Source organism: Pseudolysinimonas sp. (assembly GCF_049651805.1).
In the GTDB taxonomy this organism is placed as follows: Bacteria; Actinomycetota; Actinomycetes; order Actinomycetales; family Microbacteriaceae; genus Pseudolysinimonas_A.
Window position 1 is genome coordinate 1 of sequence record NZ_JBASCU010000021.1, and the last position, 55,484, is coordinate 55,484.

Below are 55,484 nucleotides of genomic sequence, written 5' to 3' on the forward strand. Positions count from 1 at the left end.
CATCGCCCAGCCACACCGGCGGGGCATCCAGCAGCCGCCCGACGGTGACCAGATCCCGGGAATCGCGCGCGGACTTGCCGGTCAGGGTCGAGACGAGCCCTTCCGGGCCGCGCGCCCCGGTGCTGGCCGCGAGCCCGTCATAGCCGGCATCCCGGGAGGAGCGCCGGTCGATCTCCCCGGCGAACGCGGCGACCACCGACTCTGCGTGACGGGCGTGCGCGGCCCAGTGCCGCATCCCCTCCATCCATTCCTGATGGGAGGCACGGGCCAGCCCGGAGAGGTCGCAGACCTCGATCACAGGCACGGCAGGCAGGCTCACGCCGATCTCCCAGGTTCGTAGTTCGTCATTCAGAACGAGATGCTCGGCACGAGCAAGACCATACTATCGAACGTATGTACTACCCGCAACTACTTGTGCACAGGGTCTCGACACGCCGCCTCCGGCGGCTACTCGACCACCGAGAGCCACGCCGCCTCCGGCGGCTACTCGACCACCGAAGAGCCACGCCGCACCACCGAAGAGCCACGCCGCACCACCGAAGAGCCACGCCGCACCACCGAAGAGCCACGCCACCTCCGGCGGCTACTCGACCACCGACGCGGGACTACCTGGTCGTCAGATCCTCGTACTCGGGGTGCTCCGCAATGAACCGCCGCACGAACGGGCAGGTCGCCCCGATCCGCACCGACGTCGAGTCGCGCAACTGGTCGAGCGCGCCCCGCACGAGCGTCGACCCGAGGCCGCGTTCCTGCAGCTCCTGATCCAGCTCGGTATGCGTGAAGACAATGCCGCCGTCCTCGCGGGTCACGTACTCGGTGAATCCGATCTCGTCGGCGCCGCGCGTCAGGACGAATCGCGAGCCTGGTGCGTCGTGAACAACCGTGTCAGTCATGCTTCGACGCTACCCAGACACCCTGGCCACGTGCCGGGTGATGGGTGTCAGACGGCGGGGAGAATCTCGGCGAGCAGCGCTTCGACGCGGCCGCGGATGTCGTCGCGCACGCGCCGCACGGTTTCGAGGTCTTTGCCCGCCGGGTCTTCGAGTTCCCAGTCCTCGTAGCGCTTGCCGGGAAAGATCGGGCACACGTCGCCGCACCCCATCGTGATGACGACATCCGATTCGCGCACCTGCTCGGTCGTCATGAGCGTCGGAACCGCCTGCGAGATGTCGATGCCCTCCTCGGCCATCGCCTCGACCGCCACGGGGTTGATCTGGTCGCCGGGTTCCGAGCCGCCCGACAGTACCTCGACGGCTCCGCCCGACAGCGCGCGGGTGTAGCCGGCGGCCATCTGGGAGCGACCGGCGTTGTGCACGCAGACGAACAGCACGGTGGGGGTTTCGGATGCCATTGCTCAATTCTGTACGCATCCGGCGGCCCGTCGCTGACCGGCTCGGAGATGAACGGCGATGGAAACACTCCCGACAGGTCGTGTTCACCCCCGGTTCACTTTCGCCGCCTTGCATCGATCGCGTGGCATTTAGCCACCTCCTACAGCGGCGGGGCACCCCCGCCCCACGAAAGGATCACCCAGAGTGAACAGCACTGCACGCAAGATCACGGGCCTCTCCGCGTCCGTTGTGGCTGCGGCCCTTCTTCTCACCGGCTGCGGCGGACAGGCAGCCGGCGGCGAGGGCGATGGCCTGAGCGGTCCCGTGACCGCCGACGGTTCGTCGACCGTCGCCCCCCTGGCCGAGGCGGCTGCCGACCTGTACCGCGACGTCGAAGCCGGCGTCAACGTGACCGTCGCGACCTCCGGCACCGGTGGTGGCTTCAAGGCGTTCTGCGCCGGCGAGACTGACATCTCCGACGCGTCGCGTCCGATCAAGGACGAAGAGGCGGCCGAGTGCGCGGCGAACGGCATCGAGTTCACCGAGATCGTTATCGCCAACGACGGCCTCGCGGTCGTCGTCAACCCCGAGAACGACTGGGCCGAAGACCTCACGGTCGAGCAGCTCAACAAGATCTGGGCCCCCGAGTCCGAAGGCGTCGTCATGAGCTGGGCCGACGTCGACCCGTCGTTCCCCGATGTTCCGCTCGCGCTCTTCGGCGCCGGCACCGACTCGGGCACGTTCGACTACTTCACCGACGAGATCAACGGCGAAGAGGGTGCGATCCGTGCCGACTACAGCCCGAGCGAGGATGACAACATCACCGTGCAGGGCGTCGCCGGCGCCGAGGGTGGCATCGGCTTCTTCGGCCTGAGCTACGTCGAAGAGAACGCCGACGCGATCAAGGCCGTCACGGTCGAGGGTGTCTACCCGACGGTCGAGACGGTGCAGGACGGCACGTACACGCCGCTCGGCCGCCCGCTGTTCATCTACGTGGCCAACGCGTCGTACACCGACAAGCCGCAGGTCAAGGCGTTCGTCGACTACTTCGTCGAGAACGCGGTCTCCATCGCCGAGGCGGCACTCTTCGTGCCGCTGACCGAGGAGCAGATCGCCACGGCCGCCGACGAGCTCGCCTCGATCGGCTGAACACCCTCGCTGACGGAAGAACATCGCGGAGCGATTCGCCAGATAACGAAGAGACCATGACCACGACCGTCAGCACCTTGGGCGGCCCGGCACCGCCGGGCCGCCCAAGCCCCCGTCCCGCGTCGGCCTTCGAGGGCCGTCCCCGCTACGGCGAGTTCGCCATTCGGCTGTTCTTGCGCATCGCCGCCGTTTTCACGATCGTCACCACGATCGGCATCCTCATCGCCCTCGCGATCCCGTCGATCGGGTTCTTCGCCGAGGTGCCCGTCTGGGAGTTCCTGTTCGGCGATCGCTGGGCTCCCCGATTCGCAGACGCCTCCTTCGGCGTCCTTCCGCTCGTCACGGCAACCGCCTGGACGACGATCATCGCCCTGCTCGTCGCCGTGCCGTTCGGGCTCGGCGCCGCGATCCTTCTCGCCGAGTACGCGCATCCGAACCTGCGCCGCGTACTCAAGCCCATCCTCGAGGTGCTCGCCGGAGTACCCACCGTCGTCTACGGCTTCTTTGCGCTGCAGTTCGTGCAGAGCACCGTGCTGCGCGAATGGCTGCAGCTCGAGACCGGCGCGTTCAGCGTGCTCGCCGCCGGACTCGTCATGGGCGTCATGATCATCCCGACGGTCGCCTCGATCTCCGAGGACTCGATGTCGGCCGTGCCGAACGCGCTGCGCCAGGGTTCAGCCGCGCTCGGCGCGAACCGGATGCAGACCACGCTGCGCGTGGTCTTCCCGGCGGCGCTCTCGGGCATCGTCGCCGCCATCGTGCTCGGCATCTCGCGGGCGGTCGGCGAGACGATGATCGTCGCCATCGCCGCCGGCAACCAGGCCCGCATCGTGACGGGCCCACTTGAGCAGGGGCAGACGATGACCGGCTTCATTGCGAACGCCGCACTCGGCGACTCGCGGGTCGGGTCGCTCGAATACGACACGCTCTTCGCGGTCGGCCTGCTGCTGTTCGCGATCACCCTGCTGATCAACTTCCTCAGCATCCGCTTCGTTCGCCGCTTCCGGGAGGTCTACTGATGAACACCGTCGGAGGGGCTATCTCGGGAGCGATCCGGGGTGTGCGCCCGATCGCGTCCGGTCGGAACGGCGAGTACCGCCCGACCGCCCTCATCTTCCTCACCTTGCTGTGGCTCGCCCTGGCGATCGCCTTCGGCGTGCTCGTGACGCTGATCGTGACGATCATCATCGAGGGCCAGGGTCAGTTCACGATGCGGCTCTTCACCGAGTTCCCGGCATCCTCGCCCGACCGTGCGGGTGCCCGACCCGCCATTCTCGGCTCAGTGTGGGTCATCGGGGTGACCGCGGTCATGACGATCCCGCTGGGGGTCGCTGCCGCCATCCACCTCGAGGAGTTCGCCGACAAGAAGCACTGGTTCAACAAGCTCGTCGAACTCAACGTGCAGAACCTCGCCGCGGTGCCGTCGATCGTCTACGGCCTGCTGGCGCTCGCGTTCCTCACGATGATGGGGGTGCGCGACAAGAACATCGTCATCGCGGGCGCCCTCGCCCTGTCGCTGTTGATCCTGCCGGTCATCATCATCGCGACCCGCGAGGCGCTGCGCTCGGTGCCGCAGGAGATCCGCCAAGGCTCGCTCGCGCTCGGTGCCACGCCCTGGCAGACGGTATGGCGCCAGACCCTGCCGTCGTCGGTGCCGGGCATCTCGACGGGCGCGATCCTCGCCCTGTCCCGCGCGTTCGGCGAGGCGGCTCCGTTGCTCGTGCTGGGTGCGCTGGTGTTCGTCAGTTTCGACCCGAACGGGTTGCTGAGCGGCTACACGACCTTGCCGATCCAGATCTTCAACTGGACGGGCCGCCCGCAGGAGGGCTTCCATCAGCTCGCCGCTGCGACGAGCGTTCTGCTGCTCGTCGTGCTGATCGCCATGAACGGCGTGGCGATTCTCATCCGCAACAAGTTCCAGAAACGGTGGTAAACCCTTTTGACCGACACGATTCCCGGCACGGCCGGAGACGACCGCCGCACGCCGACGATGCACCTGGCCGCCCGCGCGAGCAGCAGCTACCTGCCCGACGAGCCGCGCGGCATCCTGCAGTGCGAGAACGTGGATGTCTACTACGGCGCGTTCCGCGCGGTCACCGGCGTCGACCTCAAGTTCGGGCTGCACGAGATCACCGCGCTCATCGGCCCGTCGGGCTGCGGCAAGTCAACGCTGTTGCGCTCGCTCAATCGCATGAACGACCTCGTCGACGGCGCCCGCGTCGAGGGTCTGGTGACCTTCGAGGGCGAGGACATCTACGGCAAGCGCGTCGACCCGATCGAGGTGCGTCGCCGCATCGGGATGGTGTTCCAGAAGCCGAACCCGTTCCCGAAGTCGATCTACGACAACATCGCCTACGGCCCGCGGGTCACCGGCATGCGCGTGTCGTCGATGGACGACCTCGTCGAGGAGGCGCTCACCAAGGCCGCCCTCTGGAACGAGGTCAAGGACAAGCTCAAGCAGTCGGCTTTCGGTCTCTCCGGCGGCCAGCAGCAGCGGCTCTGCATCGCCCGCACGATCGCGACCAAGCCCGACATCATCCTGATGGACGAGCCGTGCTCGGCGCTCGACCCGATCGCGACGACCAAGATCGAAGACCTCATGCACCAGTTGCGCGAGGAGTACACGATCGTCATCGTCACCCACAACATGCAGCAGGCGGCGCGGGTCGCCGACCGCACCGCGTTCTTCACGGCGCTCGCCGACGAGACGACCGGAGATCGCACGGGCGTGCTCGTGGAATACGGCAAGACGCTGCAGATCTTCGAGAACCCCGCCGACAAGCGGACGGAGGACTACATCAGCGGTCGATTCGGATGACGACCCCGGATGTCGCCCCGCCGGCCTGGCCCGCCCGGGTCATCGCGGTGGCGACACCCCTCGCGGGCGTGACCCGTGGGCGCACCGCCGAGTTCCGTCAGCGCGGGCTGCTCATCGAGAGCACCCCGAGTGCGGCCGCAGCGCTCATCTCGATGGGCCAGAACCCGCACGCGGTGGCGCTCGTGCCGACCGACCTGCGCGACATGCCGCTGCTGGACTTCCTCGACGTGTTGCGCGCGTTCAGCGCTGCCCCCGTCATCGTCGGGCTCGCGCCCGAGTACGACAACGAGACGGTGGTCGCGGCGCTCGACCGTGGCGTGGCCCGTGCGGTGAAGCTGCCGGTGACGGCGGATGCCCTCGCCCATGCGATCGAGGAGTCCCGCGTGCACTCCGCCCCTCCGGTCGAACCCGAGCGGTACCGCATCGGCGAACTCGAGCTCGACCCGGCGTCGTACCGGGTGCACTGGCACGGCGAGGAGGTGCACCTCGCCCCGCGGCTCTTCGAGATGTTGCGCTACTTCGCCGCCGCGCACCCGCGAGTCGTCTCGCTCGAAGAGCTGGTGAGCGAGTTCGGCGCAACCAGCAACCCGCGCGACCGCGGCGAACGGGTGCGGGTGATGATCGGGCGCATCCGGGCTCAGTTGTCCCACGCGCGACCCGACCTTCCGGCTCCGCTCGAGACGGTGCACCGGGTCGGCTACCGCCTCACGGGGTAGCCGCGGTCAGCCCCGGTGGCGGAAGCGTCGCCCGGTGATCTGCCGGGGCTGGATGCGCACGTAGGTGAGCTTGTCGCCCGGGTGGGCGGTGTCGGTGGCCTGGATGCCGGAGGCGATGATCTCGGCGTCGTCGTCGAGGCGCTGCGCATCGCCCTTCACGACGACGCTCCACGTCCAGTCGTCGTCGTGCCCATCGGCCTCGAACGCGACGTCGGGCGCCTGGGTGAGACGGATCAGCTTCACTCCCGGCCCGCTGCGGAAATACACCCGGCTGTCGTGCACCACGTAGTTCACCGGGAAGATGTCGACTCCACCGGCCTCCTGGATGCCCAGTCGCCCCATCCCACCGGCGCCGAGCAGCTCGAAGCAGGCGGCTGGATCGAGCTCCTCGACATCCGCTCCCGCCGGGTCGAGGTCGAGCCGGTTGTCGACGAAATGCACCCCCGGCACCTGCTCGATCGCCTGGCGAACAGCGTCACGCTCACGCTCGGAGCCCAAGCGTCCGTGCAGGGTGACGACGCGCTGCCGCACCTCCACCCGAAGGTCGCTCACGCGGACCGTCGAGTCGGCGATCGCGCCGGCGACGGCGGGCGAGAGCTCGTCGTCGGTCGCGTGGGCGGCATCCAGATCGAGGTCGCCGACCGCCACCTGATTGTCGACGTCGCCCACCCCCGAGATGGCGCTCGCGATCGTTGCGGCGGCGAGGCGCTGGGAGTGGGTCGAGACGCGCCCCGTGAGCTGCACCCGGCCGGAGTGGGCCGACACCCGCACCCCCGACGTGTCGAGATCCGGCGATTCGACGAGGGCGCGCGTGACCGCGTGCACGAGGTCGAGGTCGGCCCGGGAGGCCTCGGGGGAATCTGTCGTCATACCGTCCAGTATTACCGGCAGCAGCTCGCGGCGGTGGTGTCGGTCGAGGCGGTGCCGGTTGAGCAGACGCCCGTCTCGGGCAGCACGAGCGCCACCTCGCTCGCGGCTTTCAGGTCGCCCGCCAGCCACGCGGTGATCGACCGCACCTGCTCATATCCGGTGGCGAGCAGGAAGGTCGGCGCGCGACCGTAGCTCTTCATGCCGACGAGATAGAACCCGTCTTCGGGATGCTTCAGCTCGGCGAACCCGTGCGGCTCGACGGTTCCGCAGGAGTGCACGTTGGGGTCGATGAGCGGGGCGAGGCGCTTCGGGGCTTCGACGATCTCGTCGAGGTCGAGCCGGATCTCACGCAACATCGCGAGGTCGGGGCGGAACCCGGTCGCGTTGACGATGACGTCGGTGTCGTGGGTGAGAAGGTCCCCGCGCCGGGTTCCGGTGACGGTGACGCCGTCGCCGGTGGGCGCGAGCCGCAGGATCTCGAAGCCGTCGAGCATCCTGATGGTGCCATCGGCGACGAGGCGATCCACCCGGCTGCCGAGTGCCGCGCGACCGGCGAGTTCGTCATCGGCCGAGGCTGACACCCGCACGGCGCTGGTGTTGCGGATGAGCCAGGTGACGCGCGTGCCGGGTTCCTGCCGGGCGAGTTCGGCGAGACCGAGCAGCGTGTTGGCGGCGGAGTGGCCGGCGCCGACGACGGTGGTGTGCCGGCCGGCGAAGCGCTGCCGGTCGCGTCCGAGTACGTCGGGCAGCGCATCCGTGACCCGGTCGGCGACCGCCTCGAGTCCGAGCGGGTCGAGGCCGTTCGACCCGAGGCTGTTCGGCGAACGGTAGGTGCCCGACGCGTCGATCACGGCGCGGGCGGCGACATCTTCAACTCCTGAAGCGGTCCGGATGCGCAGCGCGAACGGCGTCGCGGCACGCCCGGCGGTGCGGGTGCGGTCCATTCCCTCGCGGGTGACGGCGACGACGGTCGCACCGATGACGATGCGACTCGCGATGGCGTCGAGCTGCGAGAGCGGAATGAGATACCGCTCGACCAACTCGGTGCCGCTGGGCGCGCGGTCGGGGTCGGGATGCGTCCAGCCCGCCGCTTCGAGCAGCCGGCGCGATGCGGGGTCGACGAGGTGCCGCCAGGGCGAGAACAGCCTGGTGTGCCCCCACCGACGGATGCTGTCGGCCACCGAGTCACCGGCCTCGTTGATGCGGAAGTCGATTCCGCGCTCGACGAGGTTCGCGGCGGCGGCGAGCCCGATGGGCCCGGCGCCGATGATGGCGACGGGGAGGCCGGCGAGCCGGTCGGTGCGGGTGGCGGGCGGGGCGAGGTCGATGAGCGTCACGGGGTTCCTTCGAATATCGATGGATGTCGATGAAGAGTGTGCGCGGTATATCGATGCTTGTCAATATCGACTAGCATCGATGTCGTGAAGCTGCTCGCCACGATCCCCGCCACGGATGCCGCCGTGTGCTGCGCCCCCTTGGTGCGCGAGCCCCTCGACGCCGCGCGGGCCGACGACCTCGCCCGCACCCTGAAGGCCCTCGCCGACCCCGCGCGACTGCGCCTGCTCTCGATCGTCGCCGCATCCGCCGACCAGGAGGCCTGCGTGTGCGACCTCACCGAGCCGATCGGCCTCGCCCAGCCCACGGTGTCGCATCACCTGCGCGTGCTCACCGAAGCGGGCTTCCTCACCCGCTCGAAGCGCGGCACCTGGGCCTACTTCAAGCTCGTGCCGGGATCCCTCGACCGCATCTCGCAGCTGCTCGTCGCCCCGTGAGCGCGGTCGCTCTGCGGCGGGTCGCCGCCGAGTTCGTCGGCAGCGCCGGGCTCAGCGTCGTGGTCATCGGATCCGGTATCGCCGCTGCGCAACTCTCCACCGACACCGGTCTGCAACTCCTCGAGAACGCCCTCGTCACGGCCCTGGGGCTGGCCGTGCTCATCCTGGTGTTCCAGCCGGTGTCGGGGGCGCACTTCAATCCCGTCGTCTCGGTGGTCGATGCCGTGTTCTGCGGCCGAGGCTGGGCGGATGCCGCGCGCTACGTGCCGGCGCAGATCGCGGGATGCATCGTCGGGGCCGTGCTTGCCAACCTCATGTTCGGTCTCACCGCCGTCTCGTGGAGCACCACGGAGCGGGCGACCTGGCCGCACCTCCTCGCCGAGGTCGTCGCGACCGCGGGGCTCGTCGTGGTGATCTTCGCCCTCGTGCGTACTGAGCGAGCGGCACTGGTCGGCCCTGCGGTCGGTGCCTACATCGGCGCGGCGTACTTCTTCACCTCGTCGACGAGTTTCGCGAACCCGGCGATCACCGTCGGGCGCATGTTCAGCGACACCTTCGCCGGCATCGCGCCGCCATCCGTTCCCGCCTTCCTCGGCGCGCAACTCCTCGGCGGGCTCGCCGGCTGGCTGGCGGTGCGGCTGCTCTTCCCCCCGAGGCGCGTGACCGCGTAACCGACCGCCCGGCGGCCGACGACCACCTCGTCGACTAGCGCCTATTGCGAGCGGCGGTTGATGAGGCGCGTCGGCATCATCGTGACGCGCGGCACGTCTTCGCCTTCGATCAAGCGGATGAGCAGTTCCGCCATGGTGCGACCCACGCCGCCCTCGTCCTGGTCGACCGTCGTGAGCGACGGAGTCGCGCGCGCCGCGAAGTAGTCGTTGTCGAAGGTCACGACCCCGAGGTCACGCGGCACGACGAGCCCGCGACGGCGCAGAACCGACATCGCTCCGTCGGCCATCTGAGCGGATGCCGCGAAGAGTCCGTCGATCGGCACGCCACGGTCCAACAGGCGCTCCATCGCAGCAGTTCCGGATTCCGGCGTGAAGTCGCCGTACTCGACGAGGTCGTCGGGCAGCCCGGCGTCGGAGAGCGCGGCGCGCCAGCCCTCGAGTCGGTCGACCCCGGCGGTCATGTCGGTCGGGCCGGCGATCGTCGCGATGTGGCGACGCCCGGAGGCGACCAGCAGCGACACGACATCGCGCGCCGCAGTGGTGTTGTCGACGTCCACGTAAACCGGCTCGGGACCGTCGTCGTGTCGCTCCGGACGGCCACCGAAGACGACGGGGAGGGTGCGCGACAGAGCGACGTAGGAGCGGTCGTCGGAGTGGTGGGAGAGGATGAGCGCACCGTCGACGTTGCCCGACTGCAGGTAGCGGCGGCTCTTCTCGGGGTCGGTCTCCGACGCGATGAGCAACGTGAGCGTGTAGTCGGTCTCGGCGAGCCGTAGCGCCGCGCCCTGGATCACTGTGGCGAAGTAGGGGTCGGCGAAGAAGCGGGCGGTGTTCTCGGGGATGACCAGGGCGATCGCCTGCGTGCGCCGACTCGCGAGGGAGCGCGCCGCCCGGTTGGGCACGTAGCCGAGTTCTTCGATCGCCTTGTTCACGGCGGCGAGTGCCTCGGCGGTCACCTTCGGCGAGTCGTTGATGACGCGGGACACCGTCGACCGCGACACCCCCGCGAGGGCGGCGACCGTCTCCAGCGTCGGGGTCCCGGCGGGAGTAGACCGCGACTCAGGTGCTTCGGTGGTCACGGAGTGATCCTAGGCCCGTGTCCGTCGGCGAAGGCAACGCCCGGCTCTCGATGATCGACCGGTACGCGATGGCGCTGTCCTTGAGCGTGCGGGCTTGCGTGGCGTAGTCGACGCGCACGATGCCGAACCGCTTGTCGTAACCCCACGCCCACTCGAAGTTGTCCATGAGCGACCAATAGAAGTATCCGCGCACGGGCACCCCGCGGTCGATCGCATCGAGGGTCGCCCCCAGGTGTGCCACGAGGAAGGCCACGCGCTCGGCGTCGTGCACGCGACCGTCGTCGGTGACGACATCGTCATAGGCGGCGCCGTTCTCGGTGACCGCGAGGTCGACCCCGGCCGGTCCGGCGTACTCATCGTGGATCCGCTGCAGCAATCGCGTGAGGCCTTCGGGCTGCACCTCCCACTGCATCGCCGTGAGCGGTAGGTCGCGTACGTGCCAGTGCACGCCGCCGGCCGCGGGGAACGGCGAGCGCTTGGGACGCTCGGAGGGCGCGGCGGTCGGCATCGTCTGTCCTGCGGCCGGGGTCGCCCCGACGAGTTCGCCGTGGTAGTAGTTCACACCCAGCAGGTCGATCGGCGCCGAGATGGTCGCCAGATCGCCGGGCAGAACCACTGAATCGAAACCGAACTCCGCGACATCCGCGAGAACATCAGCCGGGTAGGCGCCGCGGAAGATCGGGTCGAGGAAGAACCGGTTGAACTGCCCGTCAATGCGCCGGGCGGCATCGAGGTCGCCCGAATCGGTCGGGTCGACCGGGTCGGCGACGGTGAGGTTCAGGGTGATCCCCAGAGTCAGCTCGGGATCGCGGCGACGCAGCTCCTGCACGACGAGGCCGTGGCCGAGCAGGAGGTGGTGGCCCGCGGCGAGACCGGCGGCGGGTTCCTGGCGGCCCGGAGCGTGCTCACCCCCGATGTAGCTGAGGAACGACGCACACCACGGCTCGTTGAGTGTCGTCCACGAGCGCACGCGGTCGCCGAGGGCGTCATGCACCGCCATCGCGTAGTCGAGGAAGCGGTAGGCGGTGTCGCGGGCGGGCCAGCCGCCCTTCTCCTCGAGGGCTTGGGGCAGATCCCAGTGGTAGAGCGTGAGCCAGGGGTGGATGCCCGCGCCGAGGAGCTCGTCGACCAGGCGCGAGTAGAAGTCCAGCCCGGCGGCGTTCGCGGGCCCGCCGTCGGGGCAGACGCGCGCCCATGAGGTGGAGAAGCGGTAGGTCTGCAGACCGAGGTCGGCCATCAGCGCGACGTCGTCTCGGTATCGGTGGTAGTGGTCGCACGCGACATCCCCGTTGTCCATGCCGACGACCGCACCGGGGATGCGGCTGAAGGCATCCCAGATCGAGTCGCGTCGGCCGTCTTCGTGGGCGGCTCCCTCGATCTGGTAGGCGGCCGTGGCCGCGCCGAAGAGGAAGTCCGCCGGGAAGGCCCGGGCTGCGGGCGCGGAAACGGAGTCAGTCTTCACCTGTGACACGGTGCTCATGCCCCTAGCCCTTGACCGCGCCGGCCATGATGCCGCTCACCAGCTGCCTGCCCGCGAAGATGAAGAGCAGGAGCAGCGGGATGGTGGCGAGCACGACTCCGGCGAGCACGATCGAGTAGTCGACGAAGTAGTTGGACTGCAACAGCGAGAGTGCGACCGGAAGCGTCGGGTTCTGGCGGTCGAGAACGATGAACGGCCAGAAGAAGTTGTTCCAGGCACCCACGAAGGTGAACAGGAAGAGCATTGCCGCCGCGGGTCGCGCCGCGGGCACGCCCACCGTCCAGAAGGTGCGGATCATGGTCGCGCCGTCGATGCGGGCCGCCTCGATCAGCTCGTCGGGCACCGCCTGACGCAGGTACTGCGTCATCCAGAACACCCCGAAGGCGCTCGTCAGCGCCGGCACGATGATGGCGCCGATCTGGCCCGTCCACCCGAGGTCGGAGAACAGGATGTACAGCGGGACGACGCCGAGCTGCTGGGGGACCGCCATCGTGGCGACGACGAAGGCGAGCAGTCCCACACTGCCGCGGAACCGCAGCTTGGAGAAGGCCCAACCGGCGAGGGTCGAGGTGATCACGACGGCGGCCGCGATCAGGAACGACGAGTAGATCGAGTTCCACAGCGCGGGCCAGAAGTTGACCGCGGGGTTGCTGACGACGGCGAGGGCGTTGTCGATGAAGTTGCCGCCCGGCCACCACGGCCGCTCGCGCAGTGACGACGCGTCGCCCGAGCCGATGATGAACGACCACCAGAGCGGGAACGCCGCGCTGACGAAGACGACGGTCAGGCCGACATAGGTCCAGACGCCGGGTCGGTAACCGCGGATCTTGGTGGTGCGCTGGCGACGACGCGTCGACACGCGGGTCTTCTCGACGACAGGGGTACTCATCGGACGACCTTCTTTCGGTTGCGACGACTCGGCTCGAGGCCTCGGACGCCTTCGCCACGCACGAGCGTGCGGGTGATGAGCAGATTGACGAGGCCGATCAACAGGATGATGACGAACAGGATCCAGGCCATCGCGGCGGCGCGGCCGAAGTTCCATTGGCCCCAGCCGATGTCATAGAGGTACAGGGTGATCGTGAGCCATTGCTGGCCCGCGCCCCCTCGACCGAACTGGTCGAAGACGCGAGGCTCGTCGAAGATCTGCAGACCACCGATCGTCGCGGTGATGATCACGAAGATGAGCGTGGGCCGCAGCGACGGCAGTGTGATGCTGATGAACTGGCGGAACAGACCGGCGCCGTCGACGGTGGCGGCCTCGTAGTAGTCGCGGTTCACCGCCTGCATCGCGGCGAGCAGGATGAGGGTGTTGTAGCCGGTCCACCGGTAGTTGACCATGGTCGCGATCGCGACGTGGCTCCAGAACGGTTCCTTGTGCCATTGGATGGCCGGCAACCCGAGATCGGTGAGGAAGCCGTTGACGAGCCCGAAGTTGTCGGCGAAGACGACATTGAAGATGAGCCCGACCGCCACGGGAGCGACGACGAAGGGGATCAGCACGCTCATGCGCCAGAAGGTCTTGGCGCGGATGTTGCGGTCGAGCATCGACGCGATGAACAGGGCCAGGAGCAGCTGCGGCACCGTCGAGATCAGGAAGATGCTGAAGGTGTTGCGCAGGGCGGTCCAGAAGTGCGGCTGCTGCAGGATCCAGATGTACTGATCGAAGCCGACGAACTGCCCGCTGCCGCGCACGAGATCCCAGTCCTGGGTGGAGATCACCGCGGTGAAGATGATGGGGAAGAGGCCGACGACCAGGAACATCAGGAAGAACGGCGAGATGTAGAGATAGGGGGAGAGCTTGAGGTCCCACCGGCTCAACCGGTGCGAGAACGAGAGGACCCGAACCGGCGGGCGGCTCTTCGTCGTGACGGTGCTCATGGCGTGGCTTTCAGGTGCGTCGGACCGGGTGGAGGTGAACGGGAGAGGGGTGCGGACCGAGCCAGCGGCCCGCACCCCTCTGGTCTTGAACGAGACCGTGGTGAGTTAGAAGGCCGAAACCTCGGTCACCCAGGTGTTCCAGCTGGTGTCGGCGTCTTCGAGACCGTCGAACACGCGGGTCACGGCGTTCTGCAGAGCGTCGTGGTACTGGAAGTACTTCGGTCCCTTGAACGTCGCGACCGTGATGGCCTCGGCGCGGGAGGTGAGGATCTCACCGGTGGGGGCGTTGTTGAAGTACTCGTTCGTCGCCGCAGCGAGTTCGTCGCTGGCAAGCGCGTCGACCTGGCTCGGGAAGGTGCCCGCGTTGGCGAACGCCTTCATCTGGGTCTCGGGCGAGGTCAGCCAGGCAGCGAGCTTGCTCGCGGCCTCAACGTTGGCGCCGTTGGCCGGAACGGTCAGGTACGAACCGCCCCAGTTTCCGCCGCCGCCGGGGAAGGCGTCAGCGATGTCCCAGCCCGTGGTCTCGGGCGCGTTGCCCGAGATGACACCGAGCATCCAGCCCGGGCAGAGCATCGTGGCGAACTCGCCACCGGCGAGGGAGGCGAACCAGTCCTCGCTCCACTGACCGGAGTACGCCGCGATCGGAACCGCCTTCGAGGTCACGGCCTCGTAGGCCGCCTGGATGTCAGCGTTGTCGGTCGCGACGATCGAGCCGTCGGGCTCCTCGTACGCGGTTTCGAGCTGGTTCACCATGCCCTGGAGCACGGAGTTGGCCGAGTCGATGAACGGCTTGCCCGTGGCGGCCGTGTAGTCGGCACCGATCTGGAAGAAGTTGTCCCAGTCGCCATCGAACAGCGCGGCGACCTCGTCGCGGTCGGTCGGCAGACCGGCCGCGCCGAACAGGTCGGAGCGGTAGCAGATGCCCTGCGGGCCGATGTCGGTGCCGTACGCGATGAGGTTGCCCTCGGAGTCGGTCGCGGAGGCTTCTTTCCAGTCGAGCCAGCGGCCCTGAAGGTCGGCCGGAACCGGCGCGAGGAGGTCGGCATACTGCATGGCCTCCGTGAACCAGTCGATTTCGACGGCCTCGACGTCGGCGAGGCCCGAGTTGCCGAGCTTCTGGAAGTAGTTGGCCCGGGCGTCGTTCGACGTCGCGGCCTTGTTGTGCACGACCTCGATGCCGGTCTCGGCGGTGAACTCGGCGAGCAGCTCGTCGGTGTAGCCGAAGTCGTTGAACGTCGCGAGGGTGAGGCTCTCCGGATCTTCGGAGCCGGCTCCACCTCCTCCCGCGCATCCGGTCGCCACGAGGGCGAGGGTGGCGGCACCGGCGATTGCCGCGGCCATTGTGCGTCGTGAAGTTCTCACGGTCACTCCTTTGTGTGTGTGCAGATGGATTGGTGGATCCAACCCCGTCAGTGGAGGGGAGCGCTCTCACCCAACGTCGTGGGAGCCCTCTCACGGGATTCGTGCACAGACTAGGGACGTCGCTCGACGACTGTCAAGCACGAGATGGGAGCGCTCCACCGCTAGTAAACGCTTGCGCGGCCGCAGATCCCCGGAAACAGGCGGGTGCGACGGTCTGGCGGCCTCAAGAAACTTCTGGCGGGAGTCCGTGGCACGAGCGCCCGTGGCCCCTGATCAGCGCGCCGGGATGGGTTTGGTCGTCGCCCCCGAATTGGGGGCAGGCGGGGAGGCGTCGGCGGCGAGCTGCGCCGCGATCGCCGCGTCGGCATCCGCGACCTCTTCGATCGCCGACTTGGTGCGCAGCGGCGGCGCCTTCAGGAAGAAGCTCAGAACGAAGGCGACGAGCACCACCACGAGGCAGACGACGTAGACGGTGACCGCCGCAGTCGCGAAGCCTTCGAGGAACGGCGCACTCAGCCGCGGATCGGCGCCCGTGAGGAACGAGGTGTCGCCGTCGAGGCTCGCGCCGACCGGGCTGTTGCCGGCTCCGCCGAGGGCGTCCTGAACCTGCGGAACGAGGGTGTCGAGCACTCCTGAACGCACCTGCTCGTCGGCGAGGTCGGCGCCCGCGGGCAGCTGTTGCACAACGGGGTCGAGGATTCCGTCATAGACCTGATCCATGATCCGGGCGTTCTGGGGCGCGTTCGCGACGGCGGGGTCGAGCGCGGCGTCGAGGGCGGCCCGAAGAAGGTCGGTGCGTCCGAACGCCGCCAGGATCGTGTCGGGCAGGCGCGAGAAGAGTGCCGAGAAGAGGATGGCGACCCCGAGGGTTCCGCCGATCTGCCGGAAGAATGTCGCAGAGCTCGTGGCGACGCCGATCTCGCGGGGACCCACCGAGTTCTGGCTCGCGATGGTGAGAGTCTGCATCGACTGACCGAGCCCGAGGCCGATCAGCAGCATCCCGATCATCATGAACCACACCGGCCGGTCGGCATGCGCGAAGGTGAACCACAGGAACCCCGCCGCCATCAGCCCCGCCCCGATCGTGGGGAAGATCCGGTAGCGACCCGTGCGCGAGATGATCTGCCCGCTGACGACCGACGAGATCATCAGCCCGAGGATCATCGGCAACAGCAGGAAGCCGCTCTCGGTGGGAGTCGCGCCGTTGACCAGCTGGAGGTAGAGGGGCAGTGTCATCATCGCGCCGAACATGCCGAAGCCCACCAGCACACCGAGCACCGTGACCATCGAGAACGTGGGATGCCGGAAGAGTTTCAGCGGAATGAGCGCCGCATCGCCCATCAGTTTTTCGACGACGACGAAGGCGACGAGTCCCAGCCCGCCGAGCGCGTAGCAGCCGATGGAGAGCGCGGAACCCCACCCCCAATCACGACCGTTCTCGGCGACGAGGAGCAGGGGCACGAGCGCGACCACGATGGCCGTCGCGCCCCACCAGTCGATCTTCACCAGGTGCCGGGTGTGCGGAACGTGCAGGAAGCGCAAGACGAGCACCAGCGCGAGCGCGCCCACGGGGATGTTGACCAGGAACACCCAGCGCCAGCCGGCGACGAACAAGATCTCGGGGGTGCCGGCGAACAACCCGCCGATCAGCGGCCCGAGCACGCTCGACGTCGCGAAGACGGCGAGGAAGTAGCCCTGGTACTTGGCGCGCTCGCGAGGCGCGAGGATGTCGCCGAGGATCGCGAACGGCAGCGCCATGAGGCCGCCCGCGCCGATGCCCTGAAGGGCACGGAAGGCCGCGAGCTCGTACATCGACTGCGCGGTGCCCGCGAGCAGCGAGCCCAGCAGGAAGACGGCGATCGCGACGAGGAAGAGCGGGCGGCGCCCGAAGATGTCGCTGAGTTTGCCGTAGATCGGCGTCATCACGGTCGAGGTGATGAGGTAGGCGGTCGTGACGGAGGCCTGCAGGGAGAGCCCGTCGAGGTCGTCGGCGATCGTGCGGATCGACGTGCCGACGATGGTCTGGTCGAGCGACGAGAGGAACATGCCGGCCATCAGCCCGAAGATGATGAACAGGATCTGCCGGTGGGTGAGCAGCGGTGCGGAGGGCGCGGCGGTCTGAGCGGACATCGGTCCTTCGAGCAGTCGAGAGAAAATTGCGGCGACTGCAAAGTTACACATTCGGCAGACATCCGGCAAACCCGTGGGTCGAGTAGCCGTCGCAGGCGGCGTATCGAGCCCGCGAGGACCGTAAACTGTCGCGGTGACCGACCAGCCGCTGCTCCGGGTGCGGCATCGCGGTCCCACTCCGCAGCAGATCCGCATTCGCCGGATCGTGACGGTTCTCATCGTCGTCGGGGTGTTGGCCGCCATCGTCGGCGCCTTCTTCATCTTCGCCCCGAAGGGTGGAACCCCCGTGGCTGAACCTTCCGAGACATCCATCCCGACCCCGACCCCGACCCCGACGCCCACCCCGACGCCGACCTTCCCCCTCGATCAGTTCGACATCGACAGCGCCGCAAGCATCCAGGTCGTCGTCAACAAGTTGCGCCCGCTCAACCCGCAGGATTACGCGCCCGCCGACCTCGTCGCACTGAACATCATCGGCGGGGGCCAGCTGCGCGCGGAGGCCGCCGGCAAGATGCAGGAGCTGCTCGCGGCGCACACCGCCGAGACCGGCCTCGAGATGCAGTCACTGTCGACCTATCGCAGCTACGGCCGCCAGGTGGATGTCTACAACGGCTGGGTGAACCAGCTCGGCCAGGAGGGCGCCGACCTCACGAGCGCCCGCCCCGGCCACAGCGAACACCAGACCGGTCTCGCGATCGACCTCGGCGCAGTTCCCTCGCAGTGCAACCTCGACCAGTGCTTCGCGACCACCGCGCAGGGCGAATGGCTCGCCGCCAACGCGTGGCGGTTCGGTTTCGTCATCCGCTACCCCGAGGGCTATACGCCCATCACCGGGTTCGAGTTCGAGCCCTGGCACGTGCGCTACGTCGGCATCCCGATCGCGACCGAGATGCACGACACCGGCGTCCTGACCCTCGAGGAGTTCTTCGGCCTCCCCGCCGCCCCCACCTACGCCGGCTGATCTTCCACCACCGGCGCCATAGAGGGTTCTCTGACGCGACGGAGCCCCGCGCGCGGGGGTCCCCAGCAACAGAGAACCCTCTATGCGCCGATCAGGAGCCGAGGGCGGCGTCGACGATGAGCTTCGCTTCGGCTTGCACGTCGGCGAGATGGTCGGGCCCGCGGAAGGATTCGGCGTAGATCTTGTAGACGTCTTCGGTGCCCGAGGGGCGCGCGGCGAACCAGGCGTGCTCGGTGACGACCTTCACTCCGCCGATCGCGGCGTCGTTGCCCGGGGCGGTCGACAGCCGGCCCGTGATCGGGTCACCGGCGAGCTTGTCGGCGCGGATGTCGGAACCCGACAACTTGCCGAGCCGCGCCTTCTGTGCGGGCGACGCGGCGGCATCCACGCGGGCGTAGGCGGGGTCGCCGAACTCCTCCGTCAGCTCGCGGTAGAGGGCCGACGGCGACTTGCCCGTCACCGCTCGGATCTCGGCGGCGAGCAGCGCGAGGATGATCCCGTCCTTGTCGGTCGTCCAGGCCGAGCCGTCGTGTTCGAGGAACGACGCCCCGGCGCTCTCTTCGCCGCCGAACGCGACGGAGCCGTCGATGAGTCCGGGCACGAACCACTTGAAGCCGACCGGCACCTCCCAGAGCCGCCGGCCGAGCGACGCGGCCACTCGGTCGATCATCGAGCTCGACACGAGCGTCTTGCCGATCGCCGCATCCGCGTACCAGCCGTCGCGGTGGGTGAACAGGTACTGGATGGCGACGGCGAGGTAGTGGTTGGGGTTCATCAGTCCGCCGTCGGGGGTGACGATGCCGTGGCGGTCGGCGTCGGCGTCGTTGCCCGTGAGGATGTCGAAGTCCCCGGCCCGCGCGACGACGGATGCCATCGCATTCGGCGACGACGGATCCATGCGGATCTTCTCGTCCCAGTCCAACGTCATGAACCCCCAGCGGGGATCGACGTCAGGGTTCACCACCTCCAACGGCAGTCCGTAGTGCGTCGCGATGAGTTTCCAGTAGTCGACGCTCGCGCCGCCGAGCGGGTCGGCGCCGAGCCGCAGACCCGAGGCCCGGATCGCCCCCAGATCGAGCACGGCGGCGAGGTCGTGCACGTACTCGCCGCGGAAGTCGTAGGGCTCTGCCGTAACCCCCCGAGAGCGTTTCACGTCCCGGTTTCCCGCGGCGATGATCTCATTCGCGCGTCCCGCGATCCAGCCGGTGGCATCCGAGTCGGCGGGGCCGCCGTGCGGCGGGTTGTACTTGAAGCCGCCGTCGCGCGGCGGGTTGTGGCTCGGCGTGATGACGATGCCGTCGGCCTGCGCGCCGCCGACCGGCAGCCCGCGGTTGTGGCGGATGATGGCGCGCGACACAGCGGGCGTCGGCACCCAGCCGTTCCCGGCATCCACCAGCGCCGTCACCCCGTTCGCCGCGAGCACCTCGAGGCAGGTGACCTGCGCGGGCGCGGAGAGCGCGTGCGTGTCGGCGCCGACGAAGACCGGCCCCTCGACGCCCTGGGTGGCGCGGTACTCGACGATCGCCTGCGTGATCGCGGCGATGTGGGTGTCGGTGAAGGCTCCGTCGAGGCTCGAGCCGCGGTGGCCGCTCGTGCCGAAGACGACGGGTTGGTCGGCGGCCGCCGGAGCCTCGTACGCCCGCAACAGGTCGTCGAGGTCGACGAGGTCAGACTCTCGGGCGGGGGTGCCAGCGCGTTCCGTCATCTGCTCATCCTTTCACCGGGCTAGGCTCCCAGCCATGCCGAGCTACAGCTATCTGGGGCCCGCCGGCACCTTCACCTGGCTCGCGCTCACCCAGGTGCCCGAGGCCGCGGGTGAGGACTGGCGCAGCGTCAACAACGTCGGCGAAGCGCTGGATGACGTCATCTCCGGGCGCAGCGTCGCCGCGATGATCGCGATCGAGAACAGCATCGAAGGCGGGGTGAGCGCCACGCAGGATGCGCTCGCCAACATTCCGGGGCTGCGCATCGTCGGCGAGTACCTGGTGCCGGTCAACTTCTCGCTCGTGGCGCGGCCCGGCACCCGACTCGCCGACGTGCACGTCATCGCGGCGCATCCCGTCGCCTACGCGCAGTGCCACCTCTGGCTCGATCGTGAGCTGCCCGACCACGAGCACCTGCCCGCCACCTCGAACGTGAGCGCGGCATCCGGTCTGCTCGAGCCGGGTGCCATCACGAACGCCGCGGTCGCGCCCCCCGGCATCGAGAAGGAACTCGGCGTCGAGGTGCTCGCGGAAGGGATCGGCGACAACCCGAACGCGGTCACCCGGTTCGTGCTCGTGTCGTCGAGCCTCGCCATCCCCGAACGCACCGGCGCCGACAAGACGAGCGTCATCGTCGAGCTGCCCTCCGACGCCCCCGGCGCGCTGATGGAGATGCTCGAACAGTTCGCGACGCGCGGGGTCAACCTGAGCCTGCTCGAGTCGCGTCCCATCGGAGACGCGCTGGGCCGCTACCGGTTCGTCGTCGACCTCGACGGCCACGTGCACGACGAGCGGGTCGCCGACGCGCTGCTGGGCCTCAAACGGTTCAGCCCGAGCGTGATGTTCCTCGGTTCGTATCCCCGCGCAGATCGTCAGAATGTGGAGGTACGGTCCCGCTACAACGACGACGTGTTCGTCGAGGCGCGCGACTGGTTGCGGGCGATCCTGTCGGCCGAACCGGAAGCCTGAGCCCGGAACGAGGAGGTTCGGATGGCCGAGATCGACCCCAAGTATGCCGCGCAGTTCCAGCGCGGCTTCGATCCCGAGCAGCACGAAGCTTCGCCTGTTCGTCGCGGACCGGTGCGGCTGGCCGGCGGGCCGGCACCGACCGCAGAACGGGTGGCCGAGCCGCCGCGGAGGCCCCCGAAGCCCGAGGTCGCCGAGATCGCGGATGCCGACCCGGCCGCGTCCGCAACGCACGAGAGCGACGAGCCGACGTCGCAGCCGCCTCTCGTCTGGTGGGACTGGCTGCTGCCCGGGATCGGCGCCGGACTCGTCGTCGTATCGCTCCTGCTCTGGTGGAGCCTTGCCACGGACACGGGGGCGTACTTCGGCACGGGTGACAGCGATCGGTGGACGATCTTCCTCCAGTACGCGCGCTCCGAACTCGCCGGGCCGTTGCTCATGGCCGGAGTCGTCGCCGTGACCGCCGGACTCGTGGTGCAAGCAGTCAGGCCGCGACGATGATGTCGCGGACGCTCGCGTTGGCGGCGCTCTCGGTCGTGCTGCTGAGCGCCGGGATCGCCGCGATGATGATCGGGGTCGAGAGCTGGTTCGTCGAGGGCGACCAGACGGTGGCGAGCGAAGGCGAATGGCAGACGTGGGTCGAGCGCCGGATGTGGGTGCAGACGCTCGCGCAGGCCGGCGCTCCGGCGGTGGCGGCCGGAGTCATCGTCGGCGTCGGCGCGCTCGCGCTCGTGGTGCGGGCGCGGGGCGTTCGCCGGACGCAGAAGGGCTGAACATGGCCGAGAACGCCGGGATCGATCCGCGGTACGCCGCGCAGTTTCAGCGCGGCTACGACCCCACGACGGATGCCGCACCGAGCCGCCGCGGACCGGTGCGCCTCGAGGGTGGCCCGCCGGCTACGGCAGCCCCCGTCCCCGATCCTCCTCCGCTGGCGGAGCGGCATCCTGTCGAGCCCGCGGTGAGGGCGGAGCCGGAGCCGGATGATCATCCGCCCGCCCCGCGGTCGCGCCTTGAGTGGGCGCTGCTCGGCGCAGGCGTCGCGTTGCTCGTGGCTGCGGGGGCGTTGTTCGTCGGCGCGGTACAACAGTTCGATCGGGACTCGGGATGGTTGCCCGGCTTCGAGAATCAGCTCTACGGAGCGGCTACCGACCAGCTGCCCGGCCCTCTCCTCGTGGCGGGAGTGCTGGCAATCGTCACCTGGATCGTGCTGCGAGCCATCTCGGCCGATCGGCGATCGCGATGACCTGGCGTCCGATCCTCGCGCTCGCCACGATCGCGCTGGTGCTCGCCGGCCTCGCCGTCGCGGCGACGCTGCGCCAGATTATCCCCCAGCTCACCCTCGCGGAGTTCGACGGCGGAGATCCGACCGACCAGATCGCGGTCGAGGCGTACTACGACTGGCTCAACAGCGGGTGGGTCTACTACCAGCAGGCGCCGTGGCTCGCGACCGGCGCGCTCATCGCGGCGGTGGCCGCGCTCGCCCTCGCGGCCTACCGTGCACAGCGTCGGATCGAGGATCAGGCCGGCTCGGCCTCGGCGAGGGCTTCACGGGAGACGGCGCGCTCCTGAGCCCGCTCGTCAGGCTCGACGTGATCCAGTTCCCGATCCTCGGGGATGCGCACGCGCACCGCGCCAGGCTCGATCGTCGTCGTGAACCGCACCACCATGCCGAAGTCGTCGCCATCGAGCTCGAACTCCTCGGCGTGGTCGAGCTCGACCTCGAAGCGCGCGCCCTTGAGGTAGCGCAGCGTGCGGATCTCGCGCGACATGCTCATGAGCTTCCGCCCGACGGTCGACCGGCGCAGCACCCCGTTCTCCCAGACGATCTTCACCCAGACCTGCACCCAGCCGACGAACCCTTCCGGCCGCAGGCTCACGATGTCGAAGAGCCCGTCATCGACGGCGGCTTCGGGCAGCAGCAGGATGTTGCCCGGCAACGAGCCGCAGTTGCCGACCAGCACCGTGTGGGTGCTCATCGCGCGCCAGGGGGCGTCGTCCAGCCGGAAGCGCACCCGCATCCGGTTGGTGTCGCGCAACGCCTTGCGGATCGCGTCGATGTAGGCGAGCCACCCCATGCGGCGCTTGAGCTCTTCGTCGGAGTTGGCGACCATCTTCGCGTCGAGCCCGATGCCCGCCATCACCAGGAACGACCGGCTCTCGGTCGACCCGTCGGGGCGCTCGACCTCGGCGATGCCGAGATCGATGGCGCGGTTCTTGCCGGTGAAGGCGGTGCGCAGCGAGTCGGCGAGGTTGTTCAGCGAGAGGTCGAGGTTGCGGGCGAGCAGGTTGCCGGTGCCCGAGGGCAGCAGGGCGAGCGGCACGTCGGTCTCGCGCAGCCCCTCGGCAGCCGCCCGAACGGTGCCGTCGCCGCCGGCCGCGACCACGACATCCACGCCTTGTGCCGCAGCCTCGCGCGCCTGCCCGGTGCCCGGATCGTCGACGCTCGTCTCGAGCCACAGGCTCTTCGCCCAGCCGGAGTCGCGCTCGACGGCTGCGACAGCGGTGCGCAGCGCCGGCAGGTCGACCTTTACCGGGTTGTAGACGATAGCCGCACGCTGGGAGGGGGAAGGTTTCGCGGCCATGTGCTCACGGTAGTCGAGCGGATGTCGACCGGCCGGGGGGTTGCGGAGCACGTCAATAGGATGGACTCGTGATCGACCCGCAGTTGCTGCGCGAGAATCCCGACGTCGTCCGCCGTTCGCAGGAGGCGCGGGGGGTTCCCCTGTCGACCGTCGACGAGGCGATCGCCGCCGACGCCGCCCGCCGCGCCGCGCTGAACGCGTTCGAGTCGGTGCGTGCCGAGCAGAACGTGTTCGGAAAGACCGTCGCGACCGCGCCGAAAGACGAGAAGGCCGCCCTGGTCGCCCAGGCGCAGCAGATGGCGGCGCAGGTGAAGTCCGCGCAGGCGGCGGTGGCGGATGCCGAAGCCGAGTTCGCCGAGAAGGTCGGCGCGATCCAGAACGTCATCATCGACGGCGTGCCGGCGGGCGGCGAGGACGACTTCGTGACCGTCCGCGAGGTCGGCACGCCGGCATCCTTCGCCTTCGAACCGCGTGACCACCTCGCGATCGGCGAGATCCTCGGCGCGATCGACATGGAGCGCGGCGCGAAAGTCTCCGGCGCCCGCTTCTACTTTCTGCGCGGCGTCGGGGCGCGGCTCGAACTCGCGCTCATCCAGATGGGTCTCGACCGGGCGCTCGCCGCCGGATTCGAGCCGCTCATCACCCCGACGCTCGTGCGGCCCGACATCATGGCGGGCACCGGATTCCTCGGCGCGCACTCCGACGAGATCTACTACCTCGAGCGCGACGACCTCTACCTGACCGGCACGAGTGAGGTCGCGCTCGCCGGGTTCCACAAAGACGAGATCATCGACGTCTCGAAGGGGCCGCTGCGCTACGCCGGCATCTCGACTTGCTACCGGCGCGAAGCCGGGTCGGGCGGCAAGGACACCCGTGGCATCATCCGGGTGCACCAGTTCCAGAAGCTGGAGATGTTCACCTACATCGACCCCGCGGATGCCGAGAAGGAACACGAAGCGCTGCTGGCGATGCAGGAGGGGATGCTGCAGTCCCTCGGTCTGGCCTACCGCGTGATCGACATCGCGGCCGGCGACCTCGGCTCGAGCGCCGCCCGCAAGTTCGACGTCGAGGCCTGGGTGCCGACGCAAGGCGCCTACCGCGAACTCACCTCGACCTCCAACTGCACGACCTACCAGTCGCGCCGCCTCGACATCCGCTATCGCACCCCGGAGGGCAAGACCGCGCCGGTCGCGACCCTGAACGGCACCCTCGCCACGACGCGCTGGATCGTCGCGCTGCTCGAGACGCACCAGCAGGCCGACGGCTCCGTGCTCGTGCCGGAGGCGCTTCAGCCCTATCTGGGGCTGTCGGTGCTGGAACCGAAGTGACCGATCGCTGGCTGGTCGCCCTCGACGTCGACGGGACGGTGTTACACGAAGACGGCACCATCACCGACGCGGTCTCCGCCGAGATCTCGCGCGTGCGCGACCTCGGGCACGAGGTGATGCTCGCCACCGGCCGGTCGGTGTCGATGACCCTTCCCGTGCTCGACCGCCTCGGTCTCGCGTCGCAATACGTCGTGTGCGCCAACGGGGCGATCGTGTTGCGACGCGACCCCGACGCGCCACTCGGATACGTCCGCGACCACGTCGAGACGTTCGACGCGACCGAGGTGCTCACTACCATCCGCGGGCACCTCGGCGACGCCAGCTTCGCCGTCGAGGATGCCGATGGCGTCTTCCGGTACACCGGCTTTTTCCCCGACGGCGCGCTCGCCGTCGCCAAGAACCAGGTCGAGTTCGACGAGCTGCTCGGGGTCGCGGCGACCCGTGTCGTCGTGATCTCGCCCGAGCACGCGACAGAAGACTTCCTTGCGGTCGTCGAGCGGATGGGCCTGCACAAGGTCAGCTACAACGTCGGCTGGACGGCGTGGCTCGACATCGCGCCCGACGGGGTGAACAAGGCGACGGGGCTGGAACGTGCGCGCGCGGCGCTGGGCATTCCGGCATCCCGGGTCTTCGTCGCCGGCGACGGGCGCAACGACATCGACATGTTCGAGTGGACCGCGGCCGCCGGCGGCGTCGCCGTCGCGATGGGCCAGGCGCCGGATGAGGTGCTCGCGGCCGCCACCGACCGCACCGGCACCGACATCGACGACGGGCTCGCCGACGCGCTCTCACGGCATTTCCAGGGTTAGAGCCCCTAAGGTCCACTACGATCAGGATTCGGATTCGCCAGGGAGGGCTGTCCGAGCGGCCGATGGAGCCAGTCTTGAAAACTGGTGGGCAGAAATGTCTCGTGGGTTCGAATCCCACGCCCTCCGCCGCTCCCGCCCGCCATAGAACCCGCAGGAGAAACGAGGACCGCCGTGAGCGAACTGCGTCAGCGCTCCGCGCGCACCCCCGGCGGCGACGGCGTCGTGCGCCACGGAAAGCTCAAGCGCGGCGCGGCGTGGAAGACGCTGCTCGCCATCGTCGCGAGCGGCCTCGCCGTCGTGCTGGTCTCGGGTGCCTCCGTCGCGGCGATCGCCGCGTGGCAACTGCAGTCCAACATCGAGACGGTCACGATCGACTTCGATGAGCAGGGCCCGCCCCCCGCGATCGGCGCCTTCGAGGGCGGATTCAACATCCTGCTCGTCGGCAGCGACACGCGCGAAGGCCAAGGCGACGCGTTCGGCAAGGATCCCGGGTCGGAGCTCAACGACGTCAACATGCTGCTGCACGTCGCGCAAGACCAGAAGAGCGCGGTGCTCGTGAGCATCCCGCGTGACATGGTGGTGCCGCTGCCGCGGTGCGAGGACGGCGGCCCGGCGACCGGGCTGCCGATCAATGAGAGCTTCTCGTATGGCGGCCTCGCCTGCACGGTGGAGACGGTACAGAATCTGACGGGACTGCCGATTCAGTTCGCGGGTCTCATCACGTTCAACGGTGTGATCGCGATGTCGGATGCCGTCGGCGGTGTCGAGGTCTGCATCACCGAGCCGATCCTCGACCCGTACACCGGGCTCAACCTGCCGACGGCCGGGAGTCACACCTTGCAGGGGTGGAACGCGCTGGCGTTCCTGCGTTCGCGTCACGGCGTCGGCGACGGCAGCGACCTCGGCCGCATCAGCTCGCAGCAGGTCTTCCTCTCGTCGCTCGTGCGCAAGATCAAGAGCGACGACACCCTCACCGACTTCAGCAAGCTCTACGGCATCGCGCAGGCGGCGACGCAGAACATCACGCTCTCCGACAACTTCGCCCGCCTCGACACCCTCGTGTCGATCGCCCTCGTGCTCAAGAACATCCCGCTCGAGAACATCGCGATGGTGCAGTACCCGAGCCGCACCGGCGGCACCGGCATCTACCTCGGCAAGGTGCAGCCGATCACCTCGACGGCGACCGCGCTGTTCGATGCGATCAAGGCCGACGTGCCGATCGGGCTCGACGCCAACGCCGTCGGCGCGAACGGCGGCTCGCAACTCGACCCCAACGCGCCCGCCCCGGATCCGGCCGCCAGTCCCGACCCGTCGGCGACCCCCGACCCGTCGGCGACGCCGGAGGATCCCGGCCCGGCCGCACAGCTCATCCCCGGCCTGAAGGGCCAGACCGCGGCCCAATACACCTGCTCGGTCGCGAACTGATCGGTCGCCCGACGGCGGGAACAAGCCGAGGGTGCCGCTAGGATGACTGAGGCAGTTCCGGGAGACGTCGCATAGTCCGGTCGAGTGCACCACCCTGCTAAGGTGGAGAACCCTCACGGGTTCCGAGGGTTCAAATCCCTCCGTCTCCGCTCCTGTTTTCCCTGATCAGCCGGCACTTTTCTCATGCCTCGCGTGAGCTCTCGGTGTTGTCAGACGGTGCCTTCGAGTGTCCCCAGTGTGTCCCCGGGGACACTAGGGGGACACATGCAAGCCGGGGCCAGGTGACATCGCGCAGAAATGCCTGGTCAGCGGGACAACGTGCCCGCAAACGCTCCACCTCGGAAGAGTGGAGTCTCCCACTGGCAGCTACCGCACGCGACCTCGCCACTTGGTCCGCACGGGACGGTCGACAGGACCGGCCCGCCGCGGCGCCGATGCGGGTGGTCGCGACTACCCTGGACGCATGGACGCCCGACAAGGGGAGGCTGCCGCCCTCCTCGCACTCCTCAGGGCACGCCCTGGCGGGGCGAGCTGGGGCCAACTCGCCTCAGAAGTCGCCTTTGAGGGGAGTGCGAGGGCCGTGCTGCGGGGCTCCCGATGAGGACGCTCTCTTCGCGCTGCCGCTCGACGAGCATGCGCTCGCAGAGGCCGTTCTGGAGATCGGGCGGTGGCGCGAGCAGGGAATGCAGTTTGTAACGGTTCTAGATCCGGAATATCCCGCCCGACTCCTCGACATCCGTGAGACGCCGTTTCTCTTCTACGAGGGGGAGCTCCGCAGCCACGATCTGGGCATGTCCGTAGTCGGATCGCGTGCCGCCTCGGCGGCGGGCCTCGAGCTGTCCCGAACAGTGGCGCAGTTCCTCGTCTCGGAGGGACTCACGGTGATCGCTGGCCTCGCTGCGGGGATCGACACGGCTGCCCACCGCGCAGCGCTCGATGCCGGCGGCCGAACAGTTGCCTTCCTTGGAAATGGAATCACCCGCGAGTATCCGAAGGAGAACGCCGCGCTACAGCACGAGATTGGGATGAACGGTCTTGTTCTCTCGCAGTTTTACCCGGATGCCCCGCCGACGAAATTCACGTTCCCGATGCGGAACGCCTCGATGTCCGGCTATGGGCTCGCGACGATAATCGTCGAAGCCGGGGAACTTTCCGGAACGAGGATCCAGGCTCGTCTAGCGCGGGAGCACGGGCGCCCCGTAATCCTGTCGTCCAGAGTCGCGGACGAGACGACATGGGGTGCGGCGCTCGCAGGCGCCCCGGGGATATTTGTCGCATCGACGGTCGGGCAGTTGAAGGACGCGATACGCGAGATCATCGATGCTCCGGGCCTGCTTGACTCTGCGCTGGCGGAGCTTGCTGCATCGTGACGCGCGAGTTCTCGCCGCAGGTTCAGCAGGTCGCGGCGGGGCTACTGCTCGAGGCGGGCACTGGCCTCTATAGCGTTGTTCGAGAGCCGGGAGCCACGTGCGACGTCTGCGCGACGCCTCTCACTCTGGATCGCGGCTACACGAAGTGCTTTCAGTGTCAGGGCCACGCGCAGTCCGGCGTGGCCCTCGCCGACCGCGTCGGGGCACTCGTCTACGCGCTTGAGGGTGATTCTCAGGTCTACAAGATCGTGCAGAACTACAAAGCACCCGCATATGCCGAGACAAGCCTCCCGAGGTGCCCTCCCATGGAAGCGACTCTGGGTCGTCCTGACCTACCCGGTGCTCTGGATCATCGTCGTGCTCATCCGCGGCGCAACCGACGGTTGGGTGCCATACCCGTTCCTTGATCCCGCCACCGGGTACGGGAGCGTCGCGATCTACTCCATCGTCATCTTCGTCGCGACCATCATCGTCGGCGCCGTCGTCTTCGGACTGAGTCGACTGCGCATCATCAAGCCATAGTCGGCAATCGTGTGGATGCCTCCACCTCAACTGGGTGGAGCACCAGCCAGGATGTAACCACCCGCTGATCAGGCGAAAGCTGGTGTGGTCGCGATGTCGGGCGTAGAACTGTTGGCATGGAGATCGCGGAGTGGTGGCCGAACACCCCGGTGGTGGTTCGCCGTCGACTCATCAATCACCCATGGGATCCGGTGGCGCCGTACGTGATGGAGCAGGTGCATGAGGCCGGCGGGCCGGCGCCGGACTCGGGCTGGTGGGAGCCGAACAAGGGCTGGGAGAACGGCGAGCTGTTCCTCGCTGCGACGCCGCATCCACTACGCGGGCGCCGCGCCGAAGCTGAGCTGACATACGTGTATAGATGACTATAGACACGGCTACACAATGCTGCTAGACATGGCGACATGCCCGAAAATGTCGCCCGAACTGGTCTTCGGCGCGGCCTGAAATCGCTAGGCGCGCTCAACGAATTGGGCGTGCTGCTCGCGCTCATCGGTCTGATCGCCGTCATCGCGATCTCGCATCCGAACTTCCTCTCGTTCGCATCACTGATCAACGTTGCGCAGGGCGCGTCGATCTACGGGATGATCGCCCTGGGCATGGTCTTCCTGCTCGCGATGCGCGAGATCGACCTCTCGGTCGGCGCGAACTACGGGTTATCGATCATGGCGGCTGCCATGCTCATCACCTCGTGGGGATGGGATCCGTGGATCGCAGCCGGAGCGTCCGTGATCCTCTCGATGGCATTGGGTGCCTTCAACGGCGTCCTTGCGAATGCGCTTGCAGTACCGGCGATCATCGTCACACTGGGCACGCTCTCCGCGTACCGCGGCGCCACCCTCGTGCTCTCCGGAGGTCGCTACACGCCGTCGATGCCGGAGAGCAGCTTTTTCGACCTGATCGGAAGCCGCTGGCTCGGGGTGCCCGCGTCGATCTGGGTCCTCGGCATGCTGACGGTCCTCCTGACTTTCGTCTTCCGCTTCACGCGGTTCGGATTCGTCGTCCGCGCCATCGGGTCGAACGAGCAGGCAGCACGGTTGAGCGGCATCCCCATTCGTCGGGTCCGCCTCATCACGCTCACCATGGTCGGCGGCATCTGCGGCATCGCGGGCATGCTGACCTTCGCATTCTTCGAGTCGGCCGACACCAACTTCGGGAGCGGTTACGAGCTGCTCGTGATCGCTGCCGCGATCATCGGCGGCACCGGATTGTCGGGCGGATCGGGAAGCGTTCTCGGTGCCCTGGTCGGCGCTCTCCTCATCTCCACGATTCAGAGCGGACTCGTCCAGTTCGGCGTCGACCCGAACTGGAGCAGCCTCGTCACGGGCGCCGTGATCATCGCGGCGGTCGCCGTCGACTCCCTCGTCAAGCGCCGTCGTTCACGAACACGGTGACGGCGCTCGCGTCTTGCAGCAATCCGACGATCACAACAAAGGAGAAGCATGAAGAACAGGCAGTACTTCGCCATCGCTGCTGCGGCAGCGGTCCTGCTCGCCACCGCTGCGTGCAGTAACACGGGCTCCGATGATCCCGGCGACGCAGCCGACCCCTCGGGCGGTTGCGATGTCGGGGGTGCCAAGGTCGCCGTCGTTCCCCACTTCCAGTCCCCCTTCACCAACCAGTTCATCGTCGGCGCCCAAGCGGCAGCGGACGAGTGCAATGCGGAACTGCAGGCGGCGGGACCGCAGGGCATCGACACCCCGGCCCAGATCCAGCAGTTCAACGACTTGGTGTCCACGGGGGCGGAGGCTATCGTGGTCGTCGCGTATCCGTCCGACCTCTGGGTGAAGCCGATCGACGAAGCCGTCGCGGCCGGAACCGAAGTCGGAACGGTGGATGTCGCGTCTCCCGAATCCGATCAGCTCATCATGGCGGCTCCGAAGCAGACCGACTTCGGTCGCGCGCTCGGCGAGGCACTCGCCGAGCAGCTCGGACCGGATGCCGAGGGCCTCGTAGTCACGGGCATCTGCTTCCCGGGGCTCGACGTCCTCGAGCAGCGTCTCGTCGGCTTCAACGAGGTGATGGCCGAAAAGGTGCCCGGTGTGACCATCGCACCTGCAATCGACACCACTTTCGAGCCGGCGAAGAACTTCAGCGCCTGGGAGCGCCTCATGCAGGAGAACCCGGACGCTCTCGCCGCTGTGGGCATCTGCGACGGTGATGCAGCCAACCTCGTGAAGGTGCGCGAGGAGGCGGATGACGCTCAATGGATCATCGCTGTCGAGGGTGGTCTCGACCCGATCGCACTCCAGGGCGTGGCCGACGGCGAAGTCGCCGTCCTTGTTGACGCGCAACCGTTCCTCCAGGGATACACCGCCATGCGGGCGCTCTTGACCAAGGTCGCCGGCGGAAACGTCTCGACCGGCTGGATTGACACCGGCACCGGGACGGTCACCACGGAGAACGTCGCGGAGATCACGGCGCGCGAGGAATCGATCGCCGACGGATACGAGGATTCGCTCGCGTACTACGGAGCAGACATCGAGCGAATCTTCGCCGACCTGTCCGCGAACGTGAAGCCGTTCACCGACTACCTGGCGCCGTGACATCAACCCCCATCCTGTCCGCCGTCGGAGTGCGCAAGCGCTTCGGCGGTGTCCAGGCTCTCACCGGGGTGGACCTCGACGTCCATCCCGGTGAGGTGCACGCCCTCGTCGGCGAGAACGGCGCGGGAAAGTCGACACTCATGAAGTTCCTGGTCGGCGCTGAGACGGCGGACGAGGGTGACCTGCTCCGCAACGGCGAGCCCATTCAGCTCGCCAACGTCCGCGACGCCGCGCGCCAAGGCGTGGCTATCGTGTTCCAGGAGCTGAGTCTTTACGGCGATCTCGACGTCTTGGCGAACCTATTCCTGCTGCGAGAGCCGCCGCTAGGCTTCCTGCGTCGGCGCACCCTGGAACGCCGAGCCCGGACCGTTCTGGATTCGATCGGACTCGATGTCGACCTTCGTCGGCCCGTCGCCGACCTCACTCTCAGCGAGCAGCAGTTGGTCGAGATCGCCAAGGCCATGATCGATCGCTCGGACGTCCTCATCCTCGACGAACCGAACTCAGCGCTGAACGCGGTCGAGAGCGAGCGCCTCTTCGAGGTTGTGCGCCGCTTGCGCGATGAGGGCACCGCGATCCTCTATGTTTCCCACCGACTCGAGGAGGTGTTCCGTATCTCGGACCGCATCAGCGTGATGCGCAACGGCACCATCGTCGACCGTTCTGCGATCACCGACACGACCATTCCGAAGGTCGTCGCCTCCATGATCGGTCGCGCGGCCCGCGATCGATCGCACCGTAGTGAACGCGAGTTCACGGGCGACGCACCGACGTTGCAGGTCGAGGGGCTCCGAGTGCGAGGGCAGGTTGCGGATGTGACATTCGTCGCTGCGCGGGGTGAGATCGTCGGGCTCGCAGGGCTGGAGGGCTCCGGCGTCCGTGCTGTGCTGGACGTCCTGGCCGGTTTGCGAAAGGCGGATGAGGGGAAGGTGGTCCTTCCGGACGGAGGCGGAGGGCCCGCATCCATTCACGAAGCGATCCGGCGAGGAGTCGCGCACGTACCCGCCGATCGACGTACCGAGGGTGTCGCCCTGGATCAGTCGAACCTGGACAACCTGACCCATGTCACGACCGGGGCCCTGGGCCGTCAGGGCTGCGTGCTCCGCAGACGCGAGTTGCTTCGAACAGTGAGCGAGTTGATGGAGAAGCTGCGGATCTCCTCGTCGCCCGATGCCCCGACGCGTTCGCTCTCGGGTGGCAATCAACAGAAGGTCGTGCTGGGGAAGTGGCTCGCGGCGCAGCCACGCCTGTTCCTCTTCGACGACCCGACCCGTGGAGTGGACATCGGCGCCAAGGACGAGATCTACGACATCCTGTCCCAAGTGGCAGGACAGGGATGCACCATCCTCTTCTCGTCGACCGAACTGCCGGAGTACCTGACAGTCTGTGATCGCGTACTGGTCTTCTATTCCGGCCGGGTCACGGCCGAGATCGCGGCGAAGGATCTCACCGTCCACGGCCTGTTGGAAGCCATCAACACCGGCAACGACGCCAGAGCGGAGGTTCGATCATGAACGCAACCGAAACGACGACCATCGGCTCGACCCAGGTGACCGTATCCCGCCTCGGACTCGGCACCAATCCGCTCGGCGGCATGTTCGAGGCGGTCCCCGAAGACGAAGCCATCGCGACCGTCGCGGATGCCTTGCACGCAGGACTCCGCCTGTTCGACACCGCTCCGGTGTATGGCTACGGAAACGCCGAACGTGCAGTCGGGATCGCCCTCGCCGGTGCGGCACGGGAATCGGTGACGGTCACTACGAAGGTCGGACGCCTTCTGCGTCCGCACGAAGCGAGCGGTGAGCGCGACACGTCCGTGCTGTTCGAGGGTCACCCGCTCTACAGGGGCACTCCTGATCTGGAACCGCGCTGGGACTTCTCCTACGACGGTGCTATGCGGTCGCTCGAAGAGAGCCTCGTCCGGATCGGAATGGACCGAGTGGATGCCGTTTACGTCCATGACCCGGATGATCAGATCCAGGAGGCAGCGGAAGGCGCGTGCAAAGCCTTGGCGAAGCTGAAGGATGAAGGCGTGATCGGAGCGATCGGGGTCGGCTGCAACAGCACCCGGGCCCTGGTAGCGATGGCGAATCGAGCACCCTTGGACTGCGTCCTGGTTGCTGGCCGCTACAGCCTCATGGACCAGGAGGCGACCGACGAGCTGTTGCCCTTGTGCGTCCGCGACGGAATCTCCGTCGTTGCCGGCGGCGTCTACAACTCCGGGCTGCTCTGCCATCCCGAACCGCGGCAGCTGATCGACAAGACCGACAAATCGGCCTCGGCGATTCCGACTTGGCGCGGGTCGGCGACATTCAACTACACGCCGGCATCGCGAGAGCGAATCGAGCAGGCTCAGGTCCTTGCCGATGCGTGCCACGAATTCGGCGTACCCCTGATGGCGGCCGCCATTCAATTCCCCCTGCGGCATCCGGCGGTTGCGAGCGTGCTGATGGGCCCGCGAAATCGTGTCGAGCTCCGGCAGAATCTGGAGATGTTCGAGTTCCCTATTCCTGACGAGATGTGGGACGAACTCCGGCGGCGAAACCTGATCGGCGCAATTGAGGGTTCGCGCTGATGACCGGCGACCAGGCAGCCACGGTCGTCGTCCGGGACCTCGGTCAGCCGGAGACGCCGGTGCTCGGCGCCGACGGCGGCTGGACGTTGGTCGAGATGCGCGGAGACCGTTCGTGCGTCTCGGTGGTCGCGGCCGGTGAGCGCACCGCGCGGCCGATCGCTCGCACCGGCAGGCCGAACGGTGTCGCCGTCGATGCATTCGGACGATGCTGGGTCGCCGACACCGACCCGCCGGCCCTGGTACGCATCCCCCGCGGCGGAGATCCCGAGGTGCTGCTCACCGAGGCCGCGGGTGCGCCACTGCTCTTTCCCAATGACTTGCAGTTCGGGCCGGACGGGTTCCTCTATCTCACCGACTCGGGCATCCTGCTCGATGACTGGGCACCGGGCGGAGCGCTGCGCTCCGACTGGCGGCACGCTCGCTGCAACGGCCGGGTTCTCCGAATCGATCCGCGCACGCTCATCGCCACCTGTCTCGACGATGGCCTGCAATTCGTGAATGGTCTCGCCTTCTCACCCGACGGCGCTTACCTGTACGTCAACGAGATGATGACGGGCGACATCCACAGGTATGCCGGATTGCAGAGAGGGACGTTCTCGTCGCGAGAGACGGTGGCGAACGTGATCATCCCTGATCCCGAGGGCGGCTTCCGGGGCCCTGACGGGATGGCGTTCTCGGTGGACGGACGATTGTGGATCACCGTGTTCGGACAAGGGGATGTCACCGTCGTCGATCCCGACCACGGTGTGATCCAGCGGGTACGCACGCTCGGGGCGTACCCAACCAACTGCGCTTTCGGCAGCACTGGCGAGCGGCGACTGTACGTGACCGAGGCGGAGCTCGGGCAACTCGAGTCCCACGATGTCGGTGTCGACGGGGCGCCGATCCACCTTGGTGAGACCTGAGCGGAACTGGAGGACGACATGCGGATAGTAGTTTTCGGTGCTGGGGCGATGGGCGGCGCCCTGGGGGCGAGGCTCATCGAGGCCGGCCATGATGTGATGCTGGTCGACATCGATCGTGCCCGCGTCTCAGCAATCAACCGGGATGGGGTTCGGCTCGAGGAGGACGGCAGCGAACGGGTGGTGAAAGTTCCCGCCACGGCCGAGATCGCGGAGGTCGGCGAAGCCGAACTGGCCATCGTCTTCGTGAAATCGCAGTTCTCCGGCGACGTGGCTCGTGCAGCGAAACCGCTCGCCGAAGCGGGCACGGTGTTCTTGACATTGCAGAACGGCCTGGGCAACGCCGAAGCCATCGCAGCCGAGGTCGGCGCTGCACAGGTGCTGGCGGGAGTCACCTATGACTCTGCGATCCTCGACGATGACGGGCTGGTGCGTCTGACGAACAAGGGCGCCACCTATGTCGGTGAACTCGAGGGGCTCGCGAGCGAGAGGGTCGACGGGGTGATCGCCGCGTTCCGGGACGCCGGGATGGACGCACATCCGACCGATGACGCGGCTGGACTCCTCTGGGGCAAGGCGCTGGTGAACTGCGTGTTCAACGCGACGTGCGCGATCACAGGCTTTCGGTCCGGCGAGATCGGCGAGTTTCCGCTCGCTCTGGAATGGGCGGAGCGGGTGGCAGCCGAAACGGCGAGCGTCGCCGCCGCCAACGGGATCACGCTCCCCTACGAGGATGCGGTGGAACGGGTCCGCACGGTGGCGAAGAACGCCGGTGCGTCCAAGCCTTCGATGCTCCAGGATGTTGAGAAAGGCCGAATCACCGAGGTGGAACACATCAACGGCGCCGTCGCGCGCGCGGGACGTCGAGTCGGTGTGCCGACACCGTACAACGATGCCCTCACCACACTGGTGGGGATGATCGACGCGAAGAACGCCGCCGCCCGGAGCCGGCCATGACCGTCTCCCGTGTCTCTGATCTCGTGCTTCGGGAGTTCTTGGCAGCGGCATTGCAGGCACTCGGACTGTCACGGGCTGATGCGACCACGGTCGCTGGGGCGATGGCGTTCGCCGACCGTCGTGGAATCGCTTCGCATGGCCTCGCTCTGCTGCCGTACTACGCGGGCCTGATCGAGCGCGGCGTCAATCCGCTTGGTCGTCCGGTCATCTCTCGAGACCAGGGCTCGGTGCTCGTCATCGACGGCGGGAACTCGCTCGGCCACGTGGCCGCGGATTTCGCGGTCGCTGCTGCGATTGATCGGGCGGCGTCAACCGGGGTGGGTGTCGCTGCCATCGGGGGAAGTAGCCATTGCGGTGCAATGTCTGCCTATGCCACCCGGGCACTCGAGCGCGGGATGATCGGGTTCGCAACGACGAACGCCATGCCCACCATGGCCCCCTCGGGCGGCATGTCACGCATCGTCGGTATGAACCCGCTCGCGGTCGCCATCCCCGCCGGCGAGGAAGAGGCTTTCGTTCTCGATGCGTCGCTCGCTGCAGCAGCGCGCGGCAAGATCGTCGTCAGAGCACAGGAGGGGGAGGCGCTTCCACCGGGCTGGGCGCTGGATGTCAAAGGACGGCCGACGACCGATCCGGCCGCGGCACTCGCAGGGCTGCTGGTTCCGATCGGTGGTCCGAAGGGAGTAGGGCTGGCGATGGTGATGGGCATCCTGTCTTCGCTGCTCTCCGGTGCTGCATACGGCACCGAGCTGGGATCGCTCGAGTCCGGACCGGAGCCGGGCCGCGACGGCCATTTCATGATGGTGCTCGACATCGCCGCGTTCACCGATCGTGATGCGTTCGGCAACCGTATGGACTCGGTGATACGACAGATCCGCGCATGTCCCCCGGCCGACGGTGCGCAGGTACGAGTACCCGGTGACCGGGCGAGGGAAGCAGAGGAGGCGGCAATCAAGGGGGGGATTCCGATACCTGACTCGACCCTCGCCAACGCCGATGCGCTCGCGGAGCGACTCGGTCTGGATCCCGTGATCCGGGAGGTCGCCGCATGATCGAGCTGCCGTATGGAGCCGAGCAGTCCTTCCGTCCTCACCATGCAGACATCAACGTGATCGGCTCGTTCCTGGGCGCCCTGCCCGTACGTTCGGCCACATGGCAGCTCAACAGCGGAGCCTCACACCCGTTCTGGGTGGAACCGGACGACGGGTCCTCGATCGATTTTTCTTACCAGTACAAGACAGACAGCGTCTCGCGGCTGCGGCTGCCGTACGCGGGCGACTTCAACGTCGAGATCCCTACGGATCATCGAGCGCTTCGCGCCGGATCGAACGACCTGACACTGCGGGTCGTCGATGCGGACGGGGTGGAGTCCGAAACCACGATCCAGTTGACATGGAGCGCGAAGCTTCCGGAGCGGGAGATCCGCCTGGACGACCTCTCAGGAATCCGTTCGCCGCAGCAGCTCGGGCAGGTCGTGAATGGTCGGTGGGATGTTGATCCCATCCTGAACGTCGTTCGAACGCGCGGTCCAGTTTCGCCTGACTCATTGCTGCTGCTCGGGCCGGCCCAGGCGAGTCAGGAGGCCGAGTATCAATTCCGCTACTTCGACGGTTCGAGATCGAAGTACATCGGGCTCAGTGACTTCTTCGTCGGGCACGAGTTCGAGCGCCCGGCGATCCCGATCAAGCCCGGATGGTCGACCGCGGGACTAGCCACCTCCCGGCCACGTGGCGAAGGTGCATGGGAGACACGGCTCTGGATCGCGGATGGCGATCGCCCGGGGTGGCGTCCGAGCTCGGCCGAGGAGGAGCCGGCCGGTGGTCGGATCCACTTGGTGCGGACCGATCCCGCGGTCTACTTCGAGTTCACGCCCCGAAGGTGGTACCACGTTCGGCACCGCCTCGAGGTCGCGAAGCAGCGCGTAAGGGCGAGCTTGCGGGTGTGGCCGGTCGGCAGCACTGAACCCGATGCGTGGCTGTGCGACGAGAGCGATGTGGCGCTCGACAAATACCGGCATGCGTCGTTCGGGCTCTTCCAGCACTCGGGACTGCCGAGCGAGTGGCGTTCCATCCACCTGCGTCCCCTCGGCTGAGTTGTTCCCGCGGGCACGTCGACACACACCCAACTAGACATATCTATACACGTACATATAGCATGAGACGGGAGGTAAGCGGAGTGAGTACGACGGTAATCGACGACCGAATCGAGGGTCTGGGCGACGAACTCGTGGTCCCGCACGCCGACCGAGCGATGGCGGAACGGCTGTACCTGCAGATGCTACGCATCCGCGAGTTCGAGGAGCGTGTCAACGTGTTGTTCCTGGCCGGTCACATCCCCGGCACCATCCACCTCTCGTTGGGACAGGAGGCATGCGCGGCCGGTGCCTGCGACGCTCTCAAGGAACGAGACTGGGTCACGATCACTCATCGTGGTCACGGACAGGCGCTCGCCAAGGGTGTCTCTGCCGGATCCCTCATGGCCGAGCTGTTTGCACGCGAGGGTGGCTGCTGTCGAGGGTTCGGCGGCTCACTTCATGTGGGTGACATCTCCGTCGGCGCGGTGCCGGCAATCGCGATCGTCGGTGCGTCGGTGCCGATATCGGCGGGGATCGCGCACGCCTTCAAGACCGCGGGGGAGGGGCGCGTCTCGCTCTGCTTCACGGGGGACGGTGCGGTAGGCGAAGGTGATTGGCACGAGGGCATGAATCTCGCGGCCGTGTGGCAACTGCCCGTGATCTATCTCTGCGAGAACAACCAGTACTCGATCAGCACCCGCGTCGATCGTATGTACCGCAACGACGACCTCGCCGCCCGTGCTGCCTCGTACGGCATCCGGTCCATCACGATCGACGGCAACAACCCCTTCGCCGTTCGTGCCGCGGTCAAGGAAGAGGTCGATCGGATCCGGGGGGGCGACGGTGGACCTGCCTTCATTGAATGCCTCACGTATCGCCAAGGTGGGCACAAGCGCGACGACCCGGGTACCTACCGCCCACGCGAAGAGGTCGATCTCTGGCTAGCCCGCGATCCGGTGCTCAGGATGGAGCGTGCGATCCGCCGCGAATTCGGCGATTCCGTCGCGGACGGCATCGCCGCCGACGTCACGGCCGAGATCGATACTGCGGTCGAGTTCGCCATGGCGAGCCCGAAGGCGACGGGAGCGATTGCCTCGTGAGCACCACCGTCATCTCCGCGCTTCGCCAGGCTGTCACAGACGAGATGCGCGCCGACAAGCGAGTCTTCATGATGGGTGAGGACATCGGAATCGGCGGCTCGTTCCACCTGTCGCTGGGGCTGCTCGAGGAGTTCGGTGCGGAGCGAATTCGGGACACACCGGTGTCCGAAGCCGGATTCGTCGGTCTCGCGATCGGGGCGGCCATCGGCGGCATGCGTCCCCTCGTCGATTTCCAGTACGGCGATTTCCTGTTGCCTGCCGCCGACCAGATCATTCAGCAGGCCGCAAAGATGTACACGATGTCCGGCGGGAGCGTCGGTGTGCCGATCGTGCTCCATGCCCCGACCGGTGCATCGGGCCGCGGGGCCCAGCACGCTAACTCCATCGAGAACGTCTTCGCGGGAATCCCCGGCCTCATCGTCGCCGCACCGTCGACCCCGTACGACGCCAAGGGCTGCATGACGACCGCGTTGCGCCACGATCACCCCGTGCTCGTGGTCAGCCACAAATACCTCTACGGGACCAAGGGGCGGGCTCTTGTCGACGGGCATGACGTCGTACAGGAGGTTCCGTCTGAGCCGTACACGGTGCCGATCGGTCAGGCGGCCTTCCGGTCGCGCGGCAAAGACATCACGATCGTCGGCAGCCTGCTTATGTCGCACAGAGCACAGACGGCCGCGGCCGAACTCGCTAAGGACGGTATCGAGGCGGAAGTCATCGACATGAGATGGCTCGCGCCCCTGGATATCGACAGCGTTCTGGAGTCGGTCGAACGCACGGGCCGGCTTCTCGTCGTCGAGGAGGGGGCAGCGCACGGCGGGTGGGGCTCGGCTGTAATCGCCGGAGTCGCCGTGAAGGGTCTGCACCTGCTGGACGCGCCGGTCGGCCATCTCGCCGGAGCCGCGGTTCCCCTCCCCGCAGCACCGCATCTTGAGCCGGAGTACGTGCCCACCGCGGCACTCATCGAAGCCCACGCGCGCCGGTTGGTCGTGGATGGGTGGAGCGATGTCTGATGTCGTCATTCCCGACGTCGGCGAGGGCGGGATGGACATCGTGTTGTCGCGGTGGTTCGTCACCGCGGGAGATTGGGTCGAGCCCGGCGATGACCTCTTCGAATTGGACACGGCGAAGGCGAACGTCTCGGTTCAAGCTTTCGCCTCCGGTCGTGTCGAATCACTAACCGTCGCGGAGGGCGACGAGGTAGAGCGCGGCCAGGTGGTGGCCGTTCTGCGCGACGGAGAAACTGTCGGTGGCGTCAGCGCCGTCAGCGCCGGCCCGCCCTCCGCGGCGGCTGGGTCGCCGAAACCTGCGGCAGGGGATCCTCCGGAAGCAGGGTCTCCGGCTTCCCCGCGCCACGCCCGCCCCACTTCGCCGAAGCAGAAGTTTCAAGCGAACCGGGCGCAGGGCAACAACGCACAGCCGAGTCCCGTCCCCCCGTCGCCGGGCCGTGCCAGCAAAGAGCCTGAGCCGGCCCCGCTCGGGGGAGCACATCGCCGGGCGACGGCGGCGTCGGCGATCGCAAGCTGGGTGCAGACCCCTCATGTCGTGGCCACGGCGCGCGTCGGTCGATCGTGGGACCTGAACGGTCTGATCTCGTCGCTCGCGGGTGTGCTCTTGGCGCGGCCGGGACTCGGCGTCCGCTGGGACGGCATCCAAGCGATACGGCGCGAGGAGCAGGGGATCGGAATCCTCTGGGCAACGGAGCGGGGTCTGGTGCAAACCTGCATCACCGCCGATGAGGCCGCTACTCAGACGGCGCGCGCTGTCGAGGCTGCTGCGGAGAGAGGCGAGCGTGGACGTTTGCGTCCCTCGGATCATGGGATGCGTGCGATCAACGTCCAATGGATCGAATCGGACGCGATCGAGAGTGTGAGCCCGGTGCTGCCATCGGGCGACTCGCTCATGCTGTGTGTGGTGCATTCCCGGGCGCGCACCCTGCTGTGCCTGGCTGCGGACCAGCGGTGTATCGACGTGGACTCGGTCGCCGAGCTCCTGGATGCTCTGTCTGCGATCGGAGAAGGACGCTGATGACCGAAATCACCCGGATCACAATCGAGACCGATCGCCCCTATCAGGCGACGGATGTCACCGATCTCGTGATGCGTGCGGTGCCGGCGGGGCACCCCGCCGTCGTGGTGAGTGTGCCCCACACCACGTGCGCCCTGTTTCTGAGCGAGGTCGACGATGAGCTCCTCCGTGACCTCGAGCGCGTCGGTGAAACCCTTCTCGGACAGTTCGAGCCGTTCACCCACGCTCGCAACGGCATCGCCAACGGCGCTGCGCACATCGTCTCGAGCATCTTCGGCACGTCCGTCGTCCTGACAGTCGGGGACGGCACGCTTCAACTCGGTCGATATCAGCGAATAGTCCTGCTCGAGCTGGACGGACCGAAACAGCGCCTGCTGGAAGTCCAGGAGATCAGGGCTTGATCTGGAGCTGTACGTCTCCGGGTTCGCCGGTCGCAAGAGCGAAAGAGAATCGGTCGCCCCGGTAGTGCGCCTCGGTGTAGCGCTGAATCTCGCCGCTTGCATTGATGCCCACGCCTCGCACCCGCAACACAGCGGCGCCGAGCTCGCATTCCAGGGCCGACGCGACATCCGGAGTGGCCTCGACCGCTTCCACGTGATCGCGGGCGATCGTCACAGATCGTCCCAGAGACGTCATGGCGGCGTTAAGGCTGCCGGTGAGGTCTGTATCGAGCACGGAGATGAGACTCGCGGGCAACCAGCTCTCGTGCAGAGCGGCCGGTGACCCGTCGATGCACCGGATCCGCCGTACCCCGACGACGGGGCTCCCCGGTTCCACGTTCATCGCATGGGCGACTCCGGCGGGCGCGCGCTGAAGGCTGGCATCGACCACCGTGGTCTCGACCCGGTGGCCGCGTGCCTCCATGCTCGCTGAGAAGCTCAGCTGGGTTGAGAGGCCGTATGAGATCCGCCGATCGTTGACGAACGTTCCCTTGCCCTGGCTGCGGAACAAGAGACCTTCGCGCACCAGGCTCTCGATGGCTTTGCGAGCGGTCATGCGGCTCACAGAGAAGGAGGACGCGATCTCGGTCTCGGAGTCAATCTGAGTCTGCGGGGGGAGTTCCCCCGATGCGATGCGCTCGCGGAGGTGCTGCTCGATCTGGCTGTACAGCGGCACCGGTGATCGCCGCACGCCTCCTGGCGCGGTAGACATCCCAACTCCCTCGGTCTAGACGTGGCTGGACACACGATATTCGACCATCTTATGGACGGGATACCGCTATACATGAACAATCATGAGTATACAATTAAGCATGAGTCGAACATGGCGAGTTGTGATCGGATCGGATGCTGCCGGCTTCGCCTACAAGGAAGCGTTGAAGGCAGACCTCGAGGTTGATCCGCGGGTCTCAGAGGTCATCGACGTCGGGGTCGCCGCGTCCGGTGAGGCAAATTACCCTGCGGTCGCCATCTCGGCCGCGGAGACCATCCGGGAGGGCTTGGCTGATCGCGGCCTCCTTGTCTGCGGAACGGGTCTGGGCGTCGCGATCGCCGCGAACAAGGTCGAGGGCATACGCGCCGTGACCGCGCACGACAGCTTCAGTGTCGAGCGCAGCGTGCTCAGCAATGATGCGCAAGTGCTGACGTTCGGCCAGCGCGTGATCGGGCTCGAGCTTGCCCGTCGGTTGGCTCACGAGTGGCTCGGATACGAGTTCGACCCGTCCTCGGCGTCGGCGCCGAAGGTCGCAGAGATCGTCGAGTACGAACGCTCTAGCTGACCGCAATCCGGTACGTGACGCCGAGCGAGTCGCCGGGTTCGAGAACGGCGATGCCCCCCGGCTCGGATCGTTCGCGACGTCCATGGCCATCGACGGCGTGGGTCTGCGGCTCGATCGCTACGCCGCCCAAGTCGCCGATCGCCGCCAGAACGACGTGATCCGCGGTAGCCGTGAAGGAGAACGTGACCTGAATGCCATCCGGTCGATCAAGGCGGATTTGCTGTTCGGTGAGCCCCGTCCAGCATTCGTCGATCCCGTTGCGCGGATTGCCGCTCGACCGAAGGTCGCGATCACCCGCGACCGCGATCGGCGGCCCCACCGGACTTTCTCCGGACGACGGGTAGACCAGGTCGGCGGGAAGCGCGACATCGAGCCCGTTCGGGGCGGCGAACCAGGGGTGGATGCCGAGCCCTGCCGGCATCCGGGTCACCCCGGTGTTCTCCAGCGAGAGCTCGAGGGACATCGTGGCCCCGTCGACCACGAATTCCTGCCGAGCCCGGTACGGCCACGGGAAGCCTGCGTCGCCGGCGTCCAAGAATTCGAGCACCTCCGAGCCGATCGCGCGCCAAGGTGCCGCGAGCGCTCGCCCGTGTACCGCGAAGGTGTCGAGGTTCAGCGGCTGCCGATGGGCGGCTCCCTCGAACCAGAGTTCTCCGAAGGGGATGCGATTGCACCACGGCACCATCGGGTACGAGCCCCAGAGCAGCGGCTCGGCCACATGGCTATTCACGTCATCCGGGGTGCGCAGCAAGTCAGCGCCTCCGACACGGATCGCGTGAATCCGGCCACCGATATCCGGCAGCAACTCCACCTCAAGGCCGCCTCCTGGCGCCCGGAGTGCATGCGGCCCCGCCATGTTCAGAACCCCAGCAGTCGAGGAAGGAAGAGGGTGACGGGTGGAAGGTACGTGATCACCAGGAGGGCGGCGGAGAGCGGCACGAAGGTCGGCAGCGTGCCACGGATGACTGTCTTCAGACTGAGCCCGGTCGCGGAACTCAGCGCGAACAGGATGAGGCCGACAGGAGGAGTGACAAGTCCGATCAACAGGTTGAAAATCATAACCACACCGAAATGAAGCGGGTCGATGCCGAACTCGATCGCCACCGGCAGCAACACCGGGGTGAGGATCAGGAGCCCGGCGGCCGGCTCCAGCACGGTGCCCGCGATGAGCAGGAAGACATTCACGATAAGCAGGAAGATCACAGGGTTGTCCGTCAGGGTGGTGAGGGCTTCCGCGATCACGCGCGGCCCGCCTTCCAGTGCCACCACGTAGCCGAACACCGCCGAAGTGCCGACGATCAGCAGTGCAGCGCCCGTCGTCTCGGCTGCGCTAACCGTGGTTTGCCATAGTGCCTTGAACGTGAGCTTCCGGGTGACGAAGCCAAGGAGCAACATGTAGGCCACGGCGACAGCGGCGGACTCCGTCGGGGTGAACACGCCGCCCAGGATCCCGCCGACCAGGATCACGGGGGCGACAAGTCCGGGAAGCGCGAGGAGTGCGGCCCTGGCCACCTGGCGTGGGGTGGCCCGTTCATTGCGGAGATCGTCGCGCTTCCGCATCCGCCACCAGACGTAGGCGACCAGGCCAAGGGTGATGACCAACGCCGGCCCTATCCCCGCGATGAGCATGCCGCCGAGCGATACCCCTGCAGTGAGCGCATAGAGCACCGCCGGAATGCTCGGAGGAAGAACTGGACCGATGAGCGACGATGCCGCCGTGAGGCCGACCGCGAACTGCGGGTCGTAGCCGTGTCGCTTCATGGCCGTCACCTCGAGCTTGCCGAGGCCGGCCGCGTCTGCGACTGCGGTCCCGCTCATCCAGGCGAAGCCGAAGCTCGCCGCGACGTTCACGTAGGCGAGACTCCCACGCAGTCTCGCCAGCGCAGCCTGGGCGAATCCGTACACGCGGTCAGTAACGCCCGAATCGTTCGCAAGACCGCCCATCACCACGTACAGCGGGACGGCGACGAGCAGGAAGCTGTCGAGAGAGCCGAGGATCTTTGGCGCGGCCTGCTCGATTGTCGGCGCGCCAGGAAGCAGAAAGTACACCAGCGACGGGATCAGAAGCGCCAACCAGACCGGGATGCGGACGGCCAGTAGCACCAGCACGCCGAGGACGACCAACAGCAGGATCACAGCAGCACCTCGTCAGTGCTGTCGCCGAACTGCGCGAGCACATCTGCGTCGCTCAACCGCGCGTCCGCGATCATCCCGGCGATCGCGTGCACCGTCATCAAGGCGAACCCGACACCCAACGCTGCGACGACGGCCGCCATCGGGAGCTCGAGCACGGTTGAGATGCGTTTCGACCATCGCTCCATCATCGAGATGGAGAGCACTGCCATGAGGGCGCAAGTGGCGGCGACGACCGCACCGACTGCGATGAGGACGATCCGGGACGGGCGGGGACCCAGGCGCACGGTGATGTGCACCGCTATGTGGCGACGCCTTCCCATGACTAGCGCTGCCGCTATGAACGTCAGCCAGATGAGGCTGTAGCGCGCGAGCTCATCGGTCCAGGGAAGCGGTGCTCGGAGGGCGTACCGGAATACGACCTGTAAGAGTACCGTCACCAGCATCGCCCCGACGATGAGGACGCAGGCCACCGTCTCCGTACGCTCGATTGCGTCGAGCGCACGGGCGGCTCGCGATCCCCGCCCGTCCGGATGCTGCACTAGCTGGTCTCGCGGATCCGCTGGTACAACTCGGAGAACGCCGGCCCATCAGGACCGGTAAAGTACTCGAGCGCCGCTTCCTGGAACGCATCGCGGTCGACCTCGACGACCTCGATCGGCGGATCAGCCGAGTTCTGCCACTCCTCGAGCACGGTCGTCTCCTGCTCTTCGATGCAGACCCGGACATTGGCCGCCGCCGTGCGAACGGCGTCGTCGAGTGCTTGCTGCTGCGTGGCCGACAAACCCTGCCAGACGTCCTCGCTGATCAGCACCGACCCGAACTGAGGCACGTGAGCGGTCAGCATGAGGTAGTCCTGCACTTCCTGGAACTTCGCCGCAACGATGTTCGGAATAGGATTCTCCTGGCTGTCGACGACCCCCTGGCTGAGCGCCAGATACAGCTCGCCGAAGTTGATCGGCGTCGGGTTCGCACCGAGCGACGAGATGTTGGCGAAGCTCGCCGGAGTGTCCTGAGCCCGCATCGATAGCCCGACCAGGTCGGCTGGGGTCTCGATCTTCTTGTTCGCCGTCACGTACCGGGTTCCGATGTACCAGAGGTCGCCGAGAACGTGGACATTGGCCTCGTCGATCGCACCCTGTTTGAGCTCGGCACCGATCTCGCCGTTCCAGACCTCCAGACCGTGATCGACGTCGTCGAAGACGAAGAACGCCTCGAGGACACCGAAATCCGGGTACAAGCCGGAGACGCTGCCGACACCGGGGATGGTCATGTCAAGCGTGCCCTGCGACACGCTGTCCACCATCTCCTCGTTTGTTCCGAGCTGACCGCCCGGGAACACCTCGATGTCGAGCTTCGCCTCGTCGTTTTCGGCGAGGATCTCCTGCACCTTCTCAATACCGCAGGTGTACCAGGCGTGATCCTCGTTGAGGACCAGACCCCACCGCAGTGTGACCGGGTCGGAGGTCTCCGCCGGTTCGGGGGTGGTACTACACGCCGATACGGCGAGCAACGACGTCATCGCGATGAACGCCAGAGCCCCTTTTCGGAAATGAAACACCGATCTTCCTTCCTGCCACGCCCGTCTCGACTCGCGCGAGGTCTTCTTCGCCGCTCGGGCCGATCAGCGGGCGCCATCGCACCGCGGCTTGGTACTCATGTATATACAGGAATAGCCAATGTGTCAATCGCCCGAGGGTGCCCCGAACCTTCCGAGCGCATGGCTCAACGGCGCGGTCGCTTCCACCGCACGCGTGTAAATGGCGAAGAGGTCGTCGTAGCACTGCGTCCACGCCGGTGCCGGACGCTCGACGGGTAGCGCTTCGACGTACGGCATGATGTCAGCACCGACAAGCCGCCCGGCGATCATTGCCGCCCCGATCGCCGGACCCTGCCGCGGCATCCGGGTCGCGTCGAGGTCGAGCGCGGCCACCAGGATCGATCTCCACAGGCCGCTCTCGAGCCCTCCGCCAGTCAGCACAGGCACCGTCAGATCGTGACCGAGGTCCCGGATGACACCGAGGCCTGTCCGAAGGCTCATCGCAACCCCCTCCATGACTGCCCGCGCCAGGTGACCGGGCCCGTGGTATCCGGTGAGCCCGAGGAAGGCCGCGCGCAGCTCGTGGTCCCAGTAGGGAGTCCGTTCGCCGTCGAGAAAGGGGAGGAACATGGCACCACCGGAGCCGGGCGGCACACTGGCGGCGGACTCTTCCACAAGGTGAACGAGTTCGGAGAGCGGCAATTCGGAGAACTCACCCAGCCCGACGAGTTGGCGCGCGATCCATGCGTGTGCGGTTGCCGCGGAGTTGGTGGCCGCGAGCACGTACCACAGACCCTCGTCCGCATGCGGGTAGATCAACAGTCTCGGGTCGGATGCGAGCCGGTCTGTGACAGCGACGACGGTTCCGGTGCTCGCGATCTTGATTAGACCAGTGCCCGACCGCCGGGCCCCGATCGAGACGAGCTCCGCAGCGGTGTCGGTCGCGCCAACGGCGACCGGGATTCCGGCGGGCACCCCGAGAGCGACCGCAACGTCAGGCAGAAGGTGCCCACCAATGTCGGAAGACGACAGGATCGGCGGCAGTCGGCCGCTGAGGTCCTCTGCGTCGACGATCTCAGACCACCAGTCGCGGACCGCCGGGTCGAAGAGGCCGGTGCCTGCGGCATCGGACGGGTCGGTCGCCGCGACGCCGGTCAGCACGAATCGGAGGTAGTCCTTCGCGGGGAGCACCCACTCGCACGCTTCCCACCTGTCGGGCTCGGTGTGGCGGATCCATCTCAGCTGGGGCAGGCTCCAGCCTGAACTCAACCGAACCAAGGTGCGGTCGAAATAGTCGGCATGGGCATCGAGAAGGGGCTGCACGTGCCGAGCCGGTCGCCGGTCCGACCAGAGCAGCACCGTGGACGGTTCACGACCGTCGCGGTGCGTCAGTACAACGTTGTGTGCAGGTGCGGTCACCGAGATCCCGATCAGCTTCGGTGAGTCGCTGAGAGATAGTACTTCGCGGACCGTCCCGACCATCGCGTCCACCCAGTCACCCGGGGATTGCGTGGCGCTGCCGTCCGATCCGCGCGTCGTTGGATAGGTGCGAGTGGACGATCCCAGCGCGGCGCCGTCGAGCGAGAGGAGCACGGTCTTGCACGCGCTGGTGCCAGCGTCGATGCCGAGGATGCTATCGCTCACCATTGGATTATACGTGTATAGTCAATCGCCTGTCCTGCAGGACGTAACTGGGACACTTGCTCATCGTGGCACGACGACTAGCCGGCCCGAAAGACCCGTACTCCAGTGTCCCCCCTGTGTACCCGTCAAACAGATGATGGTGTGTTTTCGGTGTTTCCAGGGGTCGCGAGCCGCCTGATGTCGGGCCTGATGCGGAAATCGAGGCCCTGCTAAGGTGGAGAACCCGCAAGGGTTCCGAGGGTTCAAATCCCTCCGTCTCCGCTCAAGAAATCTCCGGTCAAGAACCGCTTTCACCGACCGTTCCCTCGTCCGTCTCGCTGCCTTCTGCGTTCTCAGGAATGACCCGAGGGTCCTGCGCGATCATCGGCTCCCTCACCATCGGCTGGTACTTCCTCCCGGCGACACTCGTGGCGATTATCGCCGCCTGCATCCCGACCCGTCGCCGGGCGCGACGGGCGGAGTCGGGCGCATGAGTCGCCGCAAGCTTCGATCCTGGCTGATGTCAGCGTGCCGCCGTACGCCTGACACATGACTCCGAGGCTGGCGGACTACATCGAGGCGGGCTACTCGCTCACCCCGGACGAGCGCCTGGAGGCTGCTCGCATGCTTCGGCTCAGCGTGGACCAGGACGCCGACAGCGATCCGGCCGAGGTCGACGCTGCATGGCGTGATGAGATCGGTTCACGAGTCGATGACATCCTCGCGGGCAAGGTCGAGTTGGTCGACGCGGACGAGACCTACCGGATGCTGTCAGCCGAACTTGCGTCGAAGCGAAATCGTGATCGTCGCCTACGCCCACGAGCACGATGTCTGCACCATCTGCACACGTCGCAGACGCTGCTAAGGTGGCGAACCCGCAAGGGTTCCGAGGGTTCAAATCCCTCCGTCGTCACTCTCAGGTTCGGCGGTTTGCTGGCTCTCGTGGACTGGTTGGTACGGCTTTGAGAGGCGAACGCGCGCCGATCGAGCGCTGCGTATAGTCAGTGGATGCTGACTATTGCATCCCGTGCTGACGTGATGAACCGCCTGGGTCGTGCGATGGCCGATCCGACCCGTTCCCGCATCCTGCTGAGCCTGCTCGAGAGGCCGGGGTATCCGGCCGAGCTGTCCCGAGGGCTCGAGCTGACCCGCTCCAACGTCTCGAACCATCTTGCATGCTTGCGCGGCTGCGGGATCGTCGTCGCGACGCCCGAAGGTCGGCGAACCCGCTACGAGATTGCCGACCCGCACCTGACCCGGGCACTCTCATCGCTCCTGGATGCGGTGCTCGCGGTGGACGATGGGGTGGCCTGCACGGACGAGACCTGCGCCGTGCCGCTGTGCTGTGGAGCGGGCGCGTGAGCCGCGACTGCTGCGCGCCCGAAGAAGGGGTGGAGCCGCGGAAGCCCACCCCGGCCGGAAGCCGCGCCGCCCACGGGCTGGACGGCGAGGACGACGAGCACGACGAGCACGATCACGGTGGCAGCGAGGAGGTCGTGTCGTGGTGGCGTGATCGGCACCTGCTCCTGCCGATCGCGTCGGGAGTTCTGCTGGCCGGGGGATACGTGCTCGAGTGGTCGGGGGTCGACCTTCCCGCGACGATCGTGCTCGCCGTCAGTCTGCTCGCCGGCGCGGCGACGTTCGTCCCTGGTGCGGTCAAGCGCCTGTTGCACCGTCGTCTCGGTGTCGGTCTGCTCATGACTATCGCCGCAGCCGGCGCGGTGCTGCTCGGCCACATCGGGGAGGCGGCCGCGCTGGCCTTCCTGTTCTCCATCGCCGAAGCGCTCGAAGACCGGGCGATGGACAAGGCCCGCAATGGGTTGCGTGCCTTGTTGTCGCTGATCCCGGAGACCGCTACCGTCTCCAAGCTCTCCGGCGAGACGACCGTGCCGGCCAGCGAGCTGCGGGTTCTCGACATCCTCGTGATCCGTCCCGGCGATCGCGTCGCCACGGACGGGATCGTGGTCAGCGGTCGCAGCAGCATCGACGCCTCCGCGATCACGGGCGAATCCATCCCGGTCGAGGTCGGCCCGGGCGATCCAGTGCCGGCTGGTTCGATGAACGGAGGCGGATCGATCCAGCTCGAAGCCACCGCAGATGGCCGCGACAACTCCCTCACCAAGATCGTCGAGCTGGTCGAGCAGGCCAACGCGCGCAAGGGTGAACGCGCCCGCCTCGCGGACCGCATCGCCAAGCCGCTGGTCCCGGCCGTGCTGATCCTCGCGGGCTTGATCATCCTCTTCGGATTCATTGTGGGCGACCCGCTGCTCTGGACCGAGCGCGCCCTCGTGGTGCTCGTGGCCGCGTCCCCGTGCGCCTTGGCGATCGCCGTTCCGGTCACCGTCATCTCAGCAATCGGCGCGGCCAGCCGGTTCGGTGTCATCATCAAGTCCGGCGAGGCCTTCGAGCAGCTCGGTGCTGTCGAGCTCGTCGTCTTCGACAAGACCGGCACCTTGACCCGGGGGCGACCCGAGGTCGTCACCGTCGAGGCGGTCGACGACGACCAGCGCGACCGGGTCCTCGCAATCGCCGCGGGACTCGAATCACACAGCACCCATCCCCTCGCGACCGCCATCGTCACCGCGTCCCCGGATCCCGCGGCACTCGTCGACGTCACCGAGGAGCCCGGACGTGGGATCACCGGGACGCTTCACGGTCAAACCGCTCGGGTCGGCAGTCCCCGCTGGATCGGTCCCGGTGCGTTCGGCGAACGGGCGGCCTCGTTGGAGGAACAGGGAATGACGGTCGTCGTGGTCGAGCTCGGCGGAAAGGTCGTCGGCATTCTCGGCATCCGCGACGAACTCAAGCCCGAGGCAGCGGACACCATCCGACAACTCGCCGCCGTCGGCGTCGACACGGCGATGCTCACCGGCGACAACGCCCGCACCGCCCGCGCCCTGGCCCGCCAGGCGGGTATCACCGAAATGCACGCCGAGTTGCTGCCCGGCGACAAGGCGTCGGCGATCCAGACCTACTCGGCGACCCGCCGCACGGCGATGATCGGAGACGGCATCAACGACGCACCGGCGCTTGCGGCCGCCGATGTCGGGATCGCCATGGGGGTCAGTGGCTCCGACGTCGCGATCGAGTCCGCGTCTGTTGCCTTCACCGGCAACGACCTCCGGCTCATCCCTGCTGCTCTCCTGCACGCACGTCGAGGCCGCCGGATCATGACCGGGAACATCGTGCTCTCGCTCGCCATCATCGTCGCGCTGTTCCCGCTGGCTCTGCTCGGTGTTCTGGGTCTCGCCGGCGTCGTCCTCGTCCACGAGATCGCCGAGGTGGTGGTGATCCTGAACGGCGTCAGGGCGGCCCGCAGACCGCGGTCGCGGATGCCGCAAGGCTAGGGAGACGAGGCTCTGTGGCCCAGCGCCTCACGCGGCGACGAGCAACCCGGTGGCGAACATGAACCCGAGCCCGACGACGATTCCTCCTGCGGTGAGCGGAGTGAGCATGCGCCCCGCCTCGTCCGTCAGCCGGGGCAGGAGTTTGACGGCGACCTGGCCGACGGCGCCGGCGCCCACACCGAACAGGAGAGCCACGAGGTTGGGTTGGAGGGCTGTGCCACCCAGGATCGCGCCCACGATCGCGGGCGCGCCGGCGATGAGTCCCAGCAGTACGAGGAGACGCAGCCGGGGCCGTTCGGCCGCGAGCGGGGTGACGATGGCCAACCCCTCGGTGGTGTTGTGGATGGCGAATCCGATCACCAGGAACGCGCCGAGCGCGAGGGAACCGACGGCGTAGGCGGAGCCGATCGCCAAGCCTTCGCCGAAGTTGTGCAGGCCGATGCCGGTCGCGATGAGGAACGCCACTGTTCGGGCGGGCAGAGCCGCGTCGCGCATGCTCCCCACGCGGCGTCGGAGGATGATGCCCTCCACGCCTTCGAGGGTCAGGTAGGCGGCCAGCGCGCCGAGGAAGACGATGAGGCCACCCCCGAAGGCGGTGGTGCCCGCGACCAGTTCGAGTCCCTCGAGGGTGGCATCGATCGTGAGGAAGGCGAGCAGGCCGATGGTGAAGGCCATCAAGGCGCGAACCCAGGCTTTCGAGGACCGCCGCACGAACGGCATCCAGAGCAGGCCGATTCCGATCGGGATGACGCCGACGTAGACGCCGAGCAACGTCATCAAGCCGAAAAAGGATGCACCCCGCTCGGGGGTTGCGGCGGCGGCGACGATCTCGGCGCCGATCGTTCCGCCGGTCGACGTCACCAGCGTGATCTCGTACGGGTCACCCTCGACCCAGTCGTAGCTGATCGTGATGATGTCGGACTCCAGCCGGGCGAGTTCCTCGCGGGTCTGGGTGAACTGCGCGTAGTAGTCCGACACGTTGACCTGTGCGATCGATACCGGGTCGGCGCCCTCATTGCGGACGGTGAGCACGATCTGCCCGGGGTGAAGCTGGATGGTCTCGACCACGATCTCCTCTTGGGGGATGCGGTTCCCGTCACCGGTGACACCGGGTGCGTTAAGGAGGGTGAACAGCCCGATGAGCGTCGCGATGAGCACGAGCGGACCGATCCCGAGCAGCCAACGGGGCACCCGGCGAGGCGGAGGCCCATCGGACCGATCGGGACCCACATCTTTCGGCTCGGCCGTGATCGGGCCGGTCATTCGGTCACCTCGAAGAACCCGATCCAGCCGAGTTCGGCGAACTCGGTCTTGTGGGCATGGAACATGTACCGGCCGACGTAGGGAAACCGCAGTTCGAGCATGCCGCGCTGGCCCTGCACCTGCGAAACCGTGTCAGTGAACTCGCTCGGCGTGAGCATCGTGCCGGTCGGGTAGTAGTGGAAGAAGTTGGCGTGGAGGTGGAACGAGTTGATCGGGTCGTACTCCAGCACGTTGATCAGGTGGATGCGCACCAGCGCGCCCTTCTTGACCTTGACGGGGTTGTCCATGAAGTGGAACGGCAGCCCGTTGACCGAGTAGAACTCGTTGTTGTCGCCACCGTCGGTGTTGTAGCCGTTCATCACCATCACCATCTCGTCATCGGCCGGCTCGCGCCCGGCCTTCGGTTCGATGATGAAACCGCCGTACAACCCTTTGGCGATGTGGACAGCTAGCGGGGAGGTGTGGCAGTGGTAGAGATGGGTGCCGAACGGGGTGGCGTCGAACTCGTAGGTGAACGTCGACCCCGGCGCGATGTTCCCCGGTCCGACGCCGGGCGTGCCATCCATCTCCGCGGTGTGGACGCCGTGGAAGTGCATCGTGTGCGGGTGTGAGCTGGCATTCGTGAAGTGGATGCGCAGCGCGTCGCCCTCCTGCGCCCACAGTGTGGGCCCGGGTATCCTGCCGTTGTAGGTCCAGCCGGGAAAGATCACGCCCGGCGCGATCTCGAAGTCGCGGTCGAGCGCGGTGATCTCCCACTCACGCAGGATCCGGCCGTCGGGCAGCGTGCTCACCTGGCCCTTGTCGAAGTCCCGCAGAATCGCGGTCGGATCGATCCCCGCCCGATCGGGGGGAACGGAGCCGGTAGGGAACCCGGGGTGATCTGCGCGGTCCATTCCCATGGCGCCCTGATCCATCGCCGGCGCGTCACCGGCCCACGCCGGGCTGCCGAAGAGCGAAAGCGCCGGCACCGCCGCCACGGCACCGAGCAGCAGCCCTCGACGGCTGGTCACGAACGGGGGATTGTGCTCGACGGCCATGGCAACTCCTTCATGACGAATATAGAACTACGTCATGCCGAACACCATTCGATTGCGCACGCTAGCGCGACACCCACACCGCGGATGCCGCTGCGGCACCCAGCGTGATCGAATTCGGGCGACCCGCGACCCGGACAACGATCGCGCCGGAGTAGGGGTCGCCCGGGATGATGTCGAGTTCGGCATCCATCACCACACCCTCCGCGGCGAAATACTTCAACAGTTCGGGATCCGAGTCGGAGATCCGCGCCACCCGAACCGATGCTCCCGGCACCACTGCGACCAGCGGAATCGCTTCGGGGCGATGTGTCGTGCCGTCGGGCGATGGGATCGGATCACCGTGCGGATCCCGTGTCGGGTGACCGAGGAGCTCGTCGATCCGATCGACCATCAGATCCGACACCGCGTGTTCCAGGCGCTCGGCTTCGTCGTGGACCTCGTGCCAGCTATAGGCGAGCGTCTGTACCAGGAAGGTCTCGATCAGGCGATGCCTTCGCACCATCGCGACCGCGTGAGCGCGGCCCGCAGCCGTCAACTCGACCCGCCCATAGGGCGCGTGTTCGAGCAGACCTTGCTCCGTGAGTCTCCGCACGGCGTCTGACACCGAGGACAGCTTGAGGCCCACCCGTTCGCTGATCACCGAAGCGGTCACCGGGGAATCGGACCACTCCTGCAAGTTCCAGATCGCCTTCAGATAGTCCTGCGCGCTGGAGGACAGATCAGACGTGGACATCCGACAAGGGTAACGACCTCGACGCACCCGGCGGGTTCGCCGCATCCCACCTCCTCGACAGGGTGAGGCGCCCGAATGTGCATCCCAACGCCCGCAGCCTCAGCCGACACCGCATCAGCGGGATGGCTGGGCGAACTTTCAGTAACAGCGGGTAGCGTTCCGCATCACCGTACCCGAGGAGCTCCCATGAAATGCCCGATCGACGACGCGACCCTGGTGATGTCCGAACGGTCCGGGATCGAGATCGACTTTTGCCCGCAATGCCGCGGAGTGTGGCTTGATCGAGGCGAACTAGACAAGATCATTGACCGCTCCATCAGCACTTCGATCCCCGACGTCGCCCCGCGCGCTGAAGCATCCGGGCAATACCGCGAGCGAGGCGGGCACCATTCCGATTCGGGAGATCGCGGCGAATACCGCGGCAACCATGACCAATCCGGGCGTAAACGCCGGGGTGGCTGGTTGGGCGAGCTCTTCGACTGACGAGTCCTACGGAACGCGCCGGGAGCCGTCCCGACGGATGGCCAGCGGCTCTGGCCGAGGTCGGAGTCGGAGTCGAACCCAAGATCGCTGGGGCTGGCTAGCGCGCGGGTTGCACGGGGATCATGCCGCGTCGGCCGGAGGGGACTCCATCGGCACCAGGACGAGGTTCTCGTCTCGTTCGAAGTCGCCCTTCGGGTGCCGGTGGGCCATGGACTAGACAGCGAAGAGGAAGGGGAACTGCACAAGGATCGTGAGGAGGATCACGGCGTAGTTGGCGAGCACGGCGACCCACGCGAACGGGAACAGCTGTTCCCCGAGGCGGCGGGTGCGGTTGCCGAACAGGGTGCCGTGTTTCAGCCCCCAGGCCAGCAGGTACCACCACATGGGGATGGTGACGGCCCAGACGAGCATGCAGTAGGGGCACAGTACGCCAATGGCGTAGACGCTCTGCGTGTACAGCCACGTCACGAAGATCCATGCGCCGAACACGCCGAGGGTCAACAG

At 67.2% G+C, this 55,484-nt stretch carries 60 protein-coding genes and 2 tRNA genes (1 of these 62 running past the window's edge); 39 read left to right on the top strand and 23 right to left on the bottom strand.

The features are described 5' to 3' along the window. The 3 genes from WBL06_RS04680 to WBL06_RS04690 form a co-directional block, all read right to left on the bottom strand. A partial coding sequence (locus tag WBL06_RS04680; RefSeq protein WP_424454812.1) for a hypothetical protein occupies nucleotides 1-304 on the bottom strand: 304 nt, incomplete at its 3' end. Between the two features lie 301 nt (nucleotides 305-605). Next, complete coding sequence (locus WBL06_RS04685; RefSeq protein WP_424454813.1) at nucleotides 606-893, bottom strand: GNAT family N-acetyltransferase; 288 nt, start codon at nucleotides 891-893, stop codon at nucleotides 606-608. A gap of 47 nt (nucleotides 894-940) precedes the next feature. Beyond that, nucleotides 941-1,351, bottom strand: coding sequence for an arsenate reductase ArsC (locus WBL06_RS04690; RefSeq protein WP_424454814.1), 411 nt, complete (start codon nucleotides 1,349-1,351; stop codon nucleotides 941-943). A 184-nt stretch (nucleotides 1,352-1,535) separates the two neighbouring features. Here WBL06_RS04690 and WBL06_RS04695 point away from each other — a divergent pair, with 184 nt between their 5' ends. Genes WBL06_RS04695 through WBL06_RS04715 form a run of 5 tightly spaced genes read left to right on the top strand, consistent with a single transcriptional unit; the run spans nucleotide 1,536 to nucleotide 6,014 of the window. Next, nucleotides 1,536-2,480, top strand: coding sequence for a PstS family phosphate ABC transporter substrate-binding protein (locus WBL06_RS04695; RefSeq protein WP_424454815.1), 945 nt, complete (start codon nucleotides 1,536-1,538; stop codon nucleotides 2,478-2,480). 56 nt (nucleotides 2,481-2,536) lie between these two features. After that, nucleotides 2,537-3,499 (top strand): phosphate ABC transporter permease subunit PstC, encoded by a 963-nt coding sequence (gene pstC, locus WBL06_RS04700; RefSeq protein ID WP_424454816.1) that lies wholly within the window; start codon nucleotides 2,537-2,539, stop codon nucleotides 3,497-3,499. Further along, a complete protein-coding gene (gene pstA, locus WBL06_RS04705) occupies nucleotides 3,499-4,413 on the top strand; it encodes a phosphate ABC transporter permease PstA (protein ID WP_424454817.1) in 915 nt (304 codons plus the stop codon). Before pstC ends, pstA begins: the two co-directional genes overlap by 1 nt. Before the next feature lie 57 nt (nucleotides 4,414-4,470). Next, on the top strand, nucleotides 4,471-5,298 hold the full coding sequence (gene pstB, locus WBL06_RS04710; protein WP_424454950.1) for a phosphate ABC transporter ATP-binding protein PstB: 828 nt from the start codon (nucleotides 4,471-4,473) through the stop codon (nucleotides 5,296-5,298). Next, complete coding sequence (locus WBL06_RS04715; RefSeq protein WP_424454818.1) at nucleotides 5,295-6,014, top strand: winged helix-turn-helix transcriptional regulator; 720 nt, start codon at nucleotides 5,295-5,297, stop codon at nucleotides 6,012-6,014. Before pstB ends, WBL06_RS04715 begins: the two co-directional genes overlap by 4 nt. A gap of 6 nt (nucleotides 6,015-6,020) precedes the next feature. Here the strand turns inward: WBL06_RS04715 and WBL06_RS04720 are convergent, their stop codons facing one another. Both WBL06_RS04720 and WBL06_RS04725 read right to left on the bottom strand, forming a co-directional pair. Then, complete coding sequence (locus tag WBL06_RS04720) at nucleotides 6,021-6,884, bottom strand: pyridoxamine 5'-phosphate oxidase family protein (RefSeq protein ID WP_424454819.1); 864 nt, start codon at nucleotides 6,882-6,884, stop codon at nucleotides 6,021-6,023. 11 nt (nucleotides 6,885-6,895) lie between these two features. Further along, nucleotides 6,896-8,221, bottom strand: coding sequence for an NAD(P)-binding domain-containing protein (locus WBL06_RS04725; RefSeq protein WP_424454820.1), 1,326 nt, complete (start codon nucleotides 8,219-8,221; stop codon nucleotides 6,896-6,898). An 84-nt stretch (nucleotides 8,222-8,305) separates the two neighbouring features. On the opposite strand from WBL06_RS04725, the gene WBL06_RS04730 reads away from it, so the two are divergent. Together WBL06_RS04730 and WBL06_RS04735 are read left to right on the top strand one after the other, a co-directional pair. After that, nucleotides 8,306-8,656, top strand: a complete 351-nt coding sequence (locus WBL06_RS04730; RefSeq protein WP_424454821.1) for an ArsR/SmtB family transcription factor — start codon at nucleotides 8,306-8,308, stop codon at nucleotides 8,654-8,656. Then, a complete protein-coding gene (locus tag WBL06_RS04735) occupies nucleotides 8,653-9,327 on the top strand; it encodes an aquaporin (protein WP_424454822.1) in 675 nt (224 codons plus the stop codon). The genes WBL06_RS04730 and WBL06_RS04735 overlap by 4 nt, the downstream gene beginning before the upstream one ends. Nucleotides 9,328-9,368: 41 nt before the next feature. Here the strand turns inward: WBL06_RS04735 and WBL06_RS04740 are convergent, their stop codons facing one another. From WBL06_RS04740 to WBL06_RS04765, 6 genes are all read right to left on the bottom strand, one after another. Then, nucleotides 9,369-10,406, bottom strand: a complete 1,038-nt coding sequence (locus WBL06_RS04740; RefSeq protein ID WP_424454823.1) for a LacI family DNA-binding transcriptional regulator — start codon at nucleotides 10,404-10,406, stop codon at nucleotides 9,369-9,371. Next, nucleotides 10,387-11,886, bottom strand: a complete 1,500-nt coding sequence (locus tag WBL06_RS04745; RefSeq protein ID WP_424454824.1) for a GH1 family beta-glucosidase — start codon at nucleotides 11,884-11,886, stop codon at nucleotides 10,387-10,389. The genes WBL06_RS04740 and WBL06_RS04745 overlap by 20 nt, the downstream gene beginning before the upstream one ends. A 4-nt stretch (nucleotides 11,887-11,890) precedes the next feature. Continuing rightward, nucleotides 11,891-12,775, bottom strand: coding sequence for a carbohydrate ABC transporter permease (locus tag WBL06_RS04750; RefSeq protein WP_424454825.1), 885 nt, complete (start codon nucleotides 12,773-12,775; stop codon nucleotides 11,891-11,893). Then, nucleotides 12,772-13,767, bottom strand: coding sequence for a carbohydrate ABC transporter permease (locus WBL06_RS04755; RefSeq protein ID WP_424454826.1), 996 nt, complete (start codon nucleotides 13,765-13,767; stop codon nucleotides 12,772-12,774). Before WBL06_RS04755 ends, WBL06_RS04750 begins: the two co-directional genes overlap by 4 nt. Before the next feature lie 105 nt (nucleotides 13,768-13,872). Further along, nucleotides 13,873-15,108 carry an extracellular solute-binding protein gene (locus WBL06_RS04760; RefSeq protein ID WP_424454827.1) on the bottom strand — a complete coding sequence of 412 codons (1,236 nt, stop codon included), beginning with the start codon at nucleotides 15,106-15,108 and terminating at the stop codon, nucleotides 13,873-13,875. A 294-nt stretch (nucleotides 15,109-15,402) separates the two neighbouring features. Continuing rightward, nucleotides 15,403-17,259, bottom strand: a complete 1,857-nt coding sequence (locus tag WBL06_RS04765; RefSeq protein WP_424454828.1) for an MDR family MFS transporter — start codon at nucleotides 17,257-17,259, stop codon at nucleotides 15,403-15,405. A gap of 133 nt (nucleotides 17,260-17,392) precedes the next feature. Here WBL06_RS04765 and WBL06_RS04770 point away from each other — a divergent pair, with 133 nt between their 5' ends. Further along, nucleotides 17,393-18,220 (top strand): M15 family metallopeptidase, encoded by an 828-nt coding sequence (locus WBL06_RS04770; protein WP_424454829.1) that lies wholly within the window; start codon nucleotides 17,393-17,395, stop codon nucleotides 18,218-18,220. 91 nt (nucleotides 18,221-18,311) lie between these two features. Here the strand turns inward: WBL06_RS04770 and pgm are convergent, their stop codons facing one another. Then, nucleotides 18,312-19,925, bottom strand: coding sequence for a phosphoglucomutase (alpha-D-glucose-1,6-bisphosphate-dependent) (gene pgm / locus WBL06_RS04775; protein ID WP_424454830.1), 1,614 nt, complete (start codon nucleotides 19,923-19,925; stop codon nucleotides 18,312-18,314). A gap of 34 nt (nucleotides 19,926-19,959) precedes the next feature. On the opposite strand from pgm, the gene pheA reads away from it, so the two are divergent. Genes pheA through WBL06_RS04800 form a run of 5 tightly spaced genes read left to right on the top strand, consistent with a single transcriptional unit; the run spans nucleotide 19,960 to nucleotide 22,458 of the window. Then, nucleotides 19,960-20,892 (top strand): prephenate dehydratase, encoded by a 933-nt coding sequence (gene pheA, locus WBL06_RS04780; protein ID WP_424454831.1) that lies wholly within the window; start codon nucleotides 19,960-19,962, stop codon nucleotides 20,890-20,892. Nucleotides 20,893-20,913: 21 nt separating this feature from the next. Continuing rightward, the gene (locus tag WBL06_RS04785) at nucleotides 20,914-21,390 is read left to right on the top strand and encodes a hypothetical protein (protein WP_424454832.1); all 477 of its coding nucleotides are present in this window, start codon (nucleotides 20,914-20,916) and stop codon (nucleotides 21,388-21,390) included. Next, complete coding sequence (locus WBL06_RS04790; RefSeq protein WP_424454833.1) at nucleotides 21,387-21,662, top strand: hypothetical protein; 276 nt, start codon at nucleotides 21,387-21,389, stop codon at nucleotides 21,660-21,662. Before WBL06_RS04785 ends, WBL06_RS04790 begins: the two co-directional genes overlap by 4 nt. 2 nt (nucleotides 21,663-21,664) lie before the next feature. Continuing rightward, nucleotides 21,665-22,132 (top strand): hypothetical protein, encoded by a 468-nt coding sequence (locus WBL06_RS04795; protein WP_424454834.1) that lies wholly within the window; start codon nucleotides 21,665-21,667, stop codon nucleotides 22,130-22,132. Further along, nucleotides 22,129-22,458: a hypothetical protein gene (locus tag WBL06_RS04800; RefSeq protein ID WP_424454835.1), complete on the top strand. Its 330-nt coding sequence runs from the start codon at nucleotides 22,129-22,131 to the stop codon at nucleotides 22,456-22,458. Before WBL06_RS04795 ends, WBL06_RS04800 begins: the two co-directional genes overlap by 4 nt. Here WBL06_RS04800 and WBL06_RS04805 read toward each other — a convergent pair. Beyond that, the gene (locus WBL06_RS04805; protein ID WP_424454836.1) at nucleotides 22,407-23,471 is read right to left on the bottom strand and encodes a diacylglycerol/lipid kinase family protein; all 1,065 of its coding nucleotides are present in this window, start codon (nucleotides 23,469-23,471) and stop codon (nucleotides 22,407-22,409) included. The two genes, WBL06_RS04800 and WBL06_RS04805, sit on opposite strands and share 52 nt — an antisense overlap. A 68-nt stretch (nucleotides 23,472-23,539) precedes the next feature. Between WBL06_RS04805 and serS the strand changes: the two genes are divergently transcribed. The 20 genes from serS (at nucleotide 23,540) to WBL06_RS04905 (ending at nucleotide 41,505) form a co-directional block, all read left to right on the top strand. After that, nucleotides 23,540-24,799 carry a serine--tRNA ligase gene (gene serS / locus WBL06_RS04810; RefSeq protein WP_424454837.1) on the top strand — a complete coding sequence of 420 codons (1,260 nt, stop codon included), beginning with the start codon at nucleotides 23,540-23,542 and terminating at the stop codon, nucleotides 24,797-24,799. Continuing rightward, complete coding sequence (locus WBL06_RS04815) at nucleotides 24,796-25,608, top strand: HAD family hydrolase (protein ID WP_424454838.1); 813 nt, start codon at nucleotides 24,796-24,798, stop codon at nucleotides 25,606-25,608. Before serS ends, WBL06_RS04815 begins: the two co-directional genes overlap by 4 nt. 41 nt (nucleotides 25,609-25,649) lie before the next feature. Beyond that, a tRNA-Ser gene (locus tag WBL06_RS04820) sits at nucleotides 25,650-25,734 on the top strand. A gap of 45 nt (nucleotides 25,735-25,779) precedes the next feature. Then, nucleotides 25,780-27,033 carry an LCP family protein gene (locus WBL06_RS04825; RefSeq protein ID WP_424454839.1) on the top strand — a complete coding sequence of 418 codons (1,254 nt, stop codon included), beginning with the start codon at nucleotides 25,780-25,782 and terminating at the stop codon, nucleotides 27,031-27,033. Nucleotides 27,034-27,093: 60 nt separating this feature from the next. Further along, nucleotides 27,094-27,182 (top strand) — tRNA-Ser (locus WBL06_RS04830). Between the two features lie 420 nt (nucleotides 27,183-27,602). Further along, nucleotides 27,603-28,403, top strand: coding sequence for a DNA-processing protein DprA (locus WBL06_RS04835; RefSeq protein ID WP_424454951.1), 801 nt, complete (start codon nucleotides 27,603-27,605; stop codon nucleotides 28,401-28,403). Between the two features lie 273 nt (nucleotides 28,404-28,676). After that, a complete protein-coding gene (locus tag WBL06_RS04840) occupies nucleotides 28,677-28,925 on the top strand; it encodes a Pr6Pr family membrane protein (protein WP_424454840.1) in 249 nt (82 codons plus the stop codon). A gap of 116 nt (nucleotides 28,926-29,041) precedes the next feature. Beyond that, entirely contained in the window at nucleotides 29,042-29,287 is a 246-nt protein-coding gene (locus WBL06_RS04845; protein WP_424454841.1) for a hypothetical protein, read from the top strand. 39 nt (nucleotides 29,288-29,326) lie between these two features. Beyond that, complete coding sequence (locus WBL06_RS04850; RefSeq protein WP_424454842.1) at nucleotides 29,327-30,316, top strand: ABC transporter permease; 990 nt, start codon at nucleotides 29,327-29,329, stop codon at nucleotides 30,314-30,316. 48 nt (nucleotides 30,317-30,364) lie between these two features. Beyond that, on the top strand, nucleotides 30,365-31,468 hold the full coding sequence (locus tag WBL06_RS04855) for a sugar ABC transporter substrate-binding protein (protein WP_424454843.1): 1,104 nt from the start codon (nucleotides 30,365-30,367) through the stop codon (nucleotides 31,466-31,468). A gap of 68 nt (nucleotides 31,469-31,536) precedes the next feature. Then, nucleotides 31,537-32,982, top strand: coding sequence for a sugar ABC transporter ATP-binding protein (locus WBL06_RS04860; RefSeq protein WP_424454952.1), 1,446 nt, complete (start codon nucleotides 31,537-31,539; stop codon nucleotides 32,980-32,982). After that, entirely contained in the window at nucleotides 32,979-34,043 is a 1,065-nt protein-coding gene (locus tag WBL06_RS04865; RefSeq protein WP_424454844.1) for an aldo/keto reductase, read from the top strand. The genes WBL06_RS04860 and WBL06_RS04865 overlap by 4 nt, the downstream gene beginning before the upstream one ends. After that, complete coding sequence (locus WBL06_RS04870; protein WP_424454845.1) at nucleotides 34,043-34,948, top strand: SMP-30/gluconolactonase/LRE family protein; 906 nt, start codon at nucleotides 34,043-34,045, stop codon at nucleotides 34,946-34,948. Before WBL06_RS04865 ends, WBL06_RS04870 begins: the two co-directional genes overlap by 1 nt. Nucleotides 34,949-34,966: 18 nt before the next feature. Next, entirely contained in the window at nucleotides 34,967-35,902 is a 936-nt protein-coding gene (locus WBL06_RS04875; RefSeq protein WP_424454846.1) for a ketopantoate reductase family protein, read from the top strand. Further along, a complete protein-coding gene (locus WBL06_RS04880; protein WP_424454847.1) occupies nucleotides 35,899-36,954 on the top strand; it encodes an Ldh family oxidoreductase in 1,056 nt (351 codons plus the stop codon). Before WBL06_RS04875 ends, WBL06_RS04880 begins: the two co-directional genes overlap by 4 nt. Beyond that, the gene (locus WBL06_RS04885) at nucleotides 36,951-37,994 is read left to right on the top strand and encodes a hypothetical protein (protein ID WP_424454848.1); all 1,044 of its coding nucleotides are present in this window, start codon (nucleotides 36,951-36,953) and stop codon (nucleotides 37,992-37,994) included. Before WBL06_RS04880 ends, WBL06_RS04885 begins: the two co-directional genes overlap by 4 nt. A gap of 134 nt (nucleotides 37,995-38,128) precedes the next feature. Next, nucleotides 38,129-39,076, top strand: coding sequence for a thiamine pyrophosphate-dependent dehydrogenase E1 component subunit alpha (locus tag WBL06_RS04890; RefSeq protein WP_424454849.1), 948 nt, complete (start codon nucleotides 38,129-38,131; stop codon nucleotides 39,074-39,076). Beyond that, nucleotides 39,073-40,089, top strand: a complete 1,017-nt coding sequence (locus tag WBL06_RS04895; protein ID WP_424454850.1) for an alpha-ketoacid dehydrogenase subunit beta — start codon at nucleotides 39,073-39,075, stop codon at nucleotides 40,087-40,089. Before WBL06_RS04890 ends, WBL06_RS04895 begins: the two co-directional genes overlap by 4 nt. Continuing rightward, entirely contained in the window at nucleotides 40,082-41,104 is a 1,023-nt protein-coding gene (locus WBL06_RS04900) for a biotin/lipoyl-containing protein (protein ID WP_424454851.1), read from the top strand. The genes WBL06_RS04895 and WBL06_RS04900 overlap by 8 nt, the downstream gene beginning before the upstream one ends. After that, entirely contained in the window at nucleotides 41,104-41,505 is a 402-nt protein-coding gene (locus WBL06_RS04905; RefSeq protein WP_424454852.1) for a YjbQ family protein, read from the top strand. Before WBL06_RS04900 ends, WBL06_RS04905 begins: the two co-directional genes overlap by 1 nt. Here the strand turns inward: WBL06_RS04905 and WBL06_RS04910 are convergent. Then, a complete protein-coding gene (locus WBL06_RS04910) occupies nucleotides 41,495-42,256 on the bottom strand; it encodes a GntR family transcriptional regulator (RefSeq protein ID WP_424454853.1) in 762 nt (253 codons plus the stop codon). The genes WBL06_RS04905 and WBL06_RS04910 overlap by 11 nt on opposite strands. Before the next feature lie 100 nt (nucleotides 42,257-42,356). Here WBL06_RS04910 and WBL06_RS04915 point away from each other — a divergent pair, with 100 nt between their 5' ends. Further along, entirely contained in the window at nucleotides 42,357-42,821 is a 465-nt protein-coding gene (locus tag WBL06_RS04915; RefSeq protein WP_424454854.1) for a ribose-5-phosphate isomerase, read from the top strand. Here the strand turns inward: WBL06_RS04915 and WBL06_RS04920 are convergent. The 5 genes from WBL06_RS04920 to WBL06_RS04940 all read right to left on the bottom strand — a co-directional run bounded on the left by WBL06_RS04920 (nucleotide 42,814) and on the right by WBL06_RS04940 (nucleotide 48,138). Continuing rightward, nucleotides 42,814-43,677: a hypothetical protein gene (locus WBL06_RS04920; RefSeq protein WP_424454855.1), complete on the bottom strand. Its 864-nt coding sequence runs from the start codon at nucleotides 43,675-43,677 to the stop codon at nucleotides 42,814-42,816. The two genes, WBL06_RS04915 and WBL06_RS04920, sit on opposite strands and share 8 nt — an antisense overlap. Before the next feature lie 2 nt (nucleotides 43,678-43,679). Beyond that, nucleotides 43,680-44,957 carry a TRAP transporter large permease gene (locus WBL06_RS04925; protein WP_424454856.1) on the bottom strand — a complete coding sequence of 426 codons (1,278 nt, stop codon included), beginning with the start codon at nucleotides 44,955-44,957 and terminating at the stop codon, nucleotides 43,680-43,682. Further along, nucleotides 44,954-45,427, bottom strand: coding sequence for a TRAP transporter small permease (locus WBL06_RS04930; RefSeq protein ID WP_424454857.1), 474 nt, complete (start codon nucleotides 45,425-45,427; stop codon nucleotides 44,954-44,956). Before WBL06_RS04930 ends, WBL06_RS04925 begins: the two co-directional genes overlap by 4 nt. A 68-nt stretch (nucleotides 45,428-45,495) precedes the next feature. Then, nucleotides 45,496-46,515, bottom strand: a complete 1,020-nt coding sequence (locus WBL06_RS04935; RefSeq protein ID WP_424454858.1) for a DctP family TRAP transporter solute-binding subunit — start codon at nucleotides 46,513-46,515, stop codon at nucleotides 45,496-45,498. Between the two features lie 123 nt (nucleotides 46,516-46,638). Next, entirely contained in the window at nucleotides 46,639-48,138 is a 1,500-nt protein-coding gene (locus tag WBL06_RS04940; protein WP_424454859.1) for a xylulokinase, read from the bottom strand. Between the two features lie 338 nt (nucleotides 48,139-48,476). Here WBL06_RS04940 and WBL06_RS04945 point away from each other — a divergent pair, with 338 nt between their 5' ends. From WBL06_RS04945 to WBL06_RS04960, 4 genes are read left to right on the top strand one after another with little or no spacing between them, the layout of a single operon-like run. After that, nucleotides 48,477-48,611 (top strand): hypothetical protein, encoded by a 135-nt coding sequence (locus WBL06_RS04945; RefSeq protein ID WP_424454860.1) that lies wholly within the window; start codon nucleotides 48,477-48,479, stop codon nucleotides 48,609-48,611. Nucleotides 48,612-48,666: 55 nt separating this feature from the next. Next, nucleotides 48,667-49,083, top strand: coding sequence for an addiction module protein (locus WBL06_RS04950; RefSeq protein WP_424454861.1), 417 nt, complete (start codon nucleotides 48,667-48,669; stop codon nucleotides 49,081-49,083). Between the two features lie 42 nt (nucleotides 49,084-49,125). Further along, a complete protein-coding gene (cmtR, locus tag WBL06_RS04955) occupies nucleotides 49,126-49,479 on the top strand; it encodes a Cd(II)/Pb(II)-sensing metalloregulatory transcriptional regulator CmtR (protein WP_424454862.1) in 354 nt (117 codons plus the stop codon). Then, nucleotides 49,476-51,464 (top strand): heavy metal translocating P-type ATPase, encoded by a 1,989-nt coding sequence (locus WBL06_RS04960; RefSeq protein WP_424454863.1) that lies wholly within the window; start codon nucleotides 49,476-49,478, stop codon nucleotides 51,462-51,464. Before cmtR ends, WBL06_RS04960 begins: the two co-directional genes overlap by 4 nt. Before the next feature lie 27 nt (nucleotides 51,465-51,491). Here WBL06_RS04960 and WBL06_RS04965 read toward each other — a convergent pair whose 3' ends face one another. The 3 genes from WBL06_RS04965 to WBL06_RS04975 all read right to left on the bottom strand — a co-directional run bounded on the left by WBL06_RS04965 (nucleotide 51,492) and on the right by WBL06_RS04975 (nucleotide 54,497). Then, on the bottom strand, nucleotides 51,492-52,655 hold the full coding sequence (locus tag WBL06_RS04965; protein ID WP_424454864.1) for a ZIP family metal transporter: 1,164 nt from the start codon (nucleotides 52,653-52,655) through the stop codon (nucleotides 51,492-51,494). 68 nt (nucleotides 52,656-52,723) lie between these two features. After that, nucleotides 52,724-53,764 (bottom strand): multicopper oxidase domain-containing protein, encoded by a 1,041-nt coding sequence (locus WBL06_RS04970; protein ID WP_424454865.1) that lies wholly within the window; start codon nucleotides 53,762-53,764, stop codon nucleotides 52,724-52,726. A 61-nt stretch (nucleotides 53,765-53,825) separates the two neighbouring features. Further along, nucleotides 53,826-54,497, bottom strand: a complete 672-nt coding sequence (locus tag WBL06_RS04975; RefSeq protein ID WP_424454866.1) for a metal-dependent transcriptional regulator — start codon at nucleotides 54,495-54,497, stop codon at nucleotides 53,826-53,828. A 186-nt stretch (nucleotides 54,498-54,683) separates the two neighbouring features. Here WBL06_RS04975 and WBL06_RS04980 point away from each other — a divergent pair, with 186 nt between their 5' ends. Beyond that, nucleotides 54,684-54,980 carry a zf-TFIIB domain-containing protein gene (locus WBL06_RS04980; protein WP_424454867.1) on the top strand — a complete coding sequence of 99 codons (297 nt, stop codon included), beginning with the start codon at nucleotides 54,684-54,686 and terminating at the stop codon, nucleotides 54,978-54,980. Between the two features lie 213 nt (nucleotides 54,981-55,193). Here WBL06_RS04980 and WBL06_RS04985 read toward each other — a convergent pair whose 3' ends face one another. Beyond that, a protein-coding gene (locus WBL06_RS04985) for a vitamin K epoxide reductase family protein (RefSeq protein WP_424454868.1) crosses the window boundary here: on the bottom strand, nucleotides 55,194-55,484 show its end. 318 nt of this gene lie beyond the right edge of the window; the window shows 291 of its 609 coding nt (coding positions 319-609); the start codon falls outside the window, past its right edge — the gene reads right to left on this strand; it ends in the stop codon at nucleotides 55,194-55,196.

Coding starts and splice junctions, on each gene's coding strand:
- WBL06_RS04685 (WP_424454813.1), bottom strand. CDS start 893: ATGACTGACACGGTTGTTCACGACGCACCAGGCTCGCGATTCGTCCTG.
- WBL06_RS04690 (WP_424454814.1), bottom strand. CDS start 1,351: ATGGCATCCGAAACCCCCACCGTGCTGTTCGTCTGCGTGCACAACGCC.
- pstC (WP_424454816.1), top strand. CDS start 2,537: ATGACCACGACCGTCAGCACCTTGGGCGGCCCGGCACCGCCGGGCCGC.
- pstA (WP_424454817.1), top strand. CDS start 3,499: ATGAACACCGTCGGAGGGGCTATCTCGGGAGCGATCCGGGGTGTGCGC.
- pstB (WP_424454950.1), top strand. CDS start 4,471: ATGCACCTGGCCGCCCGCGCGAGCAGCAGCTACCTGCCCGACGAGCCG.
- WBL06_RS04715 (WP_424454818.1), top strand. CDS start 5,295: ATGACGACCCCGGATGTCGCCCCGCCGGCCTGGCCCGCCCGGGTCATC.
- WBL06_RS04720 (WP_424454819.1), bottom strand. CDS start 6,884: ATGACGACAGATTCCCCCGAGGCCTCCCGGGCCGACCTCGACCTCGTG.
- WBL06_RS04745 (WP_424454824.1), bottom strand. CDS start 11,886: ATGAGCACCGTGTCACAGGTGAAGACTGACTCCGTTTCCGCGCCCGCA.
- WBL06_RS04750 (WP_424454825.1), bottom strand. CDS start 12,775: ATGAGTACCCCTGTCGTCGAGAAGACCCGCGTGTCGACGCGTCGTCGC.
- WBL06_RS04755 (WP_424454826.1), bottom strand. CDS start 13,767: ATGAGCACCGTCACGACGAAGAGCCGCCCGCCGGTTCGGGTCCTCTCG.
- WBL06_RS04760 (WP_424454827.1), bottom strand. CDS start 15,108: ATGGCCGCGGCAATCGCCGGTGCCGCCACCCTCGCCCTCGTGGCGACC.
- WBL06_RS04765 (WP_424454828.1), bottom strand. CDS start 17,259: ATGTCCGCTCAGACCGCCGCGCCCTCCGCACCGCTGCTCACCCACCGG.
- pgm (WP_424454830.1), bottom strand. CDS start 19,925: ATGACGGAACGCGCTGGCACCCCCGCCCGAGAGTCTGACCTCGTCGAC.
- pheA (WP_424454831.1), top strand. CDS start 19,960: ATGCCGAGCTACAGCTATCTGGGGCCCGCCGGCACCTTCACCTGGCTC.
- WBL06_RS04785 (WP_424454832.1), top strand. CDS start 20,914: ATGGCCGAGATCGACCCCAAGTATGCCGCGCAGTTCCAGCGCGGCTTC.
- WBL06_RS04790 (WP_424454833.1), top strand. CDS start 21,387: ATGATGTCGCGGACGCTCGCGTTGGCGGCGCTCTCGGTCGTGCTGCTG.
- WBL06_RS04795 (WP_424454834.1), top strand. CDS start 21,665: ATGGCCGAGAACGCCGGGATCGATCCGCGGTACGCCGCGCAGTTTCAG.
- WBL06_RS04800 (WP_424454835.1), top strand. CDS start 22,129: ATGACCTGGCGTCCGATCCTCGCGCTCGCCACGATCGCGCTGGTGCTC.
- WBL06_RS04805 (WP_424454836.1), bottom strand. CDS start 23,471: ATGGCCGCGAAACCTTCCCCCTCCCAGCGTGCGGCTATCGTCTACAAC.
- WBL06_RS04840 (WP_424454840.1), top strand. CDS start 28,677: ATGCCGAGACAAGCCTCCCGAGGTGCCCTCCCATGGAAGCGACTCTGG.
- WBL06_RS04845 (WP_424454841.1), top strand. CDS start 29,042: ATGGAGATCGCGGAGTGGTGGCCGAACACCCCGGTGGTGGTTCGCCGT.
- WBL06_RS04850 (WP_424454842.1), top strand. CDS start 29,327: ATGCCCGAAAATGTCGCCCGAACTGGTCTTCGGCGCGGCCTGAAATCG.
- WBL06_RS04855 (WP_424454843.1), top strand. CDS start 30,365: ATGAAGAACAGGCAGTACTTCGCCATCGCTGCTGCGGCAGCGGTCCTG.
- WBL06_RS04865 (WP_424454844.1), top strand. CDS start 32,979: ATGAACGCAACCGAAACGACGACCATCGGCTCGACCCAGGTGACCGTA.
- WBL06_RS04870 (WP_424454845.1), top strand. CDS start 34,043: ATGACCGGCGACCAGGCAGCCACGGTCGTCGTCCGGGACCTCGGTCAG.
- WBL06_RS04875 (WP_424454846.1), top strand. CDS start 34,967: ATGCGGATAGTAGTTTTCGGTGCTGGGGCGATGGGCGGCGCCCTGGGG.
- WBL06_RS04880 (WP_424454847.1), top strand. CDS start 35,899: ATGACCGTCTCCCGTGTCTCTGATCTCGTGCTTCGGGAGTTCTTGGCA.
- WBL06_RS04885 (WP_424454848.1), top strand. CDS start 36,951: ATGATCGAGCTGCCGTATGGAGCCGAGCAGTCCTTCCGTCCTCACCAT.
- WBL06_RS04900 (WP_424454851.1), top strand. CDS start 40,082: ATGTCTGATGTCGTCATTCCCGACGTCGGCGAGGGCGGGATGGACATC.
- WBL06_RS04905 (WP_424454852.1), top strand. CDS start 41,104: ATGACCGAAATCACCCGGATCACAATCGAGACCGATCGCCCCTATCAG.
- WBL06_RS04910 (WP_424454853.1), bottom strand. CDS start 42,256: ATGTCTACCGCGCCAGGAGGCGTGCGGCGATCACCGGTGCCGCTGTAC.
- WBL06_RS04915 (WP_424454854.1), top strand. CDS start 42,357: ATGAGTCGAACATGGCGAGTTGTGATCGGATCGGATGCTGCCGGCTTC.
- WBL06_RS04920 (WP_424454855.1), bottom strand. CDS start 43,677: ATGGCGGGGCCGCATGCACTCCGGGCGCCAGGAGGCGGCCTTGAGGTG.
- WBL06_RS04945 (WP_424454860.1), top strand. CDS start 48,477: ATGACCCGAGGGTCCTGCGCGATCATCGGCTCCCTCACCATCGGCTGG.
- WBL06_RS04950 (WP_424454861.1), top strand. CDS start 48,667: ATGACTCCGAGGCTGGCGGACTACATCGAGGCGGGCTACTCGCTCACC.
- cmtR (WP_424454862.1), top strand. CDS start 49,126: ATGCTGACTATTGCATCCCGTGCTGACGTGATGAACCGCCTGGGTCGT.
- WBL06_RS04970 (WP_424454865.1), bottom strand. CDS start 53,764: ATGGCCGTCGAGCACAATCCCCCGTTCGTGACCAGCCGTCGAGGGCTG.
- WBL06_RS04975 (WP_424454866.1), bottom strand. CDS start 54,497: ATGTCCACGTCTGATCTGTCCTCCAGCGCGCAGGACTATCTGAAGGCG.
- WBL06_RS04980 (WP_424454867.1), top strand. CDS start 54,684: ATGAAATGCCCGATCGACGACGCGACCCTGGTGATGTCCGAACGGTCC.